The sequence below is a fragment of the Thalassotalea sp. G20_0 genome (assembly GCF_017744175.1).
Classification (GTDB): Bacteria; Pseudomonadota; Gammaproteobacteria; order Pseudomonadales; family Endozoicomonadaceae; genus Endozoicomonas.
Genome location: NZ_JAGHQV010000032.1, coordinates 1 through 57,671, shown reverse-complemented (window position 1 = coordinate 57,671; position 57,671 = coordinate 1). Strand labels below are relative to the sequence as shown.

At 49.2% G+C, this 57,671-nt stretch carries 41 protein-coding genes (1 of these 41 running past the window's edge); 19 read left to right on the top strand and 22 right to left on the bottom strand.

The window, feature by feature from the left end:
* The 3 genes in view from uxuA to uxaC are tightly spaced (at most 44 nt apart) and all read right to left on the bottom strand, a layout consistent with a single transcriptional unit that may run on beyond the window.
* A protein-coding gene (uxuA, locus tag J7438_RS17645) for a mannonate dehydratase (protein WP_209277590.1) crosses the window boundary here: on the bottom strand, window positions 1–1,022 show its 5' portion. The gene continues 175 nt to the left of window position 1, outside the view; the window shows 1,022 of its 1,197 coding nt (coding positions 1–1,022); the start codon lies at window positions 1,020–1,022; its stop codon lies off the left edge, out of view.
* A 44-nt stretch (window positions 1,023–1,066) separates the two neighbouring features.
* Window positions 1,067–2,545 (bottom strand): mannitol dehydrogenase family protein, encoded by a 1,479-nt coding sequence (locus tag J7438_RS17640; RefSeq protein ID WP_209277589.1) that lies wholly within the window; start codon window positions 2,543–2,545, stop codon window positions 1,067–1,069.
* A 10-nt stretch (window positions 2,546–2,555) separates the two neighbouring features.
* Window positions 2,556–3,977: a glucuronate isomerase gene (gene uxaC, locus J7438_RS17635; protein ID WP_209277588.1), complete on the bottom strand. Its 1,422-nt coding sequence runs from the start codon at window positions 3,975–3,977 to the stop codon at window positions 2,556–2,558.
* Window positions 3,978–4,400: 423 nt separating this feature from the next.
* Between uxaC and uidA the strand changes: the two genes are divergently transcribed.
* The gene (gene uidA / locus J7438_RS17630; RefSeq protein WP_209277587.1) at window positions 4,401–6,230 is read left to right on the top strand and encodes a beta-glucuronidase; all 1,830 of its coding nucleotides are present in this window, start codon (window positions 4,401–4,403) and stop codon (window positions 6,228–6,230) included.
* 447 nt (window positions 6,231–6,677) lie between these two features.
* Here the strand turns inward: uidA and J7438_RS17625 are convergent, their stop codons facing one another.
* A complete protein-coding gene (locus tag J7438_RS17625) occupies window positions 6,678–7,097 on the bottom strand; it encodes a hypothetical protein (protein WP_209277586.1) in 420 nt (139 codons plus the stop codon).
* Window positions 7,098–7,118: 21 nt separating this feature from the next.
* Window positions 7,119–7,580, bottom strand: coding sequence for a hypothetical protein (locus tag J7438_RS17620; protein ID WP_209202971.1), 462 nt, complete (start codon window positions 7,578–7,580; stop codon window positions 7,119–7,121).
* 261 nt (window positions 7,581–7,841) lie between these two features.
* On the opposite strand from J7438_RS17620, the gene J7438_RS17615 reads away from it, so the two are divergent.
* Together J7438_RS17615 and J7438_RS17610 are read left to right on the top strand one after the other, a co-directional pair.
* The gene (locus J7438_RS17615; protein ID WP_209277585.1) at window positions 7,842–8,276 is read left to right on the top strand and encodes an acyl-CoA thioesterase; all 435 of its coding nucleotides are present in this window, start codon (window positions 7,842–7,844) and stop codon (window positions 8,274–8,276) included.
* Between the two features lie 186 nt (window positions 8,277–8,462).
* A complete protein-coding gene (locus J7438_RS17610; protein WP_209202969.1) occupies window positions 8,463–9,692 on the top strand; it encodes an NADH:flavin oxidoreductase/NADH oxidase family protein in 1,230 nt (409 codons plus the stop codon).
* Between the two features lie 285 nt (window positions 9,693–9,977).
* Here J7438_RS17610 and J7438_RS17605 read toward each other — a convergent pair whose 3' ends face one another.
* Window positions 9,978–10,868, bottom strand: a complete 891-nt coding sequence (locus J7438_RS17605; RefSeq protein ID WP_209277584.1) for a LysR family transcriptional regulator — start codon at window positions 10,866–10,868, stop codon at window positions 9,978–9,980.
* A gap of 112 nt (window positions 10,869–10,980) precedes the next feature.
* Here J7438_RS17605 and J7438_RS17600 point away from each other — a divergent pair, with 112 nt between their 5' ends.
* Window positions 10,981–11,403 carry a hypothetical protein gene (locus J7438_RS17600; RefSeq protein ID WP_209277583.1) on the top strand — a complete coding sequence of 141 codons (423 nt, stop codon included), beginning with the start codon at window positions 10,981–10,983 and terminating at the stop codon, window positions 11,401–11,403.
* A gap of 347 nt (window positions 11,404–11,750) precedes the next feature.
* Here J7438_RS17600 and J7438_RS17595 read toward each other — a convergent pair whose 3' ends face one another.
* Window positions 11,751–13,328, bottom strand: coding sequence for a GMC oxidoreductase (locus J7438_RS17595; protein ID WP_209277582.1), 1,578 nt, complete (start codon window positions 13,326–13,328; stop codon window positions 11,751–11,753).
* Between the two features lie 51 nt (window positions 13,329–13,379).
* Window positions 13,380–14,837 carry a coniferyl aldehyde dehydrogenase gene (locus tag J7438_RS17590; protein ID WP_286196676.1) on the bottom strand — a complete coding sequence of 486 codons (1,458 nt, stop codon included), beginning with the start codon at window positions 14,835–14,837 and terminating at the stop codon, window positions 13,380–13,382.
* A gap of 580 nt (window positions 14,838–15,417) precedes the next feature.
* On the opposite strand from J7438_RS17590, the gene J7438_RS17585 reads away from it, so the two are divergent.
* Complete coding sequence (locus tag J7438_RS17585; protein WP_209277581.1) at window positions 15,418–17,319, top strand: NEL-type E3 ubiquitin ligase domain-containing protein; 1,902 nt, start codon at window positions 15,418–15,420, stop codon at window positions 17,317–17,319.
* Between the two features lie 89 nt (window positions 17,320–17,408).
* On the opposite strand, the gene J7438_RS17580 is transcribed toward J7438_RS17585, so the two are convergent.
* The 3 genes from J7438_RS17580 to ptcA form a co-directional block, all read right to left on the bottom strand.
* Window positions 17,409–19,346 (bottom strand): acyl-CoA synthetase, encoded by a 1,938-nt coding sequence (locus tag J7438_RS17580; RefSeq protein ID WP_209277580.1) that lies wholly within the window; start codon window positions 19,344–19,346, stop codon window positions 17,409–17,411.
* A 188-nt stretch (window positions 19,347–19,534) separates the two neighbouring features.
* A complete protein-coding gene (arcC, locus tag J7438_RS17575; protein WP_209277579.1) occupies window positions 19,535–20,443 on the bottom strand; it encodes a carbamate kinase in 909 nt (302 codons plus the stop codon).
* A 79-nt stretch (window positions 20,444–20,522) separates the two neighbouring features.
* Window positions 20,523–21,569 carry a putrescine carbamoyltransferase gene (ptcA, locus tag J7438_RS17570; RefSeq protein ID WP_209277578.1) on the bottom strand — a complete coding sequence of 349 codons (1,047 nt, stop codon included), beginning with the start codon at window positions 21,567–21,569 and terminating at the stop codon, window positions 20,523–20,525.
* Window positions 21,570–22,174: 605 nt separating this feature from the next.
* Here ptcA and J7438_RS17565 point away from each other — a divergent pair.
* The 4 genes from J7438_RS17565 to J7438_RS17550 all read left to right on the top strand — a co-directional run bounded on the left by J7438_RS17565 (window position 22,175) and on the right by J7438_RS17550 (window position 26,821).
* Window positions 22,175–23,566, top strand: a complete 1,392-nt coding sequence (locus J7438_RS17565; protein WP_209202960.1) for an APC family permease — start codon at window positions 22,175–22,177, stop codon at window positions 23,564–23,566.
* 58 nt (window positions 23,567–23,624) lie between these two features.
* On the top strand, window positions 23,625–24,716 hold the full coding sequence (gene aguA, locus J7438_RS17560; RefSeq protein WP_209277577.1) for an agmatine deiminase: 1,092 nt from the start codon (window positions 23,625–23,627) through the stop codon (window positions 24,714–24,716).
* Window positions 24,717–24,780: 64 nt separating this feature from the next.
* Window positions 24,781–26,169 carry an APC family permease gene (locus J7438_RS17555; protein WP_209277576.1) on the top strand — a complete coding sequence of 463 codons (1,389 nt, stop codon included), beginning with the start codon at window positions 24,781–24,783 and terminating at the stop codon, window positions 26,167–26,169.
* Entirely contained in the window at window positions 26,150–26,821 is a 672-nt protein-coding gene (locus J7438_RS17550; protein ID WP_209277575.1) for a TetR/AcrR family transcriptional regulator, read from the top strand. Before J7438_RS17555 ends, J7438_RS17550 begins: the two co-directional genes overlap by 20 nt.
* On the opposite strand, the gene J7438_RS17545 is transcribed toward J7438_RS17550, so the two are convergent.
* On the bottom strand, window positions 26,818–28,233 hold the full coding sequence (locus tag J7438_RS17545) for a hypothetical protein (protein ID WP_209277574.1): 1,416 nt from the start codon (window positions 28,231–28,233) through the stop codon (window positions 26,818–26,820). The genes J7438_RS17550 and J7438_RS17545 overlap by 4 nt on opposite strands.
* A 180-nt stretch (window positions 28,234–28,413) precedes the next feature.
* On the opposite strand from J7438_RS17545, the gene J7438_RS17540 reads away from it, so the two are divergent.
* Window positions 28,414–29,082: a TetR/AcrR family transcriptional regulator gene (locus J7438_RS17540; RefSeq protein ID WP_209277573.1), complete on the top strand. Its 669-nt coding sequence runs from the start codon at window positions 28,414–28,416 to the stop codon at window positions 29,080–29,082.
* A gap of 93 nt (window positions 29,083–29,175) precedes the next feature.
* On the opposite strand, the gene J7438_RS28400 is transcribed toward J7438_RS17540, so the two are convergent.
* The 4 genes from J7438_RS28400 to glpA all read right to left on the bottom strand — a co-directional run bounded on the left by J7438_RS28400 (window position 29,176) and on the right by glpA (window position 33,545).
* Window positions 29,176–29,277 carry a DeoR family transcriptional regulator gene (locus J7438_RS28400; RefSeq protein WP_353620154.1) on the bottom strand — a complete coding sequence of 34 codons (102 nt, stop codon included), beginning with the start codon at window positions 29,275–29,277 and terminating at the stop codon, window positions 29,176–29,178.
* A gap of 82 nt (window positions 29,278–29,359) precedes the next feature.
* Complete coding sequence (glpC, locus tag J7438_RS17530; RefSeq protein ID WP_286196674.1) at window positions 29,360–30,556, bottom strand: anaerobic glycerol-3-phosphate dehydrogenase subunit GlpC; 1,197 nt, start codon at window positions 30,554–30,556, stop codon at window positions 29,360–29,362.
* Window positions 30,550–31,860 carry a glycerol-3-phosphate dehydrogenase subunit GlpB gene (glpB, locus tag J7438_RS17525; RefSeq protein ID WP_209277572.1) on the bottom strand — a complete coding sequence of 437 codons (1,311 nt, stop codon included), beginning with the start codon at window positions 31,858–31,860 and terminating at the stop codon, window positions 30,550–30,552. Before glpB ends, glpC begins: the two co-directional genes overlap by 7 nt.
* Window positions 31,857–33,545, bottom strand: coding sequence for an anaerobic glycerol-3-phosphate dehydrogenase subunit A (gene glpA, locus J7438_RS17520; RefSeq protein WP_209277571.1), 1,689 nt, complete (start codon window positions 33,543–33,545; stop codon window positions 31,857–31,859). The genes glpB and glpA overlap by 4 nt, the downstream gene beginning before the upstream one ends.
* A 396-nt stretch (window positions 33,546–33,941) precedes the next feature.
* Here glpA and J7438_RS17515 point away from each other — a divergent pair, with 396 nt between their 5' ends.
* The 6 genes from J7438_RS17515 (at window position 33,942) to J7438_RS17490 (ending at window position 46,094) form a co-directional block, all read left to right on the top strand.
* Entirely contained in the window at window positions 33,942–34,760 is an 819-nt protein-coding gene (locus J7438_RS17515) for an MIP/aquaporin family protein (protein WP_209277570.1), read from the top strand.
* A gap of 72 nt (window positions 34,761–34,832) precedes the next feature.
* Window positions 34,833–36,341, top strand: coding sequence for a glycerol kinase GlpK (gene glpK / locus J7438_RS17510; RefSeq protein WP_209277569.1), 1,509 nt, complete (start codon window positions 34,833–34,835; stop codon window positions 36,339–36,341).
* An 805-nt stretch (window positions 36,342–37,146) separates the two neighbouring features.
* Window positions 37,147–38,679: a Re/Si-specific NAD(P)(+) transhydrogenase subunit alpha gene (locus J7438_RS17505; RefSeq protein ID WP_209277568.1), complete on the top strand. Its 1,533-nt coding sequence runs from the start codon at window positions 37,147–37,149 to the stop codon at window positions 38,677–38,679.
* A 15-nt stretch (window positions 38,680–38,694) separates the two neighbouring features.
* Window positions 38,695–40,095: a Re/Si-specific NAD(P)(+) transhydrogenase subunit beta gene (gene pntB / locus J7438_RS17500; RefSeq protein ID WP_209277567.1), complete on the top strand. Its 1,401-nt coding sequence runs from the start codon at window positions 38,695–38,697 to the stop codon at window positions 40,093–40,095.
* 155 nt (window positions 40,096–40,250) lie between these two features.
* Window positions 40,251–42,419: a hypothetical protein gene (locus J7438_RS17495; RefSeq protein WP_209277566.1), complete on the top strand. Its 2,169-nt coding sequence runs from the start codon at window positions 40,251–40,253 to the stop codon at window positions 42,417–42,419.
* A 189-nt stretch (window positions 42,420–42,608) separates the two neighbouring features.
* The gene (locus J7438_RS17490) at window positions 42,609–46,094 is read left to right on the top strand and encodes a hypothetical protein (RefSeq protein ID WP_209277565.1); all 3,486 of its coding nucleotides are present in this window, start codon (window positions 42,609–42,611) and stop codon (window positions 46,092–46,094) included.
* 187 nt (window positions 46,095–46,281) lie between these two features.
* On the opposite strand, the gene J7438_RS17485 is transcribed toward J7438_RS17490, so the two are convergent.
* On the bottom strand, window positions 46,282–47,721 hold the full coding sequence (locus J7438_RS17485; protein WP_209277564.1) for an FAD-dependent monooxygenase family protein: 1,440 nt from the start codon (window positions 47,719–47,721) through the stop codon (window positions 46,282–46,284).
* Window positions 47,722–48,116: 395 nt separating this feature from the next.
* Here J7438_RS17485 and J7438_RS17480 point away from each other — a divergent pair, with 395 nt between their 5' ends.
* Window positions 48,117–49,133, top strand: a complete 1,017-nt coding sequence (locus J7438_RS17480) for a hypothetical protein (RefSeq protein WP_209277563.1) — start codon at window positions 48,117–48,119, stop codon at window positions 49,131–49,133.
* 152 nt (window positions 49,134–49,285) lie between these two features.
* Here J7438_RS17480 and nfo read toward each other — a convergent pair whose 3' ends face one another.
* Genes nfo through J7438_RS17465 form a run of 3 tightly spaced genes read right to left on the bottom strand, consistent with a single transcriptional unit; the run spans window position 49,286 to window position 51,765 of the window.
* The gene (nfo, locus tag J7438_RS17475) at window positions 49,286–50,137 is read right to left on the bottom strand and encodes a deoxyribonuclease IV (protein ID WP_209277562.1); all 852 of its coding nucleotides are present in this window, start codon (window positions 50,135–50,137) and stop codon (window positions 49,286–49,288) included.
* Between the two features lie 45 nt (window positions 50,138–50,182).
* Complete coding sequence (locus tag J7438_RS17470) at window positions 50,183–51,139, bottom strand: alpha/beta hydrolase (protein WP_209277561.1); 957 nt, start codon at window positions 51,137–51,139, stop codon at window positions 50,183–50,185.
* Window positions 51,139–51,765 (bottom strand): transcription termination/antitermination NusG family protein, encoded by a 627-nt coding sequence (locus tag J7438_RS17465; protein ID WP_209277560.1) that lies wholly within the window; start codon window positions 51,763–51,765, stop codon window positions 51,139–51,141. Before J7438_RS17465 ends, J7438_RS17470 begins: the two co-directional genes overlap by 1 nt.
* Before the next feature lie 460 nt (window positions 51,766–52,225).
* Here J7438_RS17465 and J7438_RS17460 point away from each other — a divergent pair, with 460 nt between their 5' ends.
* Window positions 52,226–52,783 carry a cysteine hydrolase family protein gene (locus J7438_RS17460; RefSeq protein WP_209204501.1) on the top strand — a complete coding sequence of 186 codons (558 nt, stop codon included), beginning with the start codon at window positions 52,226–52,228 and terminating at the stop codon, window positions 52,781–52,783.
* 184 nt (window positions 52,784–52,967) lie between these two features.
* Here the strand turns inward: J7438_RS17460 and J7438_RS17455 are convergent, their stop codons facing one another.
* A complete protein-coding gene (locus J7438_RS17455; protein WP_209204502.1) occupies window positions 52,968–54,134 on the bottom strand; it encodes a phosphoglycerate kinase in 1,167 nt (388 codons plus the stop codon).
* A gap of 712 nt (window positions 54,135–54,846) precedes the next feature.
* On the opposite strand from J7438_RS17455, the gene J7438_RS17450 reads away from it, so the two are divergent.
* Window positions 54,847–55,731 (top strand): hypothetical protein, encoded by an 885-nt coding sequence (locus J7438_RS17450; protein WP_209277559.1) that lies wholly within the window; start codon window positions 54,847–54,849, stop codon window positions 55,729–55,731.
* Between the two features lie 85 nt (window positions 55,732–55,816).
* Here the strand turns inward: J7438_RS17450 and J7438_RS17445 are convergent, their stop codons facing one another.
* Complete coding sequence (locus J7438_RS17445; protein WP_209277558.1) at window positions 55,817–56,851, bottom strand: type I glyceraldehyde-3-phosphate dehydrogenase; 1,035 nt, start codon at window positions 56,849–56,851, stop codon at window positions 55,817–55,819.
* Between the last annotated feature and the right edge of the window lie 820 nt (window positions 56,852–57,671).

The following is a 57,671-nucleotide window of genomic DNA, read 5'->3' as shown; positions in this document are numbered from 1 at the left end:
CGCTGCTCCATAACCAGTGCACGAGTCACGTCGTACAGGTTGGCCATGCCTTCCAGATGGTTGGCTTCATAGAAACTGCCATCGTCTTCACGCTCCACACTGCGCAGGTGGACAAAGTGAATACGGCTGCCCAGACGCTCAACCATACCCGGCAGATCATTATCTTCCCGTGGGCTGAGTGAGCCGGTGCAGAAAGTAATGCCGTTATATATGCTATCTACTGCCTGGGTAATACGAATAAAGTCGTCTTCTGTGCTGGCAATGCGTGGCAGACCCAGGATCGCCCAGGGTGGGTCATCCGGGTGAATGCACAGACGTACGCCAGCTTCTTCCGCTGCAGGTACGACTTCACGCAGGAAGGCAAACAGGTGCTGGCGCAGGCCTTCGGCATCAATGTGCGCGTAGCTGTCCAGCGCCTGCTGGAACTGCTCCAGGGTGTAACCTTCTTCTGCACCGGGCAAGCCGGCAATCAGGTTTTTGGTCAGGCGCTGGATATCTGCTTCGGTCATGGTCGCAAAGCGTTCTTTGGCCCTGGCCTGCTCTTCTTCGCTGTAATCCACTTCCGCCCCCGGGCGCTTCAGAACATACAGTTCAAATGCCGCAAACTCGTAGCGGTCAAAGCGAAGCGCACGACTTCCGTCTCTTACTTCATAAGCAAGGTCGGTACGGGTCCAATCCAGCACTGGCATAAAGTTGTAGCACACCACATCAATGCCACAGGTACCCAGATTGCGAATGGTCGTGGCGTAGTTTTTCAGATGACGTGCAAAGTCACCGGTCCGTTTTTTGATGTCTTCGGAGACCGGCACACTCTCAACCACCGACCAGCGCAATCCGGTAGGACGGCCTTGTTCCTCATCCCACTCAATTTCCCGCTTGCGCTTTTCAATTTCCTCAACACTCCATACTTCACCATTGGCAATGTGATGCAGTGCCGAAACAATACCGGTTGCTCCGGTCTGCATAATGTCACGAATGGTGACCGGGTCTTTAGGGCCGTACCAGCGCCATGTCTGTTCCATGATGTTATCCTCTCCCGGGCAGAAGCCGGTTATTAAATCATTGGTTAAATGGTTTGTGCCAGCAGTGCCATTGCCTGTTTGGCACCATGCTCGCGGATTGAGTGGAAGGCTTTAGTCACTTCAGAAACGAATCGTTCATTCTTCGCCAGGGCCGGATCAAACACTGCATCCAGCCCCAGAAATGCCTTTACCTGCTGTTCAGGATGTTCCTGATGTTGGCTCGCTGTGGCCTTTAACTGTTCTGCCATTGGGTCACGCACATCGATTTCATTGCCCTGCTCATCGGTTCCCGATACGTAATGCATCCAGCCAGCAATGCCCAGTGCGATGGCAGCAAATGCCTTATCTTCCGCCAGCAGGGTTCTGGCAGAATTCAGCCAGCGCTGAGGCACTTTCTGGGAACCGTCCATGGCGATTTGCCATGTCTGGTGTTTCAGGCCCGGGTTGGTAAAGCGCTCAATCAGTTTTTCAGCATAGCTGGCGAAGTCGGTAGGCTCCGGCATCTCCAGCGTGGCGGCCGCTTCATTATTCATGTAGTGACGGGTCACTTTGACAAACTGCGGGTCCTGCATACAGACGTCGATGGTTTTATAACCGGCCAGGTAACCCAGATACGCCAGAATGGAGTGGCTACCATTGAGCATACGCAGCTTCATCTCTTCATAAGGCTGCACATCGGCGACAAACATGGCACCGTCTACGTTGTCCCAGGGTGGACGCCCCATGGTGAAATGGTCTTCAATCACCCACTGGCGATAGGCTTCGGTAACAATGGCCCCTTTGTCGTCAGTGCCCAGATAAGCCTGAACATCGGCAAAGCTCTCTTCTGTCATCGCTGGCACGATACGATCGACCATGGTGCATGGGAACGCCACCTCTTCACGAATCCAGCCTGCCAGCTCCTTGTCCATGGCTTCTGCCATCTGGATCACCGCTGCACGGGCACGCTTACCATTGTCTGGTACGTTGTCACAGCTCAGAACGGTAAAGGGTGCGATGCCTTTGGCACGACGCTGATCCAGTGCCGTGACGATCAGGCCAAGGGCTGATTTCGGGTTTTGTGGGTTGGCCAGATCGTGGGCAATAAGGGCGTTATCCAGCATCAATCTGCCGGTAGCGGGGTTCAGACAATAACCTTTCTCGGTAATGGTCAGAGAGACAATACGGGTAGTCTCAGCAGCCATAACCTCCAGCAGCGGACGTCGATCGTCCTCTACCGCAAGGGATTGCCGGATAGCCGTTGCCAGCTTCACCGTACGGGAGCCATCCGGGTTCATTTCTGTGACGGTGTAGGCGTTGTCCTGACTTTGCAGGTCCGCGACCAGCTCCTGACCACCAAAAATATTGGCAGCACAGATGCCCCAGTGAAATTCGCCGGTGGCAGAAATCGCTTCATGGGTATAAAGCGCCTGATGAGCACGATGAAACGCACCAAGGCCAATATGCACAATACCGGCGCTCAGCTCCGAGGCGTCGTAGCTGTTGGCTACAATTTTGTCGCTGCTATATTGTTTATTAATCATCTCCGTCCCCTCACAATCGGTAAGCTTTCCTGGCCAATCCGCTGGTTAGCTCGTGAGCCAGTTCAAACGCTTCTTCTTCGGTAATGCGATGCTCACATACCAGCGATGCCAGAAAGTTACAGTCCACCCGACGGGCAACATCATGACGGGCAGGGATACTCAGGAATGCACGGGTATCGTCGTTGAAACCCACGGTGTTATAGAAACCGGCGGTTTCTGTCACCATGCGACGGTAGCGCATCATGCCTTCCGGACTGTCGTGGAACCACCAGGCAGGACCCAGCTTCAGAGCCGGATAATGACCCGCCAATGGTGCCAGCTCACGGGCGTAAACATCTTCGTCCAGAGTAAACAGAATGATGGTCAGGTTCGGATCATTACCCACTTCATTCAACAGCGGGCGCAGGTTGTGAACAAACTCCGCCTTCAAGGGAATATCCGCCCCTTTATCCGCACCAAAACGTGCCAGCAGGCTTTGGTTGTGATTGCGGTAAACGCCGCAGTGAATCTGCATCACCAGGCCGTCTTCCTGAGACATGCGGGCCATTTCAACCAGCATATGGCCACAGAACTGCTGCGCTTCTTCCGCAGAAATCTCTCCGGCCAGTGCTTTCGTCAGTAGTAACTGACAAGTGTCTTTTGATAGAACCGTGGTGTAAGGCGTTGGATAGCTGTGGTCAGTGGCGGTAGCACCTGTGCTTTGGAAAAACGCCCGACGTTTGCGTAATGCCGTCAGATAGTCAGACCACTGATGGACATCTTCACCGGTCTGCTCCGCCAGCAATGCCATATGGGCTGAGAAATCAGGATGGTACGGATCCGTTACTGAATCCGGGCGGAAGGTAGTGATTACACGTCCCTGCCAGTCACTGGCATTAATTTTCAGATGGCTCTTCAGCGTATCAACAGCGGTTTCCGTGGTCGCCAGCACTTCAATATTGAAGCGCTCATAAAGGCTGCGAGGCAGGAATGCTTCGGTCTTCAGCTGAGCATCAATATGATCGTAAATCCCTTGTGCTGTTTTGCTGTTTAACGGCTGATCAACACCAAGCACTTCGGTCATGGCGTGGTCCATCCACATACGGGTTGGGGTGCCACGGAACAGAAAGTAGTTGTCGGCAAAAATCTGCCACGCTTTGCGAGGGTCCTGCTCAACCTTTATTGATGGGTCTTGACTGTTGATACCAATGCTTTCCAGGGAAATACCCTGGCTATGCAACATCCGAAACGCATAATGATCCGGCTGAAGCAATAGTGCAGCAGGGTTGCCGAACGGCTGATTGTCTGCAAACCATGCCGGATCGGTATGACCATGGGGGCTAATAATGGGCAAGTGTCTTATTTCCTGATACAGGGCACGTGCAACACTGCGGGTGCTGTTATCTGAGGAAAAAAGACGATCCGGATGAGGCCAATATGATTGGTTAAACATTGTATTACCGGCTTACCTTCAGGTTGCTAATGTAGTTCATGTCAGGACTTTTATATCAGACTTGATAAAATTGGATCAACCAATTTTGCGGTAAACCGGAAAGGATTTGACCTGAGGCATGTTTGCTGATTAATGCCAAAAAAAAAGAGTGCGTTGGGGTTAAGTTTTGATAATTATGGCATGGGTATTGACCATTTTTGCCGTTCTATTCTAGCATAACCGGCAATTGGACTTACAAGAACAAGAAAAATGACTCAGCATATCCCAAGAAATAGGTTCGGTACTGATTTTTGGTTTGACATATTGGTCTAAAACTCTTCACCAAAAGAACTGCTATTCACGACTCTCATACTCTCAGACAGATCAGAGCCCGGGGTACCAAAGGTTTTAACCAATATTACTGGCTGTTAAACGGAGCATAAAATGACTGCTTTCTTATACCCGCACGAAACCAGAACCCGTCGCATCATCGACATCAGTGGCATTTGGAAATTCCGCGCCGACACGAAAACGGAAGGTCGCACCAATGGCTGGAAAGATGGCCTGACTGACACCACGTTGATGGCCGTTCCATCCAGCTACAATGACATCACTACCGACAAGGCACTGCGTGATCACTGTGGTGATGTTTGGTACGAAACTGAGTTTTACATTGCCGAAGAATGGCAGGATCGTGATGTATTCGTCCGCTTTGGCAGTGCTACCCACCGTGCCATTGTTTATGTGAATGGTGTGGAAGTCGCGAGCCACGATGGCGGCTATATGCCTTTCGCCGGTCAACTGAACGACGTTGTTCGTTTTGGTGAAAAGAATAAAATGGTGGTCGTGGTCAATAATGAACTGAGCTATGCCACCATTCCTGCTGGCAGGGTTGCTACCCACATGGACGGTACCAAAGAAGTCAAGCCGTTCTTTGATTTCTTTAACTATGCCGGTATTCACCGTGCCGTTAAGCTGATGGCGCTGCCCAGGAGTCGTGTTGAGGATATCACGGTCACCACTGACTTCGACCAGAGCCTGGGTAAAGTGGATTACCAGGTCAGCGCGATGGGCAGTGGCGACGTTTCGGTTGAACTTCTGGACGAGGACGGCAAGGTTGTTGCCAATGGTGAAGGCGCTGAGGGCTCACTGGAGATCGACAACGTTAAACTCTGGCAGCCGGGTAATGCCTACCTGTATACGCTGCAAGTCAGCATTAACGACAATGGCCAATTGGTTGACCAGTATCCACAGACCGTCGGTGTGCGTACTGTTAAAGTTCAGGGTACTCAGTTCCTGATCAATAACGAGCCCTTCTATTTCAAAGGCTTTGGTAAACACGAAGATTCCGATATCCGTGGCCGTGGTTACGATGCTGCGCTGAACCTGCGTGATATGGAGCTGCTGGACTGGATCGGTGCCAACTCCATCCGTACCTCTCACTATCCGTATTCTGAAGAGTTTATGCAGCTGGCCGAGCGCAAAGGTCTGGTGGTCATCAATGAGACTGCGGCGGTTGGTCAGTTTGATGCCTTGATGAACTTTGTGTCTGCCGGTGCCGGTGGTGCTTCCCAGTCCAAGTTCTTTGACCGCCCTGTAGTACAAAAAGAAGGCATGGTTGCCCATAAACAAGCCATCCGTGAACTGTTCCAGCGTGATAAAAACTATGCGTGCGTGGTCATGTGGGCCCTGTCTAACGAGCCGGATACTTCCCAGGAAGCCTCTGAGCCTTACTTTAAAGAGATTTTTGAATATTCTCGTGAGCTTGACCCTCAGAACCGTCCGCTGACCCTGATTAACTTTATGATGGCACCATACGGCATATGCCGTGCAAGCAAGTTTGCCGATGTGATCTGTCTGAACCGTTATTACGGTTGGTACATGATGAACGGCCTGGAGCAGCGCAATGCCGCCAAGGTGTTTAGTCAGGAGTTGTCAGGCTGGGCCAATGAAGGCAAGCCAATCGTCATCACCGAGTACGGCGCGGATACTGTTGCCGGTATCCACAAACTGCCCAGTGTGCAATTCTCTGAAGAGTACCAGTGTGAGTACCTTGATCAGCAGCATGAAGCCTTTGACGGGTGTTCTGCGGTGGTTGGTGAGCAGATGTGGAACTTCGCGGACTTCCAGACCTGGGAAGGTTTCCTCCGGGTTGATGGTAATAAGAAGGGGGCGTTTACCCGTACCCGTCAACCCAAGATGTCGGCCCATCACCTGAAACGTCGCTGGGATACAATCAGTGACTTTGGTTATAAAGAATCAATGGATAAGTAACTGCATAAAATTACCGACATTTTTATTCAAAGGGATCGTTCCAACGGTCCCGGGGATGTCCAAACAACCGTAAAAATGGTCTCGTTACAAGGTCGGTTCGCATGCACTTATTGGGTATAGGAACCGACTCCCCACCGTCACCCCCTGTTAAACTCTCATGATTCCGGAAAGAAACAGGTTTTTCCATCGGATTGATACAGGAAAATTATTGGTCTGTGTTTTGTGCACTTGCGAGAGGGAGGAGATATTCAGTTTTCAGAAATTGTTCGATAAGTATGATCAAATGGGTTTTTGGTTATAGTGGAATTGGTCTGGCATACCAGAATAATTTTTCTGGTTCTTTGCCAGGCCAGTATTAAATGCGTTGATACTGCCAATTTGCTGCCACCGCAGTAGGGCAGTCTATTCCTCCTGGACACTTTCAATTTAAAAATTCAATAACATTCTCTATCCAGCTTTCTTTACCGGATCATTATGTTCAGTCCCGTGCCCGTTTTGCAGCCACTCACATAAGTGCTCTTCCCCGGGTTCGGGTAAGATCTCTCCACCTTCCATGATCCATTGAGCAGGCATCTCAAACATGTCGGTTTCCAGCTCTTTATCTGTGAGGATCATCAATTGACAGATGCGTCTGGCCATTTCCTTTTGTAATGTTTCTCGCATCTCAGCGGTTCGACCTTTTCGTATACCACCATAAACATGCATGGCGACACCGTCGTTTAAAGTAGCATTTTCCCAAAACATCACGTTCACAAATGTTTCCGGAGCGCCTGTGAGGCCGCAATGAACATTCATGATCAAGTTAGCTAATTCAACACGTCTGGAGTTCGGTAAGCTTTTTGGTGTGGTAACAGTGTAGAGTGGCATAGTGCTATCCTTGATTTATTTTTATAACGTAACACTGGTGTTGTAATAGCCTTTCTTCAAACGCCCCATCATAAAGCGCATCAGCATTTTCAGCATGGTAGATTTACGCTTGGACGGTTTGAATCGTTTGACCAAACCCTGCTGAAATTTTTCCGACTCTGAAAAATCACTGGATGCCAGAATAATCTGATCCTGCGTGCAGCCGGTAATCTCTTGCCATTTGGCGCACACTTCCGACATAAAAGGGTGCCGCCTGGACGCTGGCAGGTCATCTTGCACAGGCAGTTGTACACTGGATGCGGAAGATAACTTGCCGGCCAGATAGGCCTGTCCATAGGGCAAGGTTAACCACATAAATACCAGTTTATAGTCAGACCCAAAGTGCTTCCGGTATATATCTTTTATGGAGGATTCCAGTTGTTTGATTCTGGTATACCCAAGAGAACCTTCCTGGATAGTACACATCACGCGGATGGACTTCATTTGTTCACCTGTCATGCTTTTCTTATTTTCAATTATCTTAGGAAGTAAACACGTTGATAAACAGTGAATTGTTTTTTGACCCCCTGACAATCTGGTGCATAATCCAGCAGCCCTGTGTATGCTTTTTTTTTGGAGCACAGATAAAATAAGTTCATTACCCGGAATCCAGGTCATTAGGTATATTTCATGGGCCGTTAAATTAAGCCAAATTGCTCTGAATATTCAGCCTGTTGAGGTAAATCAATCCAGAGAGTATGTCCCATGGAACGAAAGTTATTTAGTCACTTCTATCAAGATACTGTCCGCTGGGGAGATTGTGATCAACTGGGGCATTTGAATAATGCCGCTTATATGCGACTCATTGAATCTGCACGTCTGGACTATTTTTTTAACATACTTAAGATTGAGCTGAGGCCTGATTCAGAACAGGGATGGGTGATGAGAGGATTAAACTGCGAATTTAATGAGCAGCTCCACTACCCCACACAGCTGGAAATAGGTACACGATTCAGTAAAGTCGGAAACAGTAGCGCTATTATTGAGGCTGCTATTTATAGAGAAGGCGAAGAACAACCGGTCTTTACCGCGAGTGTGCCGAGTATTTGGTGTAACTATAAAAAAGGCATATCCGCCAGAATACCCGACTTCATCAGAAATGCCATAAAGGATTATGAAGTCAATGTGGAAGGCCTGTAATCAAGTCCATTAAACCGCACTTGGTAGAAATAAACGGACACAACACAGCCGGTAACACGGGCTATTGTTAACTTTTTATCCAATGCCTTTTGTTTGGTGCACAGGAAAAATAAGTTCATTACCACGGGATGAAGTCTTACGAAATAATAACCATGGTTATTAATCCATGAGGTCAGAAGAACGTATATGACAACCACATCGCCTTTATCAGAAGAACTAAAGTTACGTTCTGGTTCAGTACTCAAAAACCGTATTTGCAAATCAGCCATGAATGAAGCCATCGCCACCGGCAAAGGCGGTGTTGTACGACAATTTGAGGTCTTATACAGAACGTGGGCGGAAGGTGGCTCCGGGCTACTTATCACCGGTAATGTAATGGTCGATAAACGCCATGCCAATGAACCCCTTGCCGTGGCCGTGGAAGATTATGAGGATTTTCAACTGTTAGAGTTATGGGTTGAAGGTGCCAAGTCCAAAGGTGGTCAAATCTGGGCTCAGCTTAACCATCCGGGCAAGCAATCACCTAAATTTCTCAATGATGCCCCCCTGGCACCCTCTGCAATTCCCCTGGCGAGCGATATGTTTATTCCGCCCCGGGAACTGACCGAGACAGAGATCAAAGACATTATTCGCCGATTCACCAGGACGTCTTTGATTCTAAAGGAAGCGGGATTCGATGGTGTTCAGCTACATGGTGCCCACGGTTATTTAATCAGCCAATTCCTCTCGCCAAACCACAACAAGCGTAACGATAAATGGGGCGGTTCCCTTGAAAATCGTATGAGATTTGTCAAAGAAATTTACGCATCCATTCGAGAGGAGGTGGGTGAGCATTTTGGTATCGGCATTAAATTAAACTCTTCAGATTTCCAGAAAGGTGGTTTCACTCAAGAAGAGTCCATCGAGGTGTGTAAGCATCTGGATAAAATGGGCATCGACCTGATTGAGGTTTCTGGTGGTAGCTGGGAAAACCCGGTAAACCGACGGGGCGAGCAAAAAGAAAGCACGAAAAAGCGTGAAGCGTATTTCCTCGAATTTTCTGAACAGCTTAAGAAGAATGTATCGGCACCGATCATGGTTACCGGTGGATTCAGAAGCCAGCAGGCGATGGAAGAAGCGATTCAATCCGGCGCAGTGGATGTGATTGGCCTGGCGCGACCGTTTGTGGTTGATCCCAATCTTGCCAACAATCTGCTGTCTGGCACTAACTACCGCTCCAGCGTAAAACCCATTTCCACGGGTATTAAAAAGATCGATGATATGGCTATCATGGAAATCAGCTGGTACACCGATCAAATTCGCCGGATGAGTGAAGGCTTACCCCCAAAAACCAGAGTTCGTGGTGCTTTCTCCGCGTTTAAAGTGCTATACAACTTTTGGAAACGGGGCCAACAGGTAAAACGTGTTCGAGCGTGACTGTCTTTAGTCTGTGGCCGGGAAGCCCTCTTTAAGCCAATGGTACTGACTTAAGAGTGAAAGTCTTGCCACACGTAGGCTTTAAGGCACCCTGCGATTTGAACCACAAAGCACACAAAGAGCACAAAGGAAAAGAAAAGCTCTTCTTAGTGCTCTTTGTGTGCTTTGTGGTTCCAATTCAAATCTCTCAACCTGTATCAATCCCCATGTTTGCGGGGCTTTTAAGCTTAAGTCAGTGTCATTGCACTTTAAGCGTATTCATTCCGGGGCTTCTCTTTTCAGTGATTACTGCGCATCCATATACTGGGCAAACAGATCCACAACCTCTTTTACAATAGGCATTAATAAGGTTTCCGGTTTTACCAGGCATTGACTCTGCCAATACACATCATAGGGAAATTCCAGTTTCACCAGCTCGCCGGATGCAAATTCATTAAGAAATAAAGATTCTGGTCCAGCCGTCACATAATCGGAATTCATGACGATGTATTTTGCCATGGTGTAACTTTCGCAAATGATGTCCGGCTCTAATTCGGCATTTTCCAGATACACCATAACCTGTCCGCCCAGGCTGGCGGGTATGTTAGGCGTAATGATTTTGTAGTTGGATATTTCTTGTAAATTCACGACCTGTCTGCCAATTGCGTCATGACCCTGTCGCACTGCCACCACCAGTTTTTCTGAGGTTTTCAGTGGGGCGACAATATCATCCGGAACATCAGCATTAACAAAGGGGCCAACCGCCAGATCAATCTTGCTTTTTTTCAGCTGATCCAGCAATGCATCAGCCGACATGGTGACGACAGAAATTTTAAATTGATAATTTCTCTCAGCAAAATCAAGCAATACTCTGGCTAACAGCTGCTGTTCGATAATGGGGCCAACCCCCACTCTTACCGTACCGCCCACCATATCTGACATAAGTTCCAGCTGACGTTCAATCACTTTCAACTGATCTCTGAGACCATTGCCTTCTTTAATCAGGAATTTGGCGGCTTCTGTGGGTACCATGCCCACGCTATCCCGCTTAAAAAGTTCGACACCTACTTTCTTTTCAAGGCGGCTGATTTTTTTGCTCAGGGTTGGCTGTGAAACACTTAATATCTCGGCGGCTTTATTGATACTGCCTACTTCAGTAACCACTTTGATCATGTGAATATCAGATATGTCGATCACGTCATTAGCGCCCTGAACATGAGTATTGCTGATGTTTCAGGCATATTATATGTGTTCCTGTGAAATATACAGTGGTTAGCTACTTATATGACTGAACTTTGATCAACAGCTGATGTCAAACTTTTCAGGAAATGTTGATCGGTTCTATACATTGTCGAATTGTGCTTATCAGATGGCTATTACTACGCAAGCTTGGGGTGTAGGAGAGGTTTACCAGGGAGCCCATAGAGCAGTGGTCAATCCTCCATCAGCAAACGTTTCACCCCATATAAGGGCGAAAGCAAGGGCTTTTGGCCGGGTTGTTTCATTTTATACCGGGTGTTTCATGGGCCGTGCTTTATCTTCCCTGACGCTTTATACAGATTTAACCAAACATTTAGAAAAGAATAACGCCCTTACCCCTGCGCTGATATTGTCAACGACGGGAATAACTGCTGTGGCGATTGCTTGTAATCATTTACTGAGCCCCGGGGGTTTTATCTATGAGTATGTTTGTGCCAGCCTTGATGCAGAGGAGCGACAAGAAGCCTCATAGCGCAGAAAAGCGTTAATATTCATACCAACACCACCGCCGTCATTCCCGCAAAGGCGGCAATCCATCGTCGGCAGTAGATCCTCGCCTTCGCGGGGGTGACGGTTGTATGGGTATCAGCACTTAGCTGCACTAGGAGGCTGTCCGAGAATAGTCTGCCCTACTGCGGTGGCAGCAAATTGGTCTAAAAAGTCGGAAATTTTTAGCAAATAGAACCACTATTCACTAAAAATTTCCGACTTTTTATCCTCAATTTTCTGCCATCCTCGCTACGGGCGCTATTCTCGGACAGCCTCCTAGGGCAGCTTTCCAACCTTGCTATTCAATATATATGCCATATCGAATACACACTAAGCACTCTTATGGGGAATATGGCTCATGGTCCATTCCGATACAGCAGTAATGCTCAGTGACGGATTAACGCCCGGGTTGGCGGAAATGGCGGAACCATCACAGACATACATATTCTCATAGCCGAAGACCTGGCCTTTATTATTGATAACACCGGTATATCGATTCTCGCCCATCACACAACCCCCCAGAATATGTGCCGTGGTTGGTGTTCCTAACAGCGCTTCTGGGGATGAAGATGAGGCTTTACCTTCTGTAATTTTTTCTACTTTGCTGGTGAGTGCCTGGGACTCTTCGATGGTACAAGAGGGTGCTTCCCCTATTCCTGTGGTACTGCTGATGATGCCGCCGACTCCCCGTTGAAAGGATAACGTGCTATTCAACTGTTGCATAAACAGCAAATAGATGGTCTTTTTTCCCCAATCAGGGGTCAGCAGTACTCGCAGGTTTTTGATGGGCTGAACGGCCATGGTTTTTGCCAGTGAAAGGCATCTGTTCAGGAAATTCTTGCCCGTTACTCTTGGAACATTCAGCAGCTTCATAAAGCCTGCACGCCTGTTTTGACTGATGGGCTCCAAATGGCTGTTGTCATCCGTATGCAGGATAGAGCCAATGGTGACACCCCGGGCGAAATCGACGTCTTTTTTAAATGAAGTCACCGCCGTAACGGTCTCATTGTTGGTGCGAATATGGTCACCCAACACCTCGGATAAGTTTGTCAGGGACTTTTTATGCTTAAGATTCAGTAACAGCTTTACCGTACCCAGCACGCCACCGGAGAAAACCACACCATTGGCCGTGACACGTTGCTTTTTTCTGCTGGATAACATGCGTGAAGATGTAAAGGTAATCTCGTAGCCTGCCTTGCCATTGGTTTTATCCAAAGGGCGTACGTCCACCACTTCCTGTTCGGAGATGATATCCGCCCCTGATTTTTGCGCCAGGTACAAATAGTTTTTGTCTAATGTGTTTTTGGCATTGTGTCTGCAACCGGTCATGCAGGATGCGCACTCAATACAGGGCTTGCGATCAGGCCCTTCACCGTCGAAGTAAGGGTCTGGGACAAAGTCACTTTTATCCTGCCGGTCTGAAAAAAAGACACCGACCCTGGCATTGTGGAAATCTTTTTCTTTGCCAATATCTTTGGCAAGATCCTGAATGACCTGATCAGCATCGGTCAGATTAGGGTTGGGAGTGGCCCCAAGCATACGCAGGGCTTCATCGTAATGGGGTTTAAGTACCTGTTGCCAGTCTTCTAACTTCGCCCAGGTGCCAGTGCTAAAGAATTTATCCTTTGGGGTAGGAAGAGTAGCGCCATAAACTAATGAACCACCGCCTACACCAACACCAGAATAGACCGTCACATGCTTAAGAATGGTTAACTTCATGATGCCACGGAAGCCAATGGTAGGAACCCAAAGCCATTTGGAAAGATTCCAGGAACCTTTCGCGTAGTCATGGTCCTTAAACCATTTTCCTTTTTCTATAACCAGGACCCTGTAGCCCTTTTGACTAAGGCGTAACGCACTGACTGAACCGCCAAAGCCGCTACCGACGATGACGTAGTCATAGTGCATGTCGTTTATTGTTATTGTCGACATCATACTTCTCAATTTTTTAATTATCGATTACCGCTTTAGCACCTTAAACTTAAACCAAAGCGATTTGACCAGCATGTTGTACATGGCGTTGTTCCAGGGTGGAGCCACCATTTTGGTAACATTAATCCGGCCTTTGCGCACGATGGTTTTCGCTTTACTGAAGTTCACGAAGCCTTCTCTGCCGTGGTAATGCCCCATGCCGGAGGGGCCGATCCCACCGAATGGTGCATCGTCTACCGCTACATGGCTCAGTGTATCGTTGACGCACACACCGCCAGAGTGGGTTTGGCTTAATATGGTTTCGGCACGCTTGTTATCGTAATCGAAATAGTAGAGAGCAAGCGGCCGATCACGGTCATGAACATACTTAAGTGCTTCTTCAATTCGGTGGTAAGTTTTCACCGGAATCAGCGGACCAAAAATTTCTTCCTGTTCAATAAGCATGGTGTCATTGGTATTCAGTACCAGGGTCATAGGCATCTTACGAGTGCCTTCGAAACTTTCATGGGCAGGATTGATTTCAACAAGGGTCGCGCCTTTTTCTTTCGCATCGTCCAGGTAGCTCTTTAACCGGAGCAGCTGACGATCGTTGATAATGGCCGTGTAGTCTTTATTATCACGCAGGGTCGGGTAGGCCTGGCTCATGGATTTGATAAAGGCATTGACGAAAGCATCCAGTTTGTTTTCCGGGCAGAAGATATAGTCCGGTGACACGCAAATCTGACCAGCGTTCATGCCTTTACCAAAGGCTAATCGATCCGCTGCCTCTTCTATAGGGAATGACTCATGAATAATGGCCGGTGACTTACCACCCAGTTCCAGGGTCACCGGTGTCAAGTGTTCCGAGGCGGCTTTCATAACGATCTTGCCCACGGATGTAGCACCGGTAAATACCAGATGGTCAAAGGGTAATTTAGTGAACTCAGTGCTTACATCCAGTTCACCGGTAACTACAGTGACATCGTCTTCTGAGAAATACCTGCCAATTAATGCCTGCACTAAATCCGCTGTTCCGGGTGCAAATTCCGACATTTTGATCATGGCGCGGTTACCTGCCGCCAATGCTGATACCAGGGGCGATAAACCTAAAAACACTGGGAAATTCCAGGGCACAACAATACCTATAACCCCCATAGGCTGGTACATCACATGAACGCTGGCAGGTGCCAGATTAAGAGGTGTTTTTCGACGTTCGGTTTTCATCCATTTTTTGATGCGGGACTTGCTGTACTCAATGGCATCCAGCAATGGAAATATTTCTGCCAGCATGGTTTCGGACTCTGCACGATTGCTAAAGTCCTCGTTAATGGCTGCCACGATTTCATCGGAATGGTTAATGATTAATGCTTTTAACGCATTCAGCTTTTCTATTCGCGTCCTGGCACTGGGCATGGGCTGGTTTAAAAAGGCAGCCTTTTGCCGGGTTAACAAATGACTCAAGCGCTGATATTCATGAATTTGCCCTGGAATTTGCATAGAAGTCATATTCGCTACCTGCCATTTTGTTATCGAGCCAGTCGAAAACCAGAGTGTTTTTATGGCTTCAAGCATATAAAAATCCGCTGTTAACGGATAATTAATACTTTAAGGAGGGGTTGCGAACAAAAGGCATACTTAGGGTGGACATTAAGCTTACCCCTCCATTTTCAATGGTTTTCGGATGGAACCACGAAGAACACAAAGAGCAAGAAGGAAAAGAAAATCTCTTCTTTGTGCTCTTCGTGACCTTCGTGGTTCGATCTTTAACTTACCCAAGCGGGGGAGTAGGCGTTTAATGTCTACCCTAAGAAAAGGCATAGCAGGACGAAGAACTTATCTTTTTCCTGGTTTCGGCAAGATGTTATCGTTAATGACCAATTGGTTATTAATTTACCCGGGAGCAAGTGATTAACTGATTAAAGTATTTTAACCCTTGATTAAGTCATATTTTTTACTTGATTGGAATGACTTCAAGTTTATTTAATTTAGGCGTGAATGAAATCCGGGGGTAGGTAACTTAATCATTTAAAATACTGTAAATGGTTTGTCAAGCAATTAAATAAAGTTAACAATACAAGGAGGAATTATGGATGCCAATTCAGTGACTTCAGGCACTACGCCTGTAGCAACTACACCGTCATATGCTGATAACAATAATGAAGATGGTCAACGTCGACCATATATCCCGCAGTCTGGAACAGCTTGTTACTCATCAGAAACTGCATCATTGGAATATCGTGTTGCCACTGAGGTAATAACGGTTACCCCGGATGAAATGAAGGAGTTAATTCTGCTGGGGAATTTTTCCAACGATGTCCATTACCTGGTCGTGGGTAACCTTGCACTTGACAAATGCCCGGCAGCCGCCCTGCCCATGCAGCTCACCGTGACGGGGAGCTTTGTTCTTACCGATTGCGTCAACCTGAAGCACATATCCGGAAAACTCACCGTGCATGGCGATTTTTCTGTGCTCGGTAGCACCGACTTGGTGACTCTGTCTGGGAAAATCCACATCAAAGGCGACTGTAAACTTGAAAATCGCCCCAACCTGGAGAGTCTGTCTGGGGATCTCACCTTTGATGGCGGACTTAATTTAGCATATTGCGGCAAGCTGTCGAAGCTACCCAAGAAGCTTACTGTGAAGGCAAGCCTTAACCTTAATGATTGCGAAGGCCTCATTAAGCTGCCCGATGACCTTAATGTGGGGCAAGCTTTGTCACTCCGGCGTTGTACTGGACTCAGGGAACTGCCCGGGAATCTCTTTGCGTACGAGCTTCATCTCGATGAGACCCGTCTGGTTGAACTGCCTGGTACGCTCTTCGTAAGGGGCAGTGTCTCTCTTAGCTATTGCCCCGACCTCAGAGTTTTGCCTGCGAATCCATTCTGTGGGGGCCACCTGTATCTTAATGGTTGCACTAGCCTGACAGCACTGCCTAACTGGTTTATGGAGTTGGGACGAACTGATGATGATAACCTCCGCGAAGTCTATATTTTTGATACCGGGTTGTCTGATGAATTACGTCAACGTATGTACGGCATGCAACAACCCGGAGGAGTGCGGATTCATTATGGCATGGGCAGAGGGAACTCTGAGCATGTGTTTGAATCACTGCAAGAAGGCCTGGAATTTTGGAGGGAGTTGGCATCAACCGATACTGAAACACCGGCGCTTGACCCTGACGATCGCCTTACTGAATTTCTGCAGCGACTGACAGGCACTGCAGATTACCAGAACCTGGCTACCCGTCCTGTCCTGGCCCAACGGGTAATGGCGGTCATGTCATTACTGGCCGATAATGACCAGTTTCGGGATGATGCTCTGGATCGTTTATCCTATGCTGGCACTTCCTGTAATGATCGGGTGATCCTGGCCCTGGATGACCTGGAAACAATGCAATTACTGACATCTGCCCAAACCCTGGCGGTTGAAAAGCATGACCCCATTGAGTTGAAGGCGCTGGGTCGGCAAATGATGATTCTGGAAATGATCAAGGCAATCGCCAGATTGCATATGCAAAAACTTGCCTTTGTGGATGAGATTGAGGTTGAACTCGCGTTTCGGATTGAATTAAGCAAGTTCTTCAAGATTCCCGGATCAACCCAAAATATGTTATTCCGTAAGTGTGCTTTGGTGGAAGATGAGGACATTGCCAGGGCTCGCGTCAACATTGAAGAATCCTGTACGGAAGCAGCGCTTGAGGACTTTCTCGCCCAGTGGGAACCCTGGCAGAAATTTCAGCGCCAGCAGGCAGTGCGGCCCTTTGATGAACTTGAACCGATGACTGTAGATCGTATTGATAACTGTTCTTTACTTAATGTAAAAACCGATGAGATGGTTGGTCTGGGTAATCAACATTTCAGTTACTACGGCCTCGTCAATAGTTACATGCTCGATGGTCTGCACCCTTACACCCGAACCCCACTGGACTGGTCGGATGTTAAAAAGCTCATAGAGGCGGTTCCCGCCCCTGCAAAAGATGAAGACTGAACGGTGCCTGAGTGTCACCTGATGACCTGCCACAGCAGAACCGGACCTGCTGTGGTTTTCAGGTTTTCGTGAATTGATAATTATAAAAACTAAGACAGAACAGACTTAAACGTATAACTACCCAGTAGCTTTTCAAATTGGGCCTTGTCTGTCGTATCACACTCTCCCAGATTAATATCTGCCAGAACGCCGTATTTGGGGTCCTGTTTTACCACCACTTTTACAGGTACTTCCGGCAGCTCCTTCATGGCCAGGGCAGTGACACACTTTTCAATTTCCTGCATTTCAAGTTTGGGCTTGTATACCTTGCCAATGGCGGTTAATGGCAGCTCCGTGACCTTGTGAACGGCTTTTGGAATAGCTGCTTTTTCCTGAATCTCTTTACTGGCGAAAGCCAATAGCTCTGTATCTGACACCTGACTGTTATCTGCTATCTGTACATAGCAAACCGGCACTTCACCTGCATGGGCATCCGGTCGGCCAACAGCTGCTGCCAAAGCGACGTCGGGGTGCTTGCACATGGTTTCTTCAATCAGTTTTGGTTCAATATTATGGCCACCCCGAACAATCAGCTCTTTTTTACGACCGGTCAGCCAGAAGTAACCATCGGAATCCTGTCGTGCGAGGTCGCCGGAATTGAGCCATGTATCACCATTGTCGTCAGTGACCCACAGGCCCTCATTCTGATGTTCCAATTGATAACCTAACGATAAATTAGGCCCTCTCATGATCAGTGCGCCAATTTCATCGGTATCGCAAATACGTACTACTTTATTGTCTTTCAGTTCAGCACAAACCATTTGTTGATAGGGGATGCGTATACCAATAGAGCCAATCTTTTTCTTGCCGTGCAATAAATTCAAGCTGGATGCGCATGTGGCCTCTGTTAATCCATAACCTTCCAGAATTTCAACGCCGGTAGCCTCCTGAAAGGAACGGGCCACTTCCATGGGTAACGGTGCAGCGCCACAGATGGCTGCGTCTAATGACGATAAGTCTTTACCCTTCGTTGGGTAGTTCATCAGGGTCGAGTATACCGTGGGCACACCACTGAATGCCGATACTTTAAAGTGCGCAATGATATCCCAGAAATTCGGGAAAACATCTTCGCCACGGTAGCCCTGTGGCGTACAGATAACGACGGATGCACCGATCATCAGCGGCACCAGTCCGGTGACCAGGGCACCATTGACATGGAACAGGGGCAAGCCCCCCAGTATGGATTTCTCCGATGTCATGGTACTTTGACTCATCATTTGCAATGCGCGGGCATTAAACAGTTCATTAGCGTGTGTGCGACGTGCAATTTTTGGCAAACCGGTGGTTCCGCCGGTACAAAACAGGGATGAAATGGTGTCTTTGGTGAACTGTCGATCAAACATTAATTGATCGGCATTTTGTTTTTTGATGCTTTGCGTAAAGTTGTAATAGGTTTTACCGGCAGGCATGGAAATGGATTTACGCATCCTTCGTTGAATCATTCTGGCGATTGGACCGGTCAATCCCTGTACATAGTGTGCGATATCTACACCGATCACATGTTCAACACTGGTCAACTGCGGAATAATGGGTTCCAGCTTGGGCCATAAATCAATGTTTTTCATTGGATTCATGGTAACCACAGCTTTCGTATTGACAGAATTAATCAGATCTTTAATTTGTTCTGACTCTAATAATGGGTTGATGGCCAATACCTGACAGCAAGCCTCACCACCCCAGATGACGTAATGGGTTTCCGGCAGATTGGGCATGATAAATGCCACAACATCATCCGGGCCCAAGCCAATGGAGTGGAAAAAGTTGGCGGTCTGATTGATATGAGCAATCAATGATCCATAGGTGATGGTATGGGCTGAAGCGTATTCACTGCCCTTTAAAAAAAAGGATAAGGCGGTTTTGCCGGGGCGCAAATGGGCGCTGGTCATAATAGCTTCGTAAGTGCTTTCAAACTGACTCAGGCTTTCATAGGGAAAATCTTTTTCCAGCTGCTCTAAATCTTGTAACGATGTTATTTTTATTGGTTCCATTATCTACCGCCTCAGATTGTCACTGCGATTTTTACTGCATAGTGCTGATTTGCGTTAAAGAAATATGCTAATGCAATGGGCGGGTTAGCTTAAATGAAAAGGTTTAGGTGCCATTGGCAAGAAATCGAATAGGTGCATCGAAAAAAGAACCTGATGATTAAGCAGTTAACCATCAGGTGTTGTTCAGATTAACCGTGAATACGGGTGCCTGTCGTCTGGTTCATCACATCCAGTGCATGGTATAAATCACCGATATTACCAATACCTCCGGTCTTCTCGGCAAAGGCACAGCAGGCATCCACTTTGGGTCCCATGGATCCGGCAGCGAAGGCATAGCCTCTCATTTCGGCGACAGTAACATCAGTCAATGGTCGTTCACTTGGTTTGCCCCAGTCGACACACACATGAGCGCCATCGGTCAGAATAAGTAGCTCGGCTGCCCCGATTTCCTGAGCCAGCATGGACGCTGTGGCATCCTTGTCGATAACGGCCTCAAAACCTTCAATGTCCGGGCCATTTTTTACCACTGGTACACCACCGCCGCCGCCACAGATAACAATATGGTTGCGATCCAGAAGGCACTTGATGGCATCCGTTTCCATGACTTTGACCGGAGCCGGTGAAGGAACGACACGACGCCAGTAAGCACCATCGGGTTTGATGGTCCAGCCATGCTCTGCCGCCAGCTTTTCAGCGGTTTCCCTGTCATATACAGGACCGATAAACTTCGATGGATCGGCAATAGACGGATCATTGGCATCCACCAAAACCTGGGTCACCAGGGTGGTCACTTCCGCTTGGGGCAGTTCTTTGCGGATGCCCTGCTCCAGTAAATAGCCAATCATACCCTGGGTTTCAGCGCCCAGAACATCCATCGGGTATGGCGGGCAGTCACGATAAGAGAGGTTTTGCAAAGCCAGCAGGCCAACCTGCGGGCCATTACCGTGCACAATAACCAGACGATAATTTTCGCTCAGTTTGGCCAGTGACTGGGCAGTGGCGGCAACACTTTTCCGTTGATTTTCACAGCTCATTAACTCGCCACGCTGCAGCAGTGCATTACCACCGATAGCGACAACCAGAATAGGCTTATCCATAAAAGCCCTCGTTATGATTTATTGAGGTTGAATCAGAAACAAAAATGGCAGCCCGAAGTCGGGCCACCAAAACGGTTGATTAGAATCGGCTGAGGAAGGTTTCGATACGATCCTGATGGTAAGCCAGCGTTTCTTCAGTTGGCACTTCAATATGCTTATGAGTCAGGTAAACCAGCAGGGCCATCTGTGCGGTCAGGCGGTTTTCTGCTTCGTCAAAGATCACGGAGCGTGGTCCATCCATGACTTCCCTGGTGCACTCGCGTTGGTCATTGGCAGGCAGGCAGTGCATGAACATGGCATTTTCACCGGCTCTGGCCATCATCTCTTCAGTCACCACATAGTTGGGGATGAAGGTAGCCAAACGCTCTTCTTTTTCAGCTTCCTGACCGAACCAGTAGAAGCTGTCAGCAACAATAATGTCACAGCCTTCTACTTCGTTGGTGTCGTCAGTCACGGTGAGGCGACCACCGTAAATTTCGCAGTTTTCTTTGGCGATATCCTGCCACAGCTGAGGAGCCTGATACTTTTCAGGGCCAATGTGTTTGAAGTGCATGCCAAATTTGGTGCAGCAGAACATCAGGTCGGAGCAGACGTTAGTGGCATCACCAACGAAGGCAACGGTCAGATCGTCCATTTTCTTGCCTTCAGGCAGGTGTTCCATCATGGTGAACAGGTCAGCCATCATCTGGGTTGGGTGCAGCCAGTCACAGAGACCATTGATAACCGGAACAGAGGCGTGTTCAGCCAGGCCTTCGACCGTTTTATGGTCATCTACACGGGCCAGGATAACGTCACACATACGGGAAAGTACACGACCAGTGTCTGCCAGGCTCTCTTTCGCACCCAGGTGGATATCTTTTGGTGACAGGAACAATCCATGTCCGCCAAGGATGGTGGCCGCAGTTTCAAAGGAAACACGGGTACGGGTGGATGGCTGCTCAAAAATCATGGCAACGGACTTGCCTTTGAACAGTTGTGGAACTGCATTCGCCTTACGGGCTTCTTTAAGCAGGCTCATCAACTCCAGAATGCCTTCCAGGTCTTGACGGGTGTAATCCTGAGTTTTCAGGAAGTGCTTCAGTTCTGGCTTGTGCAGGTTAGTAGCACTGGAAGATGGCAGTTTCATGGTAATACTCCTGGTCTTTATGGAGTGCACGCCCTGTTTGCCCAGAGCAGTGCAACTGACTTTTCTTGGAACTGATGGTGTCTCCATCAGCAGGTCTTGGAAACTGATGCATTAGGAGCACTGTTGTCGTCTGTGCTCTCGTCGTTGGGTACACTATAAAATCCCGATATTTATCAGCATTGATTCAGATCAATATTGATAAATATTGATCTTATTTTTAATTCTGATGAAATTTTTTGCATAAATAGCAGACACGCCCAGGACTGAATCTCACGAAAAAAACACCTGGGAATAAGTTCCACATTTGACTGAGACTTGTTAAGGTCACCACCCGCCGCCGGACACCTGCAAACTGCCACCTAAAAAGCGGCCTGTCTTTTTCGGGCAGCGGGAAGCGGGCAGCGTTTTTTTAAATTTCACAACAAATAAGAATAAATAAATGATTTAGATCAATATCAAAAATAAACCGATATTTATCATGTTTATAAAGCTGAAAATAAATCGATGTTTTGCTGATCCCGCATTCAGAAAGCTGGCTGATCCCGGTAACTGACTGCCGGATTGAATAATAAGCGGCCAATAGCTGCCTTAAAGGGGAAACAATTATGTCCAATGAAGCAACGGGGAAAATGGGGTTGCCCAGCCTGACCCTGTTCAGCGTCTGCGCTGTACTGGTGGTTGACGGGCTGACGGCCAGTGCGTCAATCGGTCCATCATCGATCGTCTGGTGGCTTATTACGCTGGTTCTTTTTGTGATTCCCTACGGCCTTATCTCATCAGAACTTGGCACAACCTATCCCGGAGACGGCGGAATATACGACTGGGTAAAAAAAGCCTTTGGCTTCAAGTGGGCAGTAAGAACCACCTGGTTCTACTGGATTAACGTTGGGCTCTGGATGCCTGCGGTATACATTATGTTTGCCGGTATGTTTGCCGAGATGTTCTTTCCGGACCTTGGGCTCTGGTGGCAAATCCTTATCTGTATTGGCCTGACCTGGCTGACTATCTGGATCTGTAATATCTCTGTGGATGCCGGTGTCTGGGTAACCAACCTTGGGGCGCTGTTCAAGGTTACTGTTATTGTGGTTCTGGGTGTCGGCGGCTTCTGGTATGCCAGCCAGAACGGTGTCGCCAATGAATTTACCCTGAGTTCAATGATGCCCTCTATTGATTCAGGCCTTGGTTTCCTGCCGGTTATTATCTTCAACCTGATGGGCTTTGAGCTGATTGCCTGCATGGGCTCGGAAATCAAAAACCCACGCCGGGATATTCCCAAATCCATTCTGATTTCCGCAGCCATTGTCACCGGGCTTTATGTCTTCGGAACCCTGGGCATTTTGCTGGCATTGCCAGTAGAAGAGATTGGTCTGGTTGCCGGTATTGTCTCCACTTTGAGAACTCTGTTTGGTGACGGTGCTTTTGGCCAATTCATGGTATACGGCATTGGTTCACTGGCGCTGTTGACGTTCATTGCCAATATGACCACCTGGACGATGGGTGCCAGCCGTGCTGCCATGGAAGCGGCGCAAGCGGGAGAACTTCCGGAATTTGTCGCTAAAGAGCATCCGGTACACAAAACCCCGGTGGGTGCGAACATGATTACCGGCATGGTATCTACCGTGGTTATCCTGCTCTATGGCCTGACTTCCGGTGAAAGTGACGAGCTGTTCTGGTCAATCTTTGCCTTCTCGTCCTGCATCTTTCTGCTGCCTTATCTGTTTATGTTCCCGGCGTTCTTCAAACTGCGTATCAGCGATCCTCACAGAGAGCGCCCTTACAAAGTACCGGGAAGCACAGCCGTTCAGGCCGTACTCAGCACCATCTGCTTCCTGTTTATTGTTCAGGCCGTTGTTCTCTTTGTCTTCCCGGACATTGGCAATGGCAATGTTGACTGGAATTACTCTCTGCCTGTTGCCCTGGGTATCGCCATCACGATTGGTATTGGTGAATGGATACTGAGCACAGCAACCAGACGCATGCAAGTGGCCACCGCCTGAGCAAACCAATGTTTAATGACTCAATTGTTGTAACAATAAAGCAGTAAGGAAAAGACAAATGAGCAAGTCCCTGGAAAGTACTCCAAAACACGACGGTTTTCGCATGCCTGGTGAGCATGAGCCCCATGAAGAAATGTGGATGGCATGGCCAGAGCGGACTGATAACTGGCGTTACGGCGGTAAGCCAGCACAGCAGGTATTCGTCAATGTTGCCAAAGCCATTGCCGAAGTGACGCCTGTGACCATGGCAGTGTCTGCCGCACAGTACGACAATGCTCGTAGAATGTTGCCAGAGCATATTCGTGTGGTGGAGATGGCCACGAACGATTCATGGATGCGTGATATTGGCCCAAGTTATGTGGTGAATGATAAAGGTGAGCGTCGTGGTGTGGACTGGGAATTCAACGCCTGGGGTGGCTTGATTGACGGGCTGTATTTCCCATGGGATCGGGATGACCAGGTAGCCCGGAAAATCTGCGAGATCAACCGTGATGACCATTACCGTGCACCATTAATTCTGGAAGGTGGCTCCATTCATGTCGATGGTGAAGGCACCCTGTTTACCACTGAAGAGTGTCTGCTCCATGAAAGCCGTAACCCTCATCTGAGCAAGGCTGAGATTGAGGAGATTCTGGGTGACTACCTGAACATCGAGAAAGTGATCTGGATTCCACGGGGTCTTTATAACGATGAAACCAACGGGCATGTGGATAACCTGATTCACGTGGTTCGTCCGGGGGAAGTGATTCTTTCCTGGTGCAGCGATGAGAATGATCCCCAGTATGAGATCTCTCAGGAAGCCTTCCGGGTACTGTCTGAAGCAACAGACGCCCGTGGTCGTCAGCTGAAGATTCATAAGATGCATATTCCCGGCCCACTCTACATCCTGGAAGATGAGGCTGGTGGTATCGATATCTGTGAAGGCATGGAACGCAGCGCCGGTGAGCGTCTGGCTGGTTCCTACGCTAACTTCCTGATTACCAATATGCGGATCATTTTGCCACTGCTGGATCCCGCCTACGACGAAGAGGCAAAAGCATTGCTGGAAGATATCTACCCCGGCTATGAAGTGGTTGGTGTCGATGCCAGAGAGATATTGCTTGGCGGCGGTAACATTCACTGTATTACCCAGCAGGTGCCTGCTGTGTAGCCAGTCATCGGGCCAGACGGATCTGGCCCACTATTCAATAAAAACATGACCAGCATGGTGATCCATGAATACTCACCGACGCCTGACTCGCAAAGATATTACCCTGTTTACGCTCAGTGCCGTGCTGACTATTGACGGTCTGGCAGCAGCAGCGTCGATCGGGGTTCAATCCCTGACCTGGTGGTTGATTGCCTTTCTCTTTTTTGCCATTCCCTACGCTTTGATCAGCATTGAGCTGGGCACCCGCTGGCCATCCCGTGGCGGCATTGTTCACTGGGTGAAACTGGCTTTTGGCGCGAACTGGTCTGCTCGCACCAGCTGGCTGTACTGGGTGAATGTTGCGCTGTGGATGCCTGCCACGTTTATTATGATGGCTGGTGTTTTCTCACAGATGTTCTGGCCAGCCATGTCGCTGACTAACCAGATACTGTTTGCATTGGTTGCCACCTGGCTGACGGTGTTGATCTGTTGTCTGTCACTGGACACCGGGAAGTGGATTCCCAATGCCGGAGCCTGTTGTAAGATGGTGGTGGTTTTTCTGCTTGGCATTGGTGGTGTGATGACGGTTTATCGCTCCGGGTTAGCCAATCCGATTAACCTGCAAACCCTGACGCCAAGCCTTGATGATGGCTTACGCTTTTTCCCGGTCATTATCTTTTCACTGGTTGGGTTCGACCTTATTAGCTGTATCGGGGATCAAATAAAAGATCCTGACAAAGATTTGCCGTTTGCTCAACTGATGGCCGTTGGGCTCATTACCATTCTTTACCTGTTTGCTGTGTTCGGCATATTAGCCGCACTGCCGGTTGAACAGATCGGTTTGATCAATGGCCTGTTGGCCACACTGGAAAAGATAGTGGCACCATTGCCGGGCAGTGACATCATTACCATCATGCTTGGGCTGCTGATTATGTTCAGTCTGGTTGCCAACATGGTGACCTGGAGTATTGGCGCGAACTACGCGGCGGCTGAAGCTGCTCATTCCGGAGAGTTGCCAGCGCTGTTTGGTCTTGAGCACCCAGCCTGTGGTACTCCTGTCGGAGCCAGTGTTCTGAGTGGTTTTCTGGCATCGCTGGCCATTTTGCTTTATGGCGTCATGGCGGATTCCGCTGACGCCCTCTACTGGTCGCTGTTCTCATTTGCCAATCTGGTTTTTTTACTCCCTTACTTGTTGTTGTTCCCGGCTTACCTGGTGTTGAAAGAGCGAGACCTCTCCCCGAACTCCGGGCTGCAATTGATCCGTCATGCCCGGGCGGTTAAGGCGGCGGCTTTTTTACCATGGATACTAACGGCCATGGCTGTGTTCTTTTTTGTTTTCCCGCTGGGTGCCTATGATCTGTTACACACATCATCTACAATACTCGGCCTTTTGGTGGTGATAGGCGTCGGTGAATGGATGCTCAGCAAACGTCAGACTCGCGAGGAGAAGTTAAGTGGATGTCTTGCCAGTTAAAAAGTCGGCCAGTGAAACTGGTACCCGAAAAGGCAGGCGCTTGCAGGCCAGGAGCCTGGAGCGACGCCGGAAAATACTGAGTGTCGCCCGGGAGATGATTACCTCAGCATCAACCCCCACTCTTTCACTGTACGATATTGCCCATAAAGCAGACATTCCACCTTCTTCCCTTTATCATTTTTTTCCAAAGATTGAAGTGTTGCTGCAGGCCCTGGCTGAAGAAGTATTTGACGCCTTTGATGAGTGTGTTTCAAGGCCTCTGCCTGACCAGGAAATTAACCACTGGAGTGATATTGGCTTTATTCTGGAAACACGTATGCAGCAGTATTATCAGCAAAACGAGATGGCCCGGGCATTGATACTCGGGCAGCATCTTCATGTTGATATTCTGGCCGCAGATCACCAGCACGATGATGATCTGGGCAGGCAGATCGAGAGTATCTATCAACGTTATTTTGAATTACCGGTGCTGCCCGGGGGCTACAATATTTTTGCCATTGCCCTGCAAATAGCCGACAAAGTGTACGCCATGTCTCACCAGGAATTTGGCAATATCACCCCGACAATGGCCATGGAAGGCTGGAGGGCTGCACGGGCATATCTTGCTTTGTATTTACCGGAAGAGCTTCAGCGAAAACGTAATGAATATTAGCGCTTTCCTGTGCCAGTTTGTGACGCTTTGCCACGGAAAAAATCAGCGAGCACCTCTCGTGTTTCCACCAGGGGAGATGAATTCCTCAAATCCGCTGCAACGATGGGTGACAGCAGCTGCCCGGTATCTTTATCGAAGTAATCTCCTCTTTCGATATCCATCGATAAACAAGGTTTGTTGCTGACATGTTTACTCTTATGCTCATCGATATACTGCACAATATCTCTCAGAAATTGCAGGGTCAGGACGATACCCGGAATCAACGCTGACTCTGCCCAGTGACTGAATTTCAGTTGCGAATCGGTATCCGCCCCCCACTGGTCAAAGCGGTTCATCAGCTGGCTTTCCTCGCTTGAAAAACCATGGCTGAGTAACTGACGGAAAATAACTTGATAATTTTCCTGCCATTTCCGGGGATGCGTCGCCAGCTCAAACGCGATAACTGACAGATCGTCATAGTTCAGTGAATGAATGTTCCTTAGCCGGTCGTCCAGGGATTCCCAGTAGGGATCCAGGCGATACCCGACAAAGCTGTGTTGCTGCCTGGCAAACGACACGATCAAGTGACTGACCCTGTCCATGATTCCGGTATTACCAGTCGGTAATGCGTCAAGCCAGATATCCCTGGCCAGACGGAAGAAGACCGGATAATCCAGATATACGCCTGGCTTGAGTCGCAGAAAATCGGGAGGCGGGTTTTTAACCAGGTCCTGAATCTCCCGGGGAAACTCACCGAAAGATTGTTGAAATTCCTCTTGAGAAAGATACTCACAGTCCTTTGGATCAAAATGTTCAAAAAGCCAGGGGAAATCAGGGTGAATACGCGGATGAGCACGGGGGTAATCAGGATGATATAAACGACAGACATCGGTAGCAGACTTGAAGTCGCACAAGATCTGTCTGGAAAACATACCAACCGTCAAAACCGGCCAGCCATAGCGAACATAGGCTGCCAACTCCCTCAGGGACTCTGGCCACTTACCGACAATCCGGGACACTGCTTGCAGGTCTGGCCAGGCCGAGGAGAGATGCATGTTTATTTCACTTTTCACACATTCATGTATTGACCGGACGAGCGTCACGACCTCTCTGGCCATGGAGGCTTTCGCCTTGAGGCCGGGAGTGTTGGAGATCATCTGAAGAATATGATCCTTCAGAGGTGTGATTGCCCGTTCATGCAGTTCCTTTTCTGCGTCTGAAATATCCCCTTCTGTATCTGAAATATCCAGCTCGGAATACTCCCGCATCCGCAGGTTCCCGGGCTCCGGCAAGTCAATAGCTGTGCTTCTGGAATCGAAGGTTGCCGATGGAAGGCAGGAAGCCTCCTGATCTGCCGAAAGCAGTACTTGATTGATAGCACCTCCGACAACAGGGTGAGAGTCGGATGGTAGTGATGGGAAGGGATTACTCATGAAAACTCCTGATTAAGGGTGAACACCACAGTTGTTAGCATGATTGAAAAACGACAGTCTTTTGACAAACGGGTCAGAATTAAGTTCCCAAATTCAAGTGATGCCTATTCTTGCGACTTTGGTGCAAGAGGATGACAATACTTCGATACCAGACTCTCCCCTCCTCATGCATGAATTCCCATGACAGAAGTCGTAAGCAAACAGCGCAAAGTATCCCGCAAGACTCAGGCCAGAAGTCTTGAGCGGAGAAGTACCATTCTCACGGTTGCCCGGGAACTGTTGGAAGAGAACGCTATTAATGAACTTTCACTGTACCAGGTAGCGGAAAAAGCCGGGATGCCTCCATCCTCTGTTTATCACTTTTTCCCCAAAGTAGACGCAATACTGGAAGCATTACTGGAGGACATTTTTACCGATTTTGAAGCGATTCTGGATCAGCCCCTTGATGAGAGTGCAATTCATCACTGGACAGATATCATGCGACAACTTCAGGTCAGGTATGTGAGCTACTACCGACAGCACAAATACGTTCGGGACCTGATTCTTGGACAGTACACACCCGGTGCCCTGCTACATGCTGACTATCAGCATGACGATATGCTGGGTTGTCGAATCCGGAAATGTCACGAAGCGTATTACCAGCTGCCACCCCTGCCAGCCGGGTTCAATATTTTTGCCATTGCGCTGCAAATAGCGGACAAGGTTTATTCAATATCCCATCAGGAGTATGGCAATATCACTGATGTTATGGCCCGTGAGGGGGTCAATGCTGCGCTGGCTTATTTGGGGGAGTATATCCCAAGGCAACTTATTAGCAGACAACCAGCGTTGTCTGCCCTGGGAGGCTGACCGAGAATAGACTGCCCTACTGCGGTGGCAGCAAATTGGTCTAAAAATTTCCGACTTTTTATCCTCAATTTTCTGCCATCCTCGCTACGGGCGCTATTCTCGGACAGCCTCCTGGCTTGAGCTGCTCCAGTTAAAATGTTGCACCAGAGCTTCAGTGGTCACAAAGCCTTCCTGCCTGAGCAGGGTGATGATCATTTCATGGCGTCGGCTCTGTGGGATCTGTTGCTGTTTATGCACAAGCTTTGTCGTTTTGTGAACGTCCATAAGTTTTGAATTCTCATGCTAATGACTGTGCCATGAGGGTCAACGGGTGCAGCACTTTATGAGCGGTGTTCATTTCTATCTGCATCTTGCAGGACTCGCAGTCAGTGACCACATAATCCACATTAAGCGCTTCGATCTGATCAAAGACACCCTGGCCAATGTTCTGAGAGGTTTGATAGTTCTCTTTTTTAAAACCGTAGGTACCCGACATTCCGCAGCACTTCTGGTCCAGCATGATCACCTCCAGCCCGGGAATACTGTTTAACAGTTCCATGGTGTGAATCACGCCACCCTGTTTGATCAGGTGGCAGGGGCTGTGATAGGCAACCCTCAGGTTAACGGGCGTCATATCCGGCTTATTGCCTTTGGCAAATTCCCTGGTAATAAACGCAGAGGCAAACAGAATACGTTCTTTGATGGCGTGGTTATCCACATGAAGCACTTCCGGGTATTCGTCCCGAAGTGTCATGGCACAGCTGGGTTCTGTTGCCAGTACACATTCACTGTCCGCTAATGAGTCGGCAAACTGCCCCATATTCAGTTCGGCATTTTTGCGGGCTTTATCGAAGAAGCCATTGGCTATCAGTGGCACACCACAGCACTTTTCTTTCTTTAACAGCGTGACACCGATATTCATGGCATTCAGGACTGCGACCAGGTGTTTGCCAACGGAGGGGTCATTGTAGTTAGTGAAACAACCGTGGAAGAAACTGATTTTACGATCGAAGCGGTTCTGCTGCGCCTTCTGCTGTTGAAACCAGCGACGAAATGTTTGATGGGTGTATTTTGGCAGGGTCTGTCGTTGATCAATTCCAAACACTTTATCCAGCAGCTTTTTAACGGGTTTCAGCTGTGTGGCGATGTTGACGACAGGTGCCGCAGGGGTAGAAAGTGACCCCATCATATCGGTGTGGCTGAGAATAAATTCCCGGGGGCCTTTTTTGAAACCGCCATGCCGGGCTTTGGCCAGTTGAATAACCGTACCTACATGAACACCCGACGGACAGGCAACTTCACAGCGTTTGCAGTTGGTGCAGTGTTGCAATGCTTCATCATACAGTGCCGGGTTTTTGATGCGTAAACGCTCCCCGTCCGGGCCTGCCTGTTTGGGGCCAGGGTAGTCCGGGTTTACTTCAGCGACCGGACAGCGGGTTGTGCAGACGGTGCATTTAATGCAGCTGTCAAAGCTGGTATCAATGGTGTTCAGCATGTTTCTTCCGCCTGAGGCATCATTGCAATAATCCTGTTTGCAGCAAACCAGCCGGTGCTGATGGCTACCCCACCCGAACTGGCTTCCTGAACCGGATTGAAACCATTGAGCACCGCACCTGCGCAGTAAAGATTATGGATTTTCTGACCTTTCCGGTACGGGTTTAACTGTTCACTGGTGTTAATACCGAAGTGGCTGAGATTATGCGGCTTACCATCCATAAAACGATGATCTGACCACTGATCTCTACTGTCCGGTGCATCAACATCAAGGCCAAAAACCGGCTCGGACAGATGATGGCGGTCACTGGCCAGCCCCTGGCTGAAAAAGCTGCCGGTTGCCAGAATAAAGTGGCTGGCGGATATGGGCATATCGGGGTTCAGTCTGGTCTTCACCGAGCACAGTCGGTTTTCTGCAAAGCAACCACAAAGCACCTGGTCACCTTCCAGGAACATACCGCCCAACTGCCGGAATCGCTGCTTCAGGGCAGAGGCCATGCGCATTCCGGGGAGTGATGGCGGCAAGGTTGCGACTTCACAAATACGCAGGCCGGTCAGTGTTTCAAGTTGACGGATCAGCTCATTACCACCTTCTACAGCGAGGACGGAGGGTATAACCACCAGATCAGCATTACCGGCTGCCTTCTGTAAAGCAGACGACAATATGTTTATACCATTAGGCTGGCTGAACAGGTCACGCTTAAGGGTTCGGGCTAACTCCAGAGAGCGCAGCTCATAGGCATTTCTGGTGTTAATGTTCAGGGTTGCTGTTTTGATATCCGCCAGTATGAACTCTGCCTCAGAGAATCCGGGATGTCGCTTCATACCTGCGGCCATCAGTGCCGGCTGGAAGTCACGAAAGCCTGCAATATTGATGATGGCAACACGACGTATGCCTTCGGCAGGAGCCAGCAACGGCAGGCTGCCAGCACCTTCCTGGCTCAACCAGGCTGGGCGAATGGCCCCCAGTGCTGTCAGACGACCATGGTTCTGCTGGCCAAAATTGCTCAATTGGATGCCAGCTGCTGCCATTTGTTCGGTAAAAAATGTCAATCCCTGCTGTAAAGATGCTGCTCCCACTTTCTGGTAGGGATGGGTGGATGGCAGGTGACGGATTGCTGCAAATGGACATTCCACGAAAGAATTATCTTGTTCAATGCCAAACACATCGATAGCACCGGAGGCAAAGGCCAGGGCGCTCTCTCCAGCACTGATCACAACGGTTTTCAAGCCTGCTTCTGCGCAGCGGATTGCGCCGGTTAAACCCGCAAGGCCTCCGCCAATCACAATAACGTCGTAGTTCATGGGCCTACCTCTTCCTTTGACTCTTCCCCGCGGAGCACAGCAGCTTCGCCAGGATTGACACTGTGGGAATCCGGATCACTGGGTTCCAGCTGGCTGTAGCCCAGAAGGTTGTTGTACAGCCAGTAGCTCAAATCGGCTTCGCGCATCGCATCACCCCACAGCACCGGCCTGACTCCCTTCCAGCGTTCCTGCATAAACTCACCTACGCTGTGCAGCGCTTGTTTACCGTTATCGTCGTGCGTTATTTCGCTGACAATACCGGCCGCCCGACAGGCACACATTTTTCCCTGGCAAGGCCCCATGCCAATGCGAGTCCGACGACGAAGGTCAACCAGGTCTCTGGCATTGAGATTATGGACGGCGTATTCAATTTCACCGCGAGTGACCATTTCGCACTCACAGATAACCGCATTCTGCTTTTTGTCGTTGGCAAGAAACTTTGCCGCTCTTTCTCCATGGCGGTACTTGGCTGAGCCTGATACCGGGATAGAAACCTGAGGGGCGTAAATATCGCTGTGTTTGCCATTAGCTCCGGGCAGTGGTCGTATAGCTGTGACACAGGGTTTGCTGTTGCCCAGGTTTTTTGCCACCGCATCCGTTGCCATTTCCGCCATCAGCCGGTAGGTCATCAGCTTTCCGCCGGTAATGGTAATAAGACCCGGCAAGGCATCCGTTTCACCGTGGTCAAGCAAGACAATCCCCCGGCTGATATTTCGACCCGATGGGTCATCCCCCAGAGAGATCAGCGGGCGAACACCGCAATAGGCACGAAGTACACGGGTCCTGGCCATGATCGGACAGAGTTTCTCGCCCTCAGCTAACAGTACGTCAACCTCGTCGGGGGTCACCCGGATGTTCTCGATGTCCCGGTAGGGGATTTTCTCCGAGGTGGTACCAATCAGAGAGATGGTGTCCCCGGGTACCAGAATGTCGGCATCGGAGGGTTTACGACAACGGTTAATCACCATGCCATTAATGCGGTAATCAACAATCAATAACGAACCTTTAGCCGGGAACATACGAATGGCCAGGTCTGCGTATTCAATAATCTGCTGGCCCCAGATACCGGCAGCATTCACCACCTGCTGGGCATGAATATCCACTTTCTCACCAGTTTTCACCTTGATACAGTGTACCCCCCGTACCCGGCCATTGTTGATGATCAGGCCAACGACTTTGGTATAGCTGAGCAGACGACCACCGTATTCTTCTGCATCAAGAATATTGGCAGCGGTTAAACGAAAAGGGTCTACGGTACCGTCTGGAACACGCACAGCGCCCAGTAGCCCGGGGTTCACATTTGGCTCAATGCGCAGGGCATCTGCAGGTGTTAATGCCTCTGCCTGTATACCCGCAGATGTACAGGCGGTAATGAATGTTTCCTGAAAGGAGAGTTCGTCCTCAGGCAGGGTGATGAACAGCCCACCGGTCTCTTCGATACAGTGGCTGGCCACTTTCCTCAGAATCTGGTTTTCACGGATGCATTCAATGGCAGAGTGAGGGTCGGTCACTGCGTAGCGGGCACCGGAATGGAGCAGACCGTGGTTACGCCCGGTAGTGCCGTTGGCGATATCATCCTTTTCGACCAGGATTGCACGCATTCCCCGTTGCGCACAGTCGCGAAGAACGCCCGCTCCGGTCGCGCCCCCGCCGATGATGACAACGTCGGTCTCTATCTGCCTCATTGAATTTGCTCTTACATGTTCGTTTATGTTCGCGGCGCGCACTATAAATAAACGGCAATATTTAGCAAATGACACAAATCAACAAAAAAACACGAATAGTTATCCGCTCAGACAAAAAACGAACATCAGAATTTTCTGGGTGTGGTTAATGATTAATCGAAGTTCATGAGGTGCATGAAAATTAATGTTGTTTAGTTGATTCGCTTTGTGCGTATTTCCCGCAATTGGCTTTCTTTATAGGTAATTGATTGATTTATATCAATCTTTCAGGATTGATAATGTTTGTTGTTGTTTGTAAAAATTCGCCGCCAACAAGGCATTCGCTGAATTCAGTATTTACGACACTGCCTTAACTAATAATTGTTGATCTGCGTGAAGCAGGTGGAAGTAGCCATTATGAGAAAATCATTGCTGGGGGAATGTCTTGCCGAGTTTATTGGCATCGGGCTCCTTATTTTCTTTGGTGCGGGTTGTGTAGCGGCGCTCGTTCTGGCCGGTGTTGATTTCGGTCAGTGGGAAATATCCATCGTCTGGGGTCTTGGTGTTGCCATTGCCATCTATGTGACCGGCGGCATTTCCGGTGCTCACCTGAATCCGGCAGTGACGCTTGCCTTAATGGTCTTTAAAGGCTTCAACAAGCAAAAGGTCATTCCCTTTATTATTGCCCAGATGCTGGGTGCGTTCTGCTCTGCGGCCCTGGTTTACTTCCTGTACAGTGGCTTATTCGCTGATTATGAGTTGGCCCATAATATGATTCGTGGCTCTGAGCAGAGTCTGGCCACAGCGGGTATTTTCTCCACTTATGCACACTCGTCACTCACTAACCTGCAGGCCTTCGCTGTTGAGTTCGTCATTACCGCAGTGCTGATGGGCGGCATTCTGGCTATTGGTGATGAGAATAATGGTGTTTCCAACGGCGCACTTTCCGCCCTTCTTATCGGTGTTCTTATCGCAGTTATCGGGGCATCTTTCGGCCCTCTGACCGGTTTTGCCATGAACCCGGCACGGGATTTTGGCCCGAAACTCTTTGCATTTTTTGCCGGCTGGGGCGAAGTGGCGCTGACGGGGGCACGAGCCAATCCCTATTTCTGGGTACCGATTGTTGCTCCCATCTGTGGTGCCATGACCGGCGCATGGCTTTACATCAATGTGCTGGGCAAGCAGGTAGAACCTGCTGTGTGCGCCACACCTGGTTGTGAAATCAGAACCGCCTGATCGATTATTAGCCGATTTTTGTGAGAAGGTAGGGGTGATACCCCTGCCAGCTAAGGAATTAAGGACAAAAGAATGACCACTGAAAAGAAATACATTGTTTCTCTTGATCAGGGTACAACCAGTTCACGGGCCATTATTTTTAACCACGATGGTGACATCGTCGGTACTTCTCAGCGGGAGTTTACCCAGTATTATCCTCAACCGGGCTGGGTTGAGCACAACCCGATGGAGATCTGGGCGACCCAGAGTTCGGTTCTGACCGAGGTGCTGGCAAAAACCAATATTCGCCCGGACGAGGTGGCCGCTCTTGGTATTACCAATCAGCGGGAAACCACTGTTGTCTGGGATAAAACTACCGGTCAGCCGGTCTATAACGCCATTGTATGGCAATGCCGTCGTACAACGGAGATCTGCGAACAATTAAAAAAAGCCGGTCTGGAAAGCCATATCCGTGAAACCACCGGCCTGGTTCTGGACGCCTATTTCTCTGGCACAAAAATCAAGTGGATTCTTGATAACGTCGAAGGTGCGCGTGAAAGTGCCGAGAAAGGTGACCTGTTGTTCGGTACCGTGGATACCTGGCTGACCTGGAAGCTCACCAATGGCCGCGCCCATGTGACGGATGTCACCAACGCTTCACGGACCATGCTGTTTGATATCAACCGTCTGGAGTGGGATGACACCATTTTGCAGGCGCTGGATATTCCACGCAGTATGCTGCCTGAAGTGAAGTCCAGCTCGGAAGTGTATGGCAAGACCAACATTGGTGGTAAAGGTGGTACCCGGATTCCAGTTGCTGGTATGGCAGGTGATCAGCAGGCTGCCCTGTTTGGCCAGATGTGCCATGAGAAAGGCATGGCCAAGAACACCTATGGCACAGGCTGCTTCCTGTTGATGAATACCGGTGAGGCCCCTGTTAAGTCTGAAAATGGTCTCTTAACGACCATTGCCTTTGGTATTGATGGCAAGGTGCATTATGCCCTGGAAGGTTCTGTCTTTATGGGTGGTGCTTCTGTTCAATGGCTTCGTGATGAACTTGGCCTGGTCCGTGATGCGGCGGATACCGAATATTTTGCCAGCAAAGTAAAAGACACCAATGGTGTATATGTAGTACCGGGCTTTGTTGGTCTGGGAGCGCCCTACTGGGATCCTTATGCCCGTGGTGCCATTTTCGGTCTGACCCGTGGTGCTAACCGTAACCATATTGTGCGTGCCACGCTGGAAGCCATTGCTTATCAGTCCCGTGATCTGATTGAAGCGATGCAGCAGGATGCCGGTATCGAAATGAAACAGCTGCGTGTGGATGGTGGCGCTGTTGCCAATAACTTCCTGATGCAGTTCCAGTCAGATATTTTGAATAAGGAAGTGGTCCGTCCAACGGTGACGGAGTCAACAGCAGCAGGTTCCGCTTATCTGGCAGGTCTTGCCGTTGGTTTCTGGAAGAGCATCGACGAGCTTAAGGACAAGGTAGGCGTTGATCGTGTTTATACTCCGGTGATGGATGATGAACAGCGCACAGGGTTGTACAAAGGCTGGAAAAAAGCCGTAGAACGCAGCCTGAAATGGGAAGACCAGGAATAAACACAAGTGTTCACGGGCTCAGGGTGTGTTTACTACCCTGAGCACTGCTTCTTAGGGTGGACATTAAGCTTACCCCTCCATTTTCAATGGCTTTTGAATGGAACCACGAAGGACACGAAGAGCACGAAGGAAAAGAAAATCTCTTCTTTGTGCTCTTCGTGTCCTTCGTGGTTCCGTCTTCAACTTCCCGAAGCTGGGAGTAGGCGCTTAATGTCTACCCTAAGAGCATTGCTTTGGCCAATGTGGGGTGTGGAGTCTGGTAGCCGATCTACACAACCGTAGCCTTATAAATCCAACCTTATTTCTCAGTTTGCCTGTCCTTTTGGGATGATTCTCTCCGTCTTTCATACCCACAATTAACATTTCATCACTCAACACTGACCGATAGTGCCTGTGCAAGATTGGCTGTGGATTATTACATTTGCCCAGAATTTTCGAGCTATAAGTAAATAGGTAATCCCGCCAGCAAGTGTTGTTAATTACCACTTTGTCAAAAAATCACTTACTATGTGTGCCCTGATTTATAAGAAGGGCTTCTGAGACAGGCTGCCTGTAGGGGGTTTCCATCTTATGAAACAGCTCAATATGCCTGAATTTTTGCTGTGAGAATGATGTCGTATGTTGTCGGTTCCTGTGATCTTGTCAACGTACAAATCAGGTAAGAATCTTGGTCGTTTTCACAGTAAAAGTTCCAGCATTGTTGATTGGGGTAGCACTCTGAACTGGCTCCTTGTATCCGGTTCAGAAGCGCTGGGTGCTGATGCACTGAATGAAAAGTCTATTAATTTAGCTTCCGGTGACCGTTATGCGCATAGGGATCCCTGGAGAGGTCCAGGAAAACGAGAATCGTGTTGCTGCAACGCCCGATACAGTGGGCAAGTTGCAGAAGCTCGGTTTTGACGTCGTCGTTGAACGAGGTGCAGGGGAAAAAGCGAGCTTTGGGGATGAAGCATTTACTCAGGCTGGTGCCCGGGTTGTTGATCGTGATGAGGTCTGGAATTCAGACATTATTCTCAAGGTGAACGCGCCCATTGATGATGAAATTGCACTGCTAAAAGATGGCGCTACACTGGCCAGCTTCATCTGGCCAGCCCAGAATGAAGCGCTGATGAATAAGCTCAGCCAGCGTAATGTGAACATTCTGGCAATGGACAGCGTACCGCGGCTGTCGCGCTCACAGTCTCTGGATGCCCTGAGCTCAATGGCCAATATTGGTGGCTATCGTGCGGTGGTTGAGGCATCCCACGAGTTTGGCCGCTTCTTTAATGGCCAGATCACGGCGGCCGGTAAAATTCCGCCAGCCAAGGTGCTGGTCATTGGTGCCGGTGTTGCTGGCCTCGCTGCCCTGGGTGCAGCGGGCAGCATGGGTGCCATTGTGCGTGCATTCGATACCCGGCCTGAAGTAAAAGAGCAGGTTGAGAGTATGGGGGCCGAATTCCTTGAGCTTGATTATGAAGAAGAGCAGGACTCTTCCGATGGTTATGCCAAAGAGATGAGCCAGGCGTTTATTGATGCTGAGATGGCACTCTTTATGGAGCAGGCCAGAGACGTTGATATCATCATCACCACAGCGCTTATTCCCGGCAAGCCGGCACCAAAGCTGATCACCGAAGATATGGTCAAGGCCATGAAGCCCGGCAGTGTTATTGTCGATCTGGCTGCCCAGACCGGTGGTAACTGTGCATGTACCGTCAAGGACCAGATCACTGTCGCCCATGGCGTAAAAGTGATCGGTTATACCGATCTGCCAAGTCGTCTGCCTACCCAGTCATCGCAACTGTACGGCACTAACCTGGTGAATCTGCTGAAACTGCTCTGTCCAAACAAGGATGGACAGATTGATATCAACTTTGATGATGAAGTGATCCGGGGGCTGACCGTGATCCGTGACGGCAGTATTACCTGGCCACCCCCCCCGGTGAAAGTCAGTGCTGCCCCGGCTGCCAGGCCGGAACCGGTTGTGGCCAAAGAACCTGAACAAGAAGCAAAGGCCAGACCCTGGCTGAAGCCGGTGCTGATGGCTATCGGCGCTGTGCTCTTTGGTTGTGTGGCTAACTCTGCCCCCAGCAGTTTCCTGGAACATTTCACCGTTTTTGTCCTCGCTTCCATCGTCGGCTATTACGTTATCTGGAATGTGACGTCTGCGCTGCATACGCCATTGATGAGTGTTACCAATGCCATCAGCGGCATTGTGGTGGTTGGTGGTCTGGTCCAGATGGGCAGTGACAACAATATTGTACTTGCACTGTCGGGTATCGCCATCACGGTCGCTGTTATCAATATTGTTGGTGGATTCGCTGTTACCCAGCGGATGCTCAAGATGTTCCGTCTGGATTAACAGGAGTCGCTCGCAATGTCTGAAGGATTACTGGTAGCGGCTTATCTGGTCGCTGCATTAATGTTTGTTATGAGCCTTGCCGGGCTTAGTCGACAGGATACGGCAAAAAACGGCAATATCTATGGCATCACCGGGATGGTGGTGGCCGTTCTGGCCACCCTGGCCCATGCCCATATTGCCGGTATTACTTTGGTAACGCTCTGCATGATGGTGGGTGCGGGTGTTGGCCTTTACCTGGCGCTTAAGGTTCAGATGACGGAGATGCCACAGCTGGTGGCCATTCTGAACGGCTTTGGTGGTCTGGCGGCGGTACTGATTGGTTTTGCCAGTGCGCTGGAAGTCAATGACTCACTGGCTGGTCAGTTGAAAGACCTGGTTATGTCCGCTGAGCAGTTGATTCACAGCTCGGAAATCTTTATCGGGATTATTATTGGTGCAGTGACGTTCAGTGGCTCAGTGGTGGCGGCGATGAAGCTTCATGGCAAGATTTCCAGCCGTCCGGTATCACTGCCCGGTAAGCACTGGACCAACCTGGCTATCCTTGGCCTGGCGGTGTTGATGGGTGTTGTCTATGTACAGCAGCACAGTATCCTGGCCCTGGTGCTGGTCACCCTGCTGGCATTTGCCTTTGGTATCACCCTGGTGCTGGGTATCGGCGGTGCCGATATGCCGGTGGTGGTCTCCATGCTGAACGCTTACTCAGGTCTGGCGGCGGCCATGACTGGCTTTATGCTGGGCAACAACCTGCTGATCATTACCGGTGCCATGGTGGGTTCTTCCGGTGCCATCCTCTCTTACCTGATGTGCACAGCCATGAATCGTTCGTTTATTTCGGTGATTCTGGGTGGCTTTGGTACCGAAGAGGGGACAATCGTCGAGGGTGGTGATCAGGGTGAGTATACGGAAGTCAGCGTAGAAGACGTTGCGGAACAGCTAAAGAACTCCGCCAGTGTCATTATCACGCCTGGCTATGGTATGGCGGTTGCCCAGGCTCAGCACCCGGTTCGTGATCTGGTCAAGAAGCTGCGGGACCGTGGGATCAAAGTCCGTTTTGGTATCCACCCGGTGGCCGGTCGTCTGCCGGGCCATATGAATGTATTGCTGGCAGAGGCAAAGGTGCCTTATGACATCGTGGAAGAGATGGATGAAATCAACGATGACTTTGCCGATACCGATACGGTTCTGGTGATCGGTGCCAACGACACGGTGAACCCGGCGGCGGCCGAAGATCCCAACAGCCCCATTGCCGGCATGCCGGTATTGCGGGTCTGGGAAGCCGGAGAAGTGATCGTCTTCAAACGCTCGATGGCTACCGGTTATGCGGGTGTTCAGAATCCACTGTTTTTCCGCGACAACAGCCGTATGCTGTTTGGTGATGCCACCGACAGTGTTGAGCAGATTCTCAAACAGTTCTGATATTCCCTTCCTTCCGGCTGGCAGCAAACGCTGTCAGCCCGGAACATTTCTGGCAAGACCGCTCAGTAATCCCGGTACTGTTAAAAATAGAGAATAATCATTCCTGGTTAAATCTACATTTGTATTCCGAATCCTGTAAACCCGGAAGCAATGCAATGACCCCTGTACTCACTTCCTGCGTAACTATGACGCCGTCGTCTGATTCCACTGCCACGGATGGCGGTCATAGCCCGGAGCAAAGTTCAGGCTGGCCGGGCTTCTGGAATGTCAGTAAGACGGTGGCTCAATCTTTTCATCCTGACTTTGACCCCGGACAACGGCCAGTTCAGCCAGATAGTCCGTGGATACAGCTGAAGATTCAACCTAAAGAGCTGGCCCTGCGCCTGGTCCAGAAAGCCATCCCCGCCAATAGTTATCTCAATACCATTAACCAGGTGGCCATGGCCTGTCTGGCACTGGCCAGCCTGCCGGGGTGTTGGGGCCAGACGCCGCAAGATCGCAATCCCCAAACCAGTAAAGAACCGCCCGGCACTGCTGCTTCAACCGTTCCGCCAGGCTGCAGAGGTGAGCAGATTCCGGTTCAGAGTGAGGCTGATCTGGCCAAAATCGGCAGGGAGGATCATCCATGCTATCCATCTAATGGTCAGTATGTACAGACCGCTGATATTGATGCCGGTAACCACTCGCCCATCCTGAACTTCACTGGTGAGTACAACGGTAACGGCAAGAGCATTAGCAACCTGAATAGCTGTCTCTTTTTGCAGGTTGACTACGGAGGAATAGTACGTGACCTGGTGGTCCAAAAAGCCCATATAACTATAAATGACGGGCGTTTTGCCGGTAATAAGGGCGTTGTTGCCTGTGAAGCCAGCGGACACGCGCTGTTGAAAAATAACACCGTGGAATATTCTGATGTCAAGCTGCAGCAAGCCAGAGGTCCAGTTAATCTGGGCATGCTGGCGGGGGAGATCAGGGATAACGCAAAACTGGAAGGTAACCTGGTCCGGTACTCGAATATGAATGCAGATATAGACGGTTACCGCCATGCTGTTTTAGGAATATTGACCGGATATGCTCTTGGAGCTGTCTCTATGGACAACAACGAGATTGACAATTGCCGACTCACAACAGGTAACACAGACAGCAACAGTCGTTTTTTAACCGCTGGCCTGATGGCTGGAGAAATGTACAGCAAAGTCACTGTAAGGAACTCAAGCCTCACCAATAACCAGCTGGTAGCCAACACGAGAGTTGTCGTTGCAGGAGGTGTCGCAGGGCATGCGAGAGAAACAACGATCGAGGGTACCCGTGCCATCAATAACACCCTGCAGGTGCAGAGAAACGACATAAGTCACCCAAAGATTGCGGTCATTGTTGCCGGTGCGTTGGGATGCAGTATTCGCGATACCACCGCGATCAATAACCACCTGAAATCCGAAGGGTACCAGGGTCGTACGATGGACCCACCCCGTACAGGAATCGTAACCGCAACCTGTGAATCGAGCACAATCAAAAATACGCTGGCTGAGCATTCTGAACTGTCCTCCAAAGGTATCGTAGCCGTTGCCTCTGCCCACGCCGATGGTTGCACGATCCGTAACACCGTTGCCAATAATATAACCATCACAGCCAGGCAGCACTCACGTAACTCACGTAATATCACCGCTGCAGCGATTGCTACGGCTGAGTGTTACTACTGGGGTGACACAACGATTAGCCAGACAACCGCCATTGATTGCCGGATATCGGCTGACGAAAGCGGAGGTTATGCCGCAGTGGGCGTCGGCTTGAAAAATCGGGGGTGCTCAGTTATTAACGATACCACTGCCTGCAACAGTGACATCCGGGGCTTTCGGGCAGGGATAGCCGCTGGCAACACGACTGATGAATTTCCTCGCACCTTTGCCTGTAATACCAATCTGACCAGTTCGGCTGATGGTATAACCAGGCTGGAGAACTCTGGTTGCGCTGAGACAAACTGCCTGAACGACTCACCGAGCGCAAAAACATCGTTACCGACGAATCTGTCCAGTTCTCCGGCTTCTTCATCGGTTAACGCAACCGATAACAGCAATACTGGATTCCCCCTTAACACCGACGAAGTTGATGCCGGTATTCCGTTGCCTGCCCTGGCCGGAGGGGTAACCGCGGGCATTCTCGCTGGCGGCATTTTGCTGTATGCCAGCTACCAGTGGTACCAGGGCTATCAGCAGGGGTTAAAGGGCGCAGCGTTAGTCCTGCGGCCCATTACCCGGATTAAAGATGCGATTGGCTGCCATGCACCTGCTAACACACGGGATAGTCTGGAACTACTGTCTGTTTGAGAGTGAAACCTGAACCACCGCAACAAACGCCAGACTACTTTCCTTCAGGCTGGCAGCAAACGCTGTCAGGCCGGAATATTTCTGACAAGAGCTCTCAGAGTAATCCCGGTATTGTTAAAAAATAAAAAACAATCATTATTATTTGCATCTACATTTGTATTCCGAATTCTGTAACCCGGAAGCAATGACATGACCCCTGTACTCACTTCCTGCGTAACCATGACACCACCGTCTGATTCGGCTGCCACTGATAGTGGCCATAGCCTTGGGCAGGGTTCTGTCTGGTCGGGATTCTGGAGTATCAGCAAGTCAGTGGCTAAATCCTTTCATCCGGACTTTGACCCCGGGCAACGGACTGATCCGCCAGATAGCCCTTGGATACAGCTGAAAATTCAACCTAAAGAGCTGGCTCTGCGTCTGGCCCAGAAAGCCATACCTGCCGATAGCTATTTCAATACCATTAACCAGGTGGCCATGGCTTGCCTGGCGCTGGCCAGCCTGCCGGGTTGTGGGGGCGAGACGCCGCAAGACCACTATCCGGGAACCAGTAAAGAGCCACCTGGCACTTCTGCCCCAACCTCAGCATCGACCAGTTCTGAAACGCCAACGTCAATGCGGTCAAACTCTCAGGGGGAAAGTGTCGTCACTTCATCATCGTCGGCTTCGGCAATGTCAGAATCGACCGGTTTGACGACGTCATCCATGCTGTCAAGTGCGCAGTTTTCGTCACCAATTTCGACAAATTCACAATTGACCAGAATGTCTTCGCTGAGTCGATCAAGCCCTCAGTCGGCCAGTTCATTGGCTTCGACAGCGATGCTAACCACTGAAAGTACTGTTGTTCCCACCAAAGCTTTCAGTGATCAGGCAACAACTGAACCTTTATCTTCACATTTGGGTACACCGCTCAACAGCACGGCAACCCCGATTGCCATAGGCACCTCTGATTACCTGAGCTACCCATCGAGTGCAAAAACATCGTTCCCGGTGAGTCCATCAAGTTCAAATGAGGAAAGTACACTAACTTCGTCGTCTCCGATCAATTCAGAATTGACTCACTCTGCAAAGCCATCGACGAGTCAGTCAAGCTCTCAGCTGGTCAGCCCGATGGCTTCTTCGCCGGCTTCGACAATTTCAGAATTGGCCAGTTCTGCAACGCTAACGCCAGTGCTATCAAGCTCACATCAGGAAAGTGTTGGCACTTCATCGTCGGCTTCGGTAATGTCAGAATCGACCGGTCTGACAACGTCATTATCCATGCTGTCAAGTGCACAGTCTGCGTCACCGACTTCGACCATTTCACAACTGACCAGAATGTCTTCGCCGAGTCTGTCAAGCCCACAGTCGGCCAGTTCACTGACTTCGACAGTTTCACAATCAGCCAGTACTGCAATGCCACCGTCAGCACCGTCAAGTTCACAGCTGGCCAGTTCTCCTGCTTTATCGCCAACGCTAACAACTTCAGAATCGTCGAGTTCAGCTGTTTTACCTTCAACTTTCCCAACCTCACAGCCGACCAGTCCGACAACTGTCCCGCCGGGCTGCAGGGGCGAAAAGATTCCGGTTCAGAGCAATGATGACCTGGCTAAAATCGGGAACGAGCCATGCTATCCACCCGATGGTAAGTATGAACAGACCGTTGATATTGATGCCGGCAACCACTCGCCCATCCAGCACTTCACTGGCGAATACAACGGTAACGGCAAGAGCATTAGCAACCTGAATAACTGCCTCTTCCAGCAGGTGGAAAATGGGGGAATAGTACGTGACGTGGTGGTTGAAAAAGCCGATGTAGTTTTAAATGACAGGGAGTTTAAAGGTAATAAGGGCGTAATCGCCTGTGAAGCCAGCGGACATGCGCTGTTGAAAAACAACACCGTGGAACATTCTGATTTTAAGTTAGTAGAAGGTGGCTGGGGTATGAATATTGGAATGCTGGCGGGAGAGATCAGGGACAATTCAAAACTGGAAGGTAACCAAGTCAAGCACTCGACGATGAGCGCAGTTAAAATGACGCGGCGACCTATTATCCATGCATCCGTAGGAATATTAACCGGAAAGGCCAGAGGATTCGCGTCCCTGGACAATAATTCGATTGACAATTGCACTATCATGGCAAGTCACTCAAACCGAGATTCGTATAGTGAGACCTACACTGGCTTGATGGCTGGGAGAATGGAGAATAAAGTCACTGTCAAAAACTCGAAACTTACCAATAACCAGCTGACCGACACCACGCGACATGTCCACGCCGGTGGTGTTGCAGGGTGGGCAAGAGGCACAACTATTGAGGGTACCTATGCCTTCAATAACACCATACTTTCGCAGAGATCGTCCAACCAAGACCCAAAGATTGCGGTAGTTGTTGCCTCAGCGAAGGAGTGCCGTATTAGCAATACTACTGTTATCAATAACACTCTTAAATTAAATGGGTATTCTGGCACAGATGACGGACCCGCTACGGGAATCGTAACAGCAAGATGTAAGCAAAGCACGATCCAACATACTCTGGCCGAACATAGTGAATTGTACTCCAGAGGTCCGGCAGCTGTTGCCACTGCCTATCTCCATCATGAATGCACGATCCATAACACCACTGCCAGAAATGTGACAATTAAAGCCTGGAACAAATACTATAGCGAATCTGCTGCGGCGATTGCTGTGGCCGAGTTTGGAGAATACGCGCACTCGAACAATATGATTAGCCAGACAACCGCTATCGATTGTCGGATATCAGCAGTTCACGAAAAGGATGGTTATAGTTATGCCGCAGTGGGCACTGGCTATGGAGATGAAAGTGGCAATGTGCGCATCATCGATACCACTGCCTGCAACACTACCATCAAGGGTGCTCACGCTGGCATAGCCGCTGGCCAAAAGGCTCGTTCATCTACTCGCACCCGTGCCTGTAACACCATAGTCAACGAACAGCCTAAAAATCCTGATTGCCCTAAGGCAAACTGCCTAAGGAAAGCTACTGGCGCGCCACCCACACGACTCACCACGGCCACCACAACTGGCAGCAATAAAACAACAACTGACTTTTTTAATCCATCTTCGGAAACTCAGGTCAAAAGCACTGCAACCACGGCTACCATGCGCAGCCCCGATTACCCGAACTACTCATCGAGCGCAAAATCATCGTTACCGGTGAGTCTGACAAGTCCACAACTGGAAAGTACACTTACTTCGTCGTCTCAGACCATTTCAGGGTCGGCCAGTTCTGCAACTTCTGCAACGCCAACTTCAGCGCTACCCAACTCACAGCTGGAAAGTGCATTAACTTCCTCGACGGCTCCGTCAATTGCAGCATTGACCCGTTATGCAAGGCCATCACTGTCAAGTTCACAGCTGGCCAGTCCACCGGCTTCTTCATCGGTTAACAAAACCGATAACGGTAATACTTCATCCCTCCTTCTTAACACCGACGAAGTAGATGCAGGCATTCCGGTGCCCAGCCTGGCCGGAGGGGTAGCCGCAGGCATTCTCACCGGCGGCATTATCCTGTATGCCAGCTACCAGTGGTACCAGGGCTATCGGCAAGGATTAAGAGGCAAAGAGTTAGCCCTGCGGCCCATCACCTGTATCAGCGATGCGATTTGCTGCCACCCACCTGCTATGGGGAAAAAAGCGGATAGCATGGAACTGGTTTCTTTGCGGCCGATTGATGTCTGACAGTGAAACCAGAACCGGCAGCCTGCCATCAAACGTCAGACTAATGCGGATAAACATTGAAAGCATACACGCATCTCGTCTGGTACGAGCATAGCGCCCGTCCGGGCGATCCCAAGGCGAGGGTGCTGAAAATTAAGGATAAACATTCCGTTTTGTGAGGTGAGTCTATTCTCGGACAGCCTCCTGGTTATCCAACGGTTAACGTTGCAGTGGCATGATGCCAGTGAACTTTTCGTTCAGGTAATGTCTTTCTCAGGTCCTTCAGCTTTTCCGGGCCCCTGACAGTGATTTGCCAGAGTACTTTATTGCCTACCCATAAATAGACTTTCATTACGTTGATTGTGAAGTTTTTGAGTTTGGCTTTAAAGCCTTCCCAACGAGCCCTGCGGCTGGCGTATTGCTCATAGGCTTTTCCTGTTTCGGCAAGATCTGACATGGTTGCCGATCCCAGTTTTCTGCCAAGTTTGGCCCCAACCACCAGAAAGTTATTCAACGAGCGGTAATAGGGGAGCGATGTGGCTGCATCTCCGGCAATGCAGATGAGCTTTCCTGATGGTGTTACACAATGAACTTGTCGGGCATGAAACATAGACAGGATATAGGGGGTTAATTCTTCCGTGTCAGCAATGATGGTTTCCTGGCAGAATTGATGTTTTATCGTCTGCCAGTTTTTTATTTTTTCTTTCAGGCTATCACTCACCTTACTGTCAGACAGCTTTGCTGCATTGCCAAGGTTATAGCCAGACAGACTGTCAAACTCTTCTTTTGAAATAAAAAAGTCAATGGTGACTTCATTAGTCTTTTCATTGAGTGGGTGAATTCGCTCTTCAACCGGTGATACCATCACTTTAAAAGCTGCATAGACGTAGCGGGAAAAATTAAGCCAGCCACTGGCCAGTTTTTTCGTTGGACCCTGGACCTGGTATTTTACCCTGACTCGATATTGCAGGTCTTTTTTAGCGGTAAACTCACTATCTTCATCGGTTGATGACAGTTCGGAGAAAAAAATATCTTCCCCCTGGTAGTCGGGATTATCAGCCATTTTCAGTAACGCTTTTCTACTTTTTGAATGTGTGCCATCGGCACAGACAAGGGCATCAAACAGGGCTTCTCCTGATTTAAACGTGACTTTACCGTCACCAATGGCAACCACTTCATAATCACTGCCAGCGTGCAGGGTGATGCCCATTCGTTGGGCAATTAATTTCAGATCGGTTTCAAGCTCTTTACAACTGATATGGCCATGCTGCCTGCGGATTTTATCTCTAAGCTGCGTCATTCCCTGTGTTAACACCGGATGGTCATAACTCTTCAATGACCTGAAGCATTGATCATCAATGTGAACTGTGTGATTTCGAGCGTATTCTGCTCTCTTTTCAAACATTTCTATATTGGAATCAGGCTGCTCTGCCTTCAATTGCAAGGCATTGTAAAGGGCAATAGGGCCCATTCCCACATAGGCTACTTTGAGTGCGCGATGATTCAGAGATTTGCCGGTCCCTGGCTCTTCACTAAACTTTTTCCTGTTGTTCTCTATTCCTACTGACAGGGCTTTTTCAGGGGGTAGCTGGTCTGGAAATAAACCTGAATAGAGCCCTCCCACGCCTGACATTGCTTGACTGTCCATGTTTGATTAGCTCCTTCTGTAAAATAACTCTATGATTCCATTGAATAAAATCAGGTTATCTGTTTTGGGTGATTCCGTGTGATGATTGATAAAATCTCACTGTTAATGGTTGGACATTTTTTTTAGAAAAACGTTCGTTTTAATTTTTTTCATTCAATCGGTAGACATCATTTTCTTCAATTGAGAACAATGTCTGGTCGGCCCACCTGGGCGGCCCCACCTGGGCGGCCCCATTGCAATACCAACAGGCCAAGACTTGCCAGCATACTCTGGGCAGCACCTTCTATAGGGAGGAGATAATGGCGGCATTGGAACTAATGTCAGTGGTGCGTGGTCAAAATGGTTAGCGAGGCTCGAAAACTCAAGACTATCAGTGGAAAATAGGAGAATTTGCCATGGAATGCAGAAGTCATTCGCCAATCCGTTTCTCAATACCATTCGGTGCTGACAATCAGCCGACGGGACAAGCCCTGACAGCCATCACTGGTGAATTAAATGGTATGAAAGTACAAGATACCAGTTCACCAGCTATTTCTTCCTCAACTTTTGCAAGTCAGCCCGCATCCGGAACTGGTCAACCATCGACAGTCTCCTTAGCAGGCAGAAGCTCGATTGTGCCTGTCAGCGAATCATCGACAAGAACCTGTCCATCGCAACTCGATCGTTTTCTTGATGGCGGTCCATTCCCGGAACTGTCCAAAAAGGAAAAAGACGAGATCAGAAAGGAAAGGCTGGCTTTTAGTAGTATGGTGCGCAAAAAGGAATCAAAGTTTGGCGAATATCATTTAGCAAGTTTTCCGTACTTGCCAATTAGTACCAAACACACGACCTACTTGGTTCCCACCGACGATATCAAAACTTACCTGGTGATTGCCGGGCATTACAAAGATCTGCGCTTCGCAATTGACTTCGAAGATAAAGAACGCGCTATAGAAGCTCGAGACAAACTCATGGTCTCTTTGAATGATCCCCATTGTCTCAAAATGAGTGTTGCGGAAGCAGCCCGCTTTCAGGCCGAAAGTGCAGCAAAATTAATTGCGCCTGAAGTTGTCGAAAAAATTCTGGACAGCAAGCTGGATTATTTTGTTGAGGCGCTCGCCGATGAAAACAAACGACCAAATGTCATTTCTACTCTCCTCACCCTACAAGACAAACTGAATGATGCCAAGAAAGAGGTGGATGAATGCTTTGAGTATCCAAGTGTGTGGGATGATGAAGATGACAGCCCCAGGCTGTCTATTCAAGTGGGCCATTCTAGGCTGATTATACAGAATGAACCGGCCCAAAAAGCCAAACAGGCTTTGTGTCATATGCAGGATATGATCTCTCATCTTTTGCAACAGGATTATGATCAAGCCAAGATCAGCCAACAGTCAATTAAGCTCAAGCAAGGGAACTTCCACGTCGAATAATGGCAATTTCGAAAGATATCTGAGCTTATGGTTTAGCGGCTGCGATCAGCCGCCAACAATCCCACCAACAACTCCGTCAATAACCACAACATTTCTGCCGCACCATTGGAACAACAACCACAGGCTCCTGGTTCGGCGGGAGTACCTTTCGATTACGGATAGGCTCCGGACATCATTTTCAGTGACTTTATCTCGTCCGCCCAGAGTGTTTCATCAATGGTTTCCAGAACCATGGGAATGCCGTCAAACCGGCTGTCAACCATGATATAGCGGAACACCTCCCAGCCAATCTCGCCCTGACCAAGGCTGTGGTGCCGGTCTTTTCGTGAGCCCAGTGCACCTTTGGAGTCATTCAGGTGCATGCCTTTCAGGTACTGAAAACCAATGACCTGCTCGAACTCGGCAAACGTTTTCTGGCAGGCGTCCTGTGTGCGAAGGTCGTAACCGGCAGCAAAGGTATGGCAGGTATCCAGACAGACACCAACACGGCTTTTGTCGTCCACCTGATCAATGATTTCGGCGATTTCGGCAAACTGCCACCCCAGGTTGCTGCCCTGGCCTGCGGTATTTTCGATCACCGCAATCACGCCCTGCGTTTGCTCAAGGGCTATATTGATGGACTGGGCAATTTTACTCAGGCAGTCCGATATCCCGATTTTTCTCAGGTGACTGCCCGGGTGAAAGTTCAGTCGGTCAAGACCGAGCTGCATACACCGCTCCATCTCATCAATAAATGCTACCCGGGACTTTTCCAAGGCTTCCTGCTCCGGATGACCCAGGTTGATCAGATAACTGTCGTGGGGAAGAATTTGTTGCGGTGTGAAATGGTACTGCTCACAACGCTCTCTGAATAACTCGATGCTCTTCATTGACAGCGGTTTGGCATTCCACTGTCGTTGATTTTTGGTGAACAGGGCAAAGGCGGTTGCGCCTAATTCATGAGCATTCACCGGGGCATTTTCGACACCACCGGCCGCACTGACGTGTGCTCCTATGTATTTCATTGATTGGGACTTCCTGTGGGTTTTATGGGATAAGGAATTCAGGTGCTATTTCCAGTCAGCCTCCCGGGCATTCATCTCTTTTGATAACCATTGCATATATTGAGCCCGGGTTTCTGTAAGTTCATTCGGCAGGTGATGCCGGGCACCCTCCAGCCAGAGGACTTTGGGCGAACGATATAGTTGCCCTAAAGCCTGAATGTTATAGGGGCCGTCCACCGTGGTGTCATCCGTGCCCTGAAGGATCAGCGGGCTTAACGGGATTTGCTTTTTGGATGACTCTATTTTTCGAATCCAGCGGTCTAAAGCAGAGACCCACTGTGTGGGTAACACGGTGGGTGCCAGTGGATCATTGTGCGCTCTGTTCAGGAAGTCTTCATCCCGACAGTTATCTTTGAATTGTCTGGGAATCTGGCGAATAAATGGCCGGACCAGGTAGAGCTGGAGTCGACTGAGCTTCCATAACCAGGGACGAACCAGTGGAGCAGACAGGATAACCTGATCAAAAGGCATAGGCGTGCCTTGCCTGGTATGGTGATGCAACAGCTCGGTAATAATGGCACCCCCTGTGCTCTGACCGTAGGCAAGCCATGGCCCGGGCAGCATTGATGTGCAGTACTGCATAACATCTGCCAGCACCAGGCGATAGTGTTCAAAGTCTTCAATGGTCGCTGGTTGGCCACTGGAAAGCCCGTGACCGGGGAGATCGTAGGCCAGAATGTTATAACCTTCTTCCAGAAAGAAGTGGATAACATGCTCAAACAGGCCGACATGGTCATAGTAGCCATGGAGCAGAAATACCGAGCCTTTGGCTTCAGGTCTGGTGTATAGGTGGCAGGCAATGCGGTATTCAGTGCTGTTTATATACCCCAGGCAATGCTGGACATCAGGGAGGCGCTTTTCCAGATCAATGCGGTAATACTCAAAGTATGCCTGTTCGTGAGGATACGGCGTCAGGCCATACGAGAGTGGCCGCATATCAGAGATAAGCGTGGGTTTGTCCATTAACTTTCTTCAGGTACTTTCTGGAGGTCCTTTAAGGGAACTTCTATCTTTTTTCTGGCAACAATCTTTTCTTCAATGCCTTCGTCAGTTCGCTGACTTTCAATGAACTGGATAAGAATAACACCACGGTCCATCTTAACACCTTTGACAAACGTACTTTCAAGGTGTCGGAAAAGAGGGTTGTTATACAGTACCGACTCACCTTCCTTGAAGCTTACGGAGTCTGGCTTCTCATCCGGAATACGGCCATTGTATTTCCAGACAAATGCCTCAATCTGGTCGATCAGCCGCTCACCATCAGGTATCGGCCTGGGCAGTAGCCTGCCCATATCCTTTTCAGGAAGTCGCCCTTCGTTGTATAGCTTTTGACTGATCTTGTTGAACCGGACAACCTGGGCAATGCCCCGGGTTGAACGGATTTTGTGAAAAGAGGGAAGGGTATCCTTGTCTAACCTGATGAACAGATAGCCTGGAAACAGGGGAACGCGAGTACCTTTTTCCTGAATAAGCGGGCAATAGGCCTCAAAGCCCTGGTGCTCAAGATTATCCTGGGCACGAACCTCTTCCCGGTGCTTGGCTTTCAGCAGATACCATCCCTGTTGCAAAGCCGTTTGTTCAGATGACATAACAAATCCTTTTGACGACGTTTACTGAAAATAACCAACGGGCAGGTAGAGTGCCTCGAAGCGGCTCCCTGCACTGTGTGAACTTCATCATCAGACATTCAGCCAATGTGGCAAGTTGCCGGGTTGTCGTACAGTTAACACGACCTTTATCTAACGGGGGAAGCGCACGACAGTAGAAGTCAGTATATGTGCTGAGTACAAGAACTATGCCAGTAAAAAGCACATTAACGCCGCCAGCAGGTGGTTTCTGCACTCAATAGAACGGCCTATTGAAGATGCTCTACGAGAGCATTTTACAGGACTCTGTTATTCAGACAATACTCAATCAGCAGTTCTGCATTCATTGGCTCAGTGCATATTAGAAAACTATACTCATCGCCGCTTCCCACACGCAAAATGAGGGTTATTGATTATGTTGCCCTATTCGACAACCTTGTTAGATGCAATGAACATCTTGCTCTTGCAAAGAATTCGTCCCGCCATTCTATTGATTGATGTGGATGAGCCATCGATGGATAACCTGCACAATGAGATGGTACTGAAAAGTCACGAAACTATTCTCAAACAAGCGGCGAAAGCAGGATTGCCCATATTTGATATCATTCTGCATGGACAAAGGACGATTGATCGATTGCGCCATATTATCGAACAATCACAGAACTATATTTCCTATCGAAAAAACATGGAAAGTGCTTTCGATGAAGACAATATCCTGTTGATGGTGAACGGACAACGTATGAGACTGATCGAATATTTACGTTCTATCAGTTGCAAGCACATTTTTATTATGGGCTATGCAGACGATGACTGTGTTTTTGAAACGGCCTTTGATGCTCTTAACCTGGGATTGAATGTTTACGTTGATCGTATGTTTAATCTTGGGGTGGACCTCAATCTTGAATCACCGTGGAATTCAATCACTCATAACCCAAGGTTTCATATGTACACGGCTATTGGGCAGTCAGTAGAAAAAAAATGCAGGCAGTTATACAGGGTATATAACATGAGAATCATGTGATTGCTCAAAAAATGATGACACATCAGGCGTCAGCAGGATTTGTAAGGTGTCCCGGACTCCAGCTACATCGAAGTTCAGCTTGATGTGTGACAAGCTGCCCTGTTGGACAGCAATCGGCAGATCGAAATGGCGGGGGAGATACCGGAAGAACATAAGATGTCTTCCGGTTCTGTTAATCGTTTGATCAGCGCTTGGCTGCTGCTTCGAGCATGGCTACTGCTGGCAGAACCTTGCCTTCGACAAACTCAAGGAAGGCACCGCCACCGGTGGAAATGTACGACACTTTGTCTTTAATGCCGTACTTGTCGATAGCGGCCAGGGTATCGCCACCGCCAGCAATGGAGAATGCATCTGAGTTGGCAATGGCCATGGACAGTGAACGGGTACCCTCACCGAACTGGTCAAACTCGAAAACTCCCACCGGACCATTCCACAGGACGGTTTTTGCTGCCGTGAGAACGTCGGCAAACAGCTTCTGGGTTTCCGGGCCAACGTCAAAGATCATGTCGTCATCTTCAACCTCATCCACCGACTTGATGATGGCGGTCTCGTTCTCATCGAATTTCTTACCGCACACCACATCCACTGGCATCGGGATATCACACTTTTCCATCAGGGCTTTGGCCTGAGGGATCAGATCTGCTTCGTAGAGGGACTTGCCCACATTTTTGCCAGCAGCTGCCAGGAAGGTGTTGGCGATACCGCCACCCACGATCAGCTGGTCACAAACGCCGGACAGCGACTCAAGCACGGTCAGCTTGGTAGAAACCTTGGAACCACCAACGATGGCGGTCATCGGGCGCTCCGGTTTATCCATAGCCTTGCCCAGAGCTTCCAGTTCCGCCGCCAGCAGTGGACCGGCACAGGCAACAGCGGCAAACTTGCCAACACCATGGGTGGAAGCCTGGGCGCGGTGTGCGGTGCCAAAAGCATCCATTACGTAGATATCACACAGGGCGGCCATTTTGCGGGACAGAGCTTCGTCGTCTTTCTCTTCGCCGATGTTGAAACGGCAGTTTTCCAGAATAACCAACTCTCCGGCTGCCACGTCAAAACCACCGTCAACCCAGTCTTTGACCAGGCGAACTTCCTTACCCAGCAGGTCGCCAATATAGTCGGCCACCGGTTTCAGGGAGAACTGCTCGTCATACTCACCTTCGGTTGGGCGGCCCAGGTGAGAGGTCACCATTACATGAGCACCGGCTGCCAGAGCCTGCTCGATGGTTGGCAGAGACGCCAGAATACGGGCGTCACTGGTGACCTTGCCGTCTTTTACCGGAACATTGAGGTCTTCGCGGATCAGCACGCGTTTGCCTGCCAGATCCAGGTCGGTCATTTTTAAAACGTTCATTGGGAGCCCTCTTGATATTCACTGATGGCTGAGTTTCTCAGAGGTAAGCATTGTTTAAGTAGCTGGCCATATGGATTCACATATTTCTGGCTACTTGGGCAGGTGCTATGCGAGGCACAACGGAGGGAGCATAGCCGTAGCTATGTGACCGGAGTTGTAACGAAGCAGAGTGCCTGAACAAGGAGTCAGAAATATGTGATTTCATATGGTTAGCTACTTATTAATACCTGCCTGGAAGAAATTGCCCGGGGAATAGCGAAAAAACGTCGGGGACAATAGCACATAAATGACACTTCAGGTATGCATTGATACGCTCTTATGACCTGAATCAAACGGTGATCCAAGAGTTTCCAAAGGGTCACAAAATTTATCGTGGATGTTGTTTGAAAACGTTAATGGTGTGGGGATAGCTGGGGACAACTTATGGCGTTACAGGACTTCAGACTTTACAGGACACCAACACTGAGCTTCCACCAAAGTAAAAGGCAGGTATCGGTGATAAAGCAAATTTCTGCGGGATTACCCGGTGATCTGATGTGAGCACGGCAATTATCTCGGGTTTCATCATTGGGGATGGTTGAAATTACCAGTTTATTCACTTTTTGTTGAACTTTTTGTGCTTTGGGAACTCTAACATCAATGTGTTTGACTCAGTCTATTAATAACAACTTAATCAGATCAAAGAACTTATCAGACCAAAAGAGTGATAACGATGTTACGTGCTGACTTGTCTTCCCCCTCAACGATGTCGGCTTTTACAGCCGCCTCTGGAAATTCTGATGGATTTTCTGGTGAAAAAAAACATACACAGGCCACAGACATTAAATTTGGCGATACATTCAGAATCATTTCCTCTGTATTTTCTGAAACTCTTTTAAAGAAGGTCAATAAGGAAATAGAAGACGACAAGACTTATTTCAATTCGGATTTTGTCAATCGTTTTCTGGATACCCGTCTGAGAGTCAAAGATCTCAATCCAAGCGAAATATTTGAGAAAATCAAGTTGGATAATATGTTTGGCAATCCCAGGCTCTTTGCTACATTATGCTTTCGTCAGCCAATTCAGTTTGATAAAAATGGTCGTTTGATAAACAAGGATGCATTCCAAAAGGTCTGCTCTACTACTTCATCGCTTGCACTCAGGGCTCTATGCTCAGATGCATTGGAAAAAATGGCCAATGAGTTGCAGTGGTGGGGTCGTTCGGTAGAAGTTACAATTCAGCTGCTGCGTTATCCGTTAATTACCTCAAAAGGGATGAAAGGTATGCCATGGCATCGGGATAACTACAGAAAAAGCATGGTCGTACAATTGAATGACAATACCAACTCAACCGGAACGGGTGTGAAGTATTCAGGAGGCGGGCTTAATATTGGCAAACTAGGGAGTGACGATGAATGGGGATTTAAACGCCCTGTTGAAGGCACTGTAGAGAATTATTCTTATGGCCCAAATGGCACAAATTGCGGGAATTGGGGGTTTATATTTTCCAATTATAAAGGTCAAATGATTCACCAGGCTGAGGATATCGTATACCTCAGCGAAAATAATGACGATCTGGCAGAAAAACGCATCTTGGTGGTATTTGTTAACGATTAAGGAGTTGTCCCGAAATAACCTGATTTTATTAGTCAATTTGCCGGTGGCATAGCAGTCTTGAATTCGAAAAGAGCCAACAAGGAAGTTATTCAGTGATAATTCCTAACCAGTAACCCGCAACATCCAGCATTCGATTGGCAAACCCCCATTCATTGTCAAACCAGCATAGCAGCCTGACCAGACGATTGGCAGAAACCTGGGTTTGTGTGCCATCAACGATGCATGAGCGGGCATCATGGTTGAAATCCACCGAGGCGTGGGGCTCGTTAGTAACACCCAGTATCCCTTCAAGACGACCAAAGGTGGCCTGTTCCAGAATACGATTGATTTCTGCTGCTGAGGTGTTTCTGCTGACCTGAACCGTCAGGTCAATACAGGAAACATTAATGGTGGGAACCCGAACGGCACTGGCTGTAAATCGCCCCCTGAGTTCAGGCAGCAAACGGTTAATGCCTTTGGCCAGGCCCGTATCAACCGGGATGATGGAGTGCAGGGCGCTGCGGGTCAGACGCAGGTCGTTCTGGTGATAGGCATCAATAACCGGCTGATCATTCATGGCGGAATGGATGGTGGTCATGGAGCCATAGTCAATCCCGAGGGCATCGTTTAATGTTTTGAGCACAGGCACAATGCAGTTAGTGGTACAGGATGCACTGGAAACAATACGGTGCTCAGCATTTAACTGCTGTTCATTGATACCGTATACGATGGTTGCATCCACGTCCGGTTTTGCTGGCTGGGAAAAGAGCAGGCGGGGAGCACCCCGTTCAATATGAAGATTTGCGGTAGCCCGATCATTAAACGAGCCTGAGCATTCCAGTAGCAGGTCGATGTTCAGGTCTTGCCAGTTGATTTCCCGTGGATCCGGCTGGTTAAACACCCGAATGCGGTCATCGCCGATAAACAGGTGGCTATCGTCTGCCGACACCTGTCCCGGAAATCGGCCATGGGTGGTATCGTAGCGCGTCAGGTAGGTCAGCGTGTCGATATTGGCCAGCTCATTGATGGCAACTACTTCCATACCATGCGCAGGATGATCACGAAAGCCATTTTCATAGAGTGCACGCAGCACGCACTGGCCGATTCGCCCATACCCGTTAATGGCCACCCTGTATGTCATCGTTTGTTTGTTTCCAGCTGTTGTTAGCGCCGGGTATTGTACCGGAAAAAATCAGGATTGTGACCAATCTTTGAGCACCTGCCCCGGGTTTCAGCAAACAATTATTCACTCAAGTTACGCAGCTGACAATTCTCTCAGTTGCCTCAATGAAGCTTTCAGCCCGGCCATATAGATTTTGGCTCTAAGCTGGAAGTGATTCAGCTTTATTTTCAATGACAGTACTTCCAGCCTGAAGGCGGAGTAGATTGAAAGAAAGATATGACTACACTGCGTTCTCAACGTATGCGCCGGCGACTTGGCCATTGAAGCATTCGATTTCAGTGTTTTATGGAAGGCCTCAACTTTCTCACGTTAATGATTGATAGCTGGGACAGTTTGTTTAAAGCCATTGCCCATGGTGCTAAAGCACAGAAGATAGCTTTTGACACATCATGATTTGGCAAGATAGTCAGAATTTTCAGGGTGGTGATAGTGATTTTTCTTAGCAGTGAAAGCTGCTGGCTCTCTTATGTTTTCAGAAATTATGAATACGTCAGTTTTCAGTTTGTGGCAGTTGACGTGTATAGCTGCAGCGTTGCGCTATCCAGTAACACATCCCACAGCCAGGCTGCCTGACAAAACAGGTCAGGCTTCTCTGATACCGGTTGCCTGGAACTTTACCGGGCTGACAAGGTCGTACTCTATTGTTGTCATCCCCAAACGATTCTCCAATTGGAAACAGGGAGGACCTCCAAACAAACCATGCAGTCACCTTCCTCCTCAGCAACCGCAGATACTGTATCCCGGTTAACATCCACTGAAGCTGGAAGAGACGAGCCGT

Excerpts from the sequence above, each read along its gene's own strand:
- glpB (WP_209277572.1), bottom strand. The coding sequence starts at position 31,860 with ATGAACTACGACGTTATTGTGATTGGCGGAGGCCTTGCGGGTTTAACC.
- J7438_RS17595 (WP_209277582.1), bottom strand. The coding sequence starts at position 13,328 with ATGCACTATGACTACGTCATCGTCGGTAGCGGCTTTGGCGGTTCAGTC.
- glpC (WP_286196674.1), bottom strand. The coding sequence starts at position 30,556 with ATGCTGAACACCATTGATACCAGCTTTGACAGCTGCATTAAATGCACC.
- J7438_RS17580 (WP_209277580.1), bottom strand. The coding sequence starts at position 19,346 with ATGGAACCAATAAAAATAACATCGTTACAAGATTTAGAGCAGCTGGAA.
- uidA (WP_209277587.1), top strand. The coding sequence starts at position 4,401 with ATGACTGCTTTCTTATACCCGCACGAAACCAGAACCCGTCGCATCATC.
- J7438_RS17565 (WP_209202960.1), top strand. The coding sequence starts at position 22,175 with ATGTCCAATGAAGCAACGGGGAAAATGGGGTTGCCCAGCCTGACCCTG.
- J7438_RS17640 (WP_209277589.1), bottom strand. The coding sequence starts at position 2,545 with ATGATTAATAAACAATATAGCAGCGACAAAATTGTAGCCAACAGCTAC.
- J7438_RS17615 (WP_209277585.1), top strand. The coding sequence starts at position 7,842 with ATGGAACGAAAGTTATTTAGTCACTTCTATCAAGATACTGTCCGCTGG.
- ptcA (WP_209277578.1), bottom strand. The coding sequence starts at position 21,569 with ATGAAACTGCCATCTTCCAGTGCTACTAACCTGCACAAGCCAGAACTG.
- J7438_RS17450 (WP_209277559.1), top strand. The coding sequence starts at position 54,847 with ATGTTACGTGCTGACTTGTCTTCCCCCTCAACGATGTCGGCTTTTACA.
- J7438_RS17470 (WP_209277561.1), bottom strand. The coding sequence starts at position 51,139 with ATGGACAAACCCACGCTTATCTCTGATATGCGGCCACTCTCGTATGGC.
- J7438_RS17480 (WP_209277563.1), top strand. The coding sequence starts at position 48,117 with ATGGAATGCAGAAGTCATTCGCCAATCCGTTTCTCAATACCATTCGGT.
- glpK (WP_209277569.1), top strand. The coding sequence starts at position 34,833 with ATGACCACTGAAAAGAAATACATTGTTTCTCTTGATCAGGGTACAACC.
- J7438_RS17600 (WP_209277583.1), top strand. The coding sequence starts at position 10,981 with ATGTCAAACTTTTCAGGAAATGTTGATCGGTTCTATACATTGTCGAAT.
- pntB (WP_209277567.1), top strand. The coding sequence starts at position 38,695 with ATGTCTGAAGGATTACTGGTAGCGGCTTATCTGGTCGCTGCATTAATG.
- nfo (WP_209277562.1), bottom strand. The coding sequence starts at position 50,137 with ATGAAATACATAGGAGCACACGTCAGTGCGGCCGGTGGTGTCGAAAAT.
- J7438_RS17610 (WP_209202969.1), top strand. The coding sequence starts at position 8,463 with ATGACAACCACATCGCCTTTATCAGAAGAACTAAAGTTACGTTCTGGT.
- J7438_RS17590 (WP_286196676.1), bottom strand. The coding sequence starts at position 14,837 with ATGACTTCTATGCAAATTCCAGGGCAAATTCATGAATATCAGCGCTTG.
- J7438_RS17455 (WP_209204502.1), bottom strand. The coding sequence starts at position 54,134 with ATGAACGTTTTAAAAATGACCGACCTGGATCTGGCAGGCAAACGCGTG.
- uxaC (WP_209277588.1), bottom strand. The coding sequence starts at position 3,977 with ATGTTTAACCAATCATATTGGCCTCATCCGGATCGTCTTTTTTCCTCA.
- J7438_RS17490 (WP_209277565.1), top strand. The coding sequence starts at position 42,609 with ATGACCCCTGTACTCACTTCCTGCGTAACCATGACACCACCGTCTGAT.
- J7438_RS17545 (WP_209277574.1), bottom strand. The coding sequence starts at position 28,233 with ATGAGTAATCCCTTCCCATCACTACCATCCGACTCTCACCCTGTTGTC.
- J7438_RS17485 (WP_209277564.1), bottom strand. The coding sequence starts at position 47,721 with ATGGACAGTCAAGCAATGTCAGGCGTGGGAGGGCTCTATTCAGGTTTA.
- J7438_RS28400 (WP_353620154.1), bottom strand. The coding sequence starts at position 29,277 with ATGATCATCACCCTGCTCAGGCAGGAAGGCTTTGTGACCACTGAAGCT.
- J7438_RS17445 (WP_209277558.1), bottom strand. The coding sequence starts at position 56,851 with ATGACATACAGGGTGGCCATTAACGGGTATGGGCGAATCGGCCAGTGC.
- J7438_RS17495 (WP_209277566.1), top strand. The coding sequence starts at position 40,251 with ATGACCCCTGTACTCACTTCCTGCGTAACTATGACGCCGTCGTCTGAT.
- J7438_RS17515 (WP_209277570.1), top strand. The coding sequence starts at position 33,942 with ATGAGAAAATCATTGCTGGGGGAATGTCTTGCCGAGTTTATTGGCATC.
- J7438_RS17620 (WP_209202971.1), bottom strand. The coding sequence starts at position 7,580 with ATGAAGTCCATCCGCGTGATGTGTACTATCCAGGAAGGTTCTCTTGGG.
- J7438_RS17625 (WP_209277586.1), bottom strand. The coding sequence starts at position 7,097 with ATGCCACTCTACACTGTTACCACACCAAAAAGCTTACCGAACTCCAGA.
- J7438_RS17585 (WP_209277581.1), top strand. The coding sequence starts at position 15,418 with ATGGATGCCAATTCAGTGACTTCAGGCACTACGCCTGTAGCAACTACA.
- arcC (WP_209277579.1), bottom strand. The coding sequence starts at position 20,443 with ATGGATAAGCCTATTCTGGTTGTCGCTATCGGTGGTAATGCACTGCTG.
- glpA (WP_209277571.1), bottom strand. The coding sequence starts at position 33,545 with ATGAGGCAGATAGAGACCGACGTTGTCATCATCGGCGGGGGCGCGACC.
- aguA (WP_209277577.1), top strand. The coding sequence starts at position 23,625 with ATGAGCAAGTCCCTGGAAAGTACTCCAAAACACGACGGTTTTCGCATG.
- J7438_RS17465 (WP_209277560.1), bottom strand. The coding sequence starts at position 51,765 with ATGTCATCTGAACAAACGGCTTTGCAACAGGGATGGTATCTGCTGAAA.
- J7438_RS17555 (WP_209277576.1), top strand. The coding sequence starts at position 24,781 with ATGAATACTCACCGACGCCTGACTCGCAAAGATATTACCCTGTTTACG.
- J7438_RS17540 (WP_209277573.1), top strand. The coding sequence starts at position 28,414 with ATGACAGAAGTCGTAAGCAAACAGCGCAAAGTATCCCGCAAGACTCAG.
- J7438_RS17505 (WP_209277568.1), top strand. The coding sequence starts at position 37,147 with ATGCGCATAGGGATCCCTGGAGAGGTCCAGGAAAACGAGAATCGTGTT.